This window comes from Klebsiella sp. GG_Kp173 (genome assembly GCF_040062415.1).
Classification (GTDB): Bacteria; Pseudomonadota; Gammaproteobacteria; order Enterobacterales; family Enterobacteriaceae; genus Klebsiella; species Klebsiella quasipneumoniae.
In genome coordinates, this window is sequence record NZ_JBEAFZ010000002.1 from 285,458 (window position 1) to 331,909 (window position 46,452).

Sequence of the window (46,452 nt, forward strand, 5' to 3'; positions counted from 1 at the left end):
GGTCCGGTTGCCGGCAATCAGTTCATCATCACGAATCGAAATGTCTACCTTATCGAGGATCCAGGCGGTGGCCTTCGCCCGGCGAATAATCACCGGTTCGCCCTCCGTTTGCTGATGACTGGCGGTATACAGCAGAGCGCGCTCCAGGGAGATTTCGCGCGGCTGGGCGAACAGGCTGGCTTTCAGGCGTTGAGTACGATTCGTCATGACAAACTCCATGTGGTGGCGAAGGGCGCGAGGGCGCCCCTTGTAAGGCTTCAGGTACGCTGAGAAAGATGGCTGTCTATCTTGTTCATGATGGCGTCGGCGCGCTTGACCGCATCGCTGATATTGACGCGCACGATAGTTTTCCCGGCAAAACGCTCTTCGAATTTGATACCGATATCTTTGGTCAGGATGACCATATCGGCGGCGGCGATCTCTTCGGCGGTCAGTTCGTTTTCAATGCCGATTGAGCCCTGGGTTTCGACTTTAACCTGCCAGCCTTTGGCTTTGGCGGCGCTTTCCAGCGACTCGGCGGCCATGTAGGTGTGAGCCACGCCCGACGGGCAGGCGGTGACAGCGATAATGTGGGTCATAATCTGTTCCTTCCAGTCTGTTAGTTAATTTCGAAATCAAGATCTAATTCGTCGTCGGCTTTAGCGTCAGACGATTTCTTTTTAGCCAGCGCTTTCAGCACAATGACGCAGGCGGCGCTGACGCAGGCACCGACCAACAGCGCGGCGATAAAGCCGAGTTTGCCCTGGACCACCGGCAGCACGATGAGCCCGCCCCAGCCGGCGTAACACTGGGCCCCCAACAGTGCCGCGGTGACGCAGCCGCTGGCAGCGCCAATCATATTGGCCGGAATAACGCGCAGCGGGTCGGCAGCGGCAAAGGGAATCGCCCCTTCAGTGACCCCGACGCAGCCCATCACCAGCGCCGCTTTGCCGGTTTCCCGCTCTTCGGCGGTGAAATATTTACGGCCGATCAGCGTCGCCAACCCCATCCCCAGCGGCGGCACGGCGATGCCGACGGCGGCGATAGCCACCACGCTGTAGACCCCCTGCGAGACGCAGATCAACATGAAGGCGTAGGCCACTTTGTTCACCGGGCCACCCATATCAAAGGCCAGCATCAGGCCCATAATGATGGCCAGCACCACGATGCTGCCTTCACGCATACCCTGCAGCCAGCCGGTCAGGTTAGCGGTTAGCGCGCCCACCGGTTCGCCGAGCCCCCACATCATGATCCCGGCGGTAATAAAGGTGCCGATGATGGGAATAATGAAAATCGGCATCACCGAGCGCAGCACCTTGTGGACCGGTATTTTTTTCAGGTAGTAGACCACCAGGCCGCCGATCATGCCGGCGATCAGCGCGCCGAAGAAGCCGGCGCCGAAGCTGTTGCCCACCCAGGCGCCGATGGCGCAGGGCGCCAGCGCGGCGCGGTCAGCGATGGAGTACCCGATGTAGGCGGCGAGAAAAGGGACCATCAGCGTCAGCCCGGCGACGCCGATGTCAAACAGCTTCTTCAGGTTGGGATCGGTGGCGGCATCGGGAACTGCGCCTTTGCCATACAACATGACGGACACCGCCAGCAGGATCCCACCGGAGACCACAAAGGGGATCATGTGTGACACGCCGGTCATCAGATGCTGGCGGGTATTTTTTAGTATTTGCACCAGTTCGTTCATTGTTTGCTCCTGAGCGCTGTAGGGCCCGTGACAGTATTGATGGCTCAACATTAGAAAAAGGTCGCCGCATAAAACAGTAGAGAAAAAGTGCATTTACTGGACATTTGTAAGGTTAGAAAGGAATTGCGATCCACCTCAAATCTTAGTGATGGCAGGAAGGATGGGCGCTAAATGGATGGAGTTGTGATGGCGGGCATAAAAAAGTATCGTGTGTACAATAGTCCAGTAATTGCCAGTTTTATCACCTAGTCCCCGGCCCCTTCATTCATTACCTTTTGGGTAAATAATGGATTGCTCAGGAGGAAGACGATGGCTCTGGTCATTGAATTTACATGTGATTTACCAAACGGCGTGCATGCGCGTCCGGCCAGTCTGGTCGAAACGCTGTGTAACCGTTTTTCATCGGCGATTGAGTGGCGCAATCTGCGCCGCGAGACCAGCGGAAATGCCAAGAGCGCGCTGGCGATCATCGGCAGCAATACCCTGAAGGGCGACGCCTGCCAGCTGGTCATTCATGGCGAAGATGAAGCCGACGCGTTCGCCGCCTTAAGCGCCTTTATCGAAAATGAATTCCCGCAGTGCGACGCGCCGCTGCCCGCTGCGCATGCGCTGGAGATCCAGCCGGTGCCTGCGTCGCTCTCGCGGCTGAACCCGACGCTGTTTCATGCCCGCCCGGTGTGCGCCGGCAGCGCGGGGGGCAGGCTAATACACCTGAAATCCCGCGATCTGCATGCGCTGGGGGAACTGCCGGGCGCCGTCGCTCCTGAACAGGAGCAGGCGGCGCTGGATAATGGCCTGCGCCTGCTGGTAAAAGACATTGAGCTGCGGCTGCTGGACAACGACGGCACCGCCAGCGCAATCCTCGATGCCCACCGCTCGCTGGCGACGGATGCCTCGCTGCGCCAGCACCTGCTCGACGGCATTCTTACCGGCCTCAGCTGCGCGCAGGCGATTGTCGCCACCAGCGACCACTTCTGCGCACGGTTCCGCGACTCCGGCAACACTTATCTACAGGAGCGGGTGCTCGATGTGCGCGATGTCTGCTTCCAGTTGTTGCAACATATCTATGGCGAAGCCCGCTTTCCGCCCCCGGGCCAGCTGTGGGAGGCCGCCATTTGCCTTGCCGACGAGCTGACCCCCAGCCAGTTTCTCGAACTGGATAAAGCGCATCTCAAAGGGCTGCTGCTGCGCGGCGGCGGCACCACGTCGCACACCGTGATTCTCGCCCGCTCGTTCAATATTCCGACCCTGGTGGGGGTTGACCTCGACGCACTGTTGCCGTGGGAGGGTACCCAGGTGCAGATCGACGGCACCGCCGGACTGCTGGTGGTGGATCCGAGTCCGGCGGTGGCGCGCTACTATCAGCAGGAGGCGTGGGTTCAGGCGCAGATCCAGCAACAGCAGCAGGTATGGCTGGATAAGCCAGGGCAGACGGAAGACGGTATCCGCGTCGAGATCGCGGCGAACATCGCCCATTCGGTAGAGGCGGTGGCGGCATTCAACAATGGCGCGCAGTCGGTTGGCCTGTTCCGCACGGAGATGCTGTATATGGACCGGCCCGGCGCGCCATCGGAAGATGAGCTTTACAACATCTTCTGTCAGGCGCTGGAGCCTGCCGCCGGGCGCAGCATTATTGTGCGGACTATGGATATCGGCGGTGATAAGCCGGTGGCCTATCTCAACATTCCTGCGGAAAATAACCCCTTCCTCGGCTACCGCGCGGTGCGCATCTATGAAGAGTACCAGGCGCTGTTTCATACTCAGCTGCGGGCGATTCTACGCGCCTCGGCGCACGGCGCGCTGAAGATCATGATCCCGATGATTTCCTCCATGGAAGAGATCCTGTGGGTGAAAGAGCGGCTGGCGGAGACCAAACAGTCGCTGCGCGTTGAACAGATCCCGTTTGATGAAAAAATCCCGCTGGGCATCATGCTGGAGGTGCCGTCGGTGATGTTCATCATCGATCAGTGCTGCGAAGAGGTGGACTTCTTTAGCATCGGCAGCAATGACTTAACGCAGTATCTTCTGGCGGTCGACCGCGATAACGCGAAAGTGACGCGCCATTACAACAGTCTCAACCCGGCCTTCCTGCGTGCGCTGGACTATGCCGTGCAGGCGGCGCACCGGCAGGGGAAATGGATCGGCTTGTGCGGCGAACTGGGGGCCAAAGGTTCGGTGCTGCCGCTGCTGGTCGGCCTCGGCCTGGATGAACTGAGTATGAGCGCGCCGGCGATCCCGGCGACCAAAGCGCGTCTGGCGCAGCTGGACAGCCGCGCCTGCCGTCAGCTGCTGAATCAGGCGATGCAGTGCCGTACCTCGCTGGAAGTGGAGCATCTGCTGGCCCAGTTCCGTATGCGCCAGCAGGAGGTGCCGCTGGTGAGCGCCGAGTGCATTACGCTCAACAGCGACTGGCGTAGTAAGGAAGAAGTGCTGAAGGGGATGACGGATAACCTGCTGCTGGCCGGTCGCTGCCGCTACCCACGCAAGCTGGAGGCTGACCTGTGGGCCCGTGAGGCGGTGTTCTCCACCGGGCTTGGCTTTAGCTTCGCCATACCGCACAGTAAATCCGAGCATATTGAGCAGTCGACCATCAGCGTCGCCCGGCTGGCGCAGCCGGTGATGTGGGGCGATGAAGAGGCGCAGTTTGTGATTATGCTGACGCTAAACAAGCATTCGGCGGGCGACCAGCATATGCGCATCTTCTCGCGCCTGGCGCGACGCATTATGCATGCGGAGTTCCGTCAAGCTCTGGTCTCCGCGCAGAGCCGTGAAGATATCGCGCAACTGCTGCGCCGCGAGCTGGAACTGTAATTGTCTCTCCGGCCAGCGGCGCTGGCCGGAGAGCGAGCTATAAATCCAGCACTAACCGGCCGCCTTTGGCGCGCGAGCAGCAGATCAGCATACTCTGTTGGCTGGCTTTCTCTTCCTCGCTGTAATACTGATCGCGGTGGTCCGCTTCCCCTTCCAGAATCATCGTTTCGCAGGTGCCGCACACCCCTTCGCGGCACAGACATTCCACCTTCGCCGCTTTGTTATTCTCAATAATCTGCAAAATGGTCATGTCCTGCGGTACGGTAAATTCGCGTCCGGAACGCGCCAGCACCAGGGTAAACGCCTCTCCGCCTTTATCCTCAACGATAAACTGCTCAAAGTGCAGTTGACTGGCGGGCACCTGATGGCGTTCGGCGGCGGCTTTCACCGCCTCGTTAAGCGCCGCCGGGCCGCAGGTATACACGTGGGTTCCGGGCTCGAGGTCGGCGAACAGGCGCGGCAGGTCGAGACGGCTGCCGAGCGCTGATACATGAATATTGACCCGATCGCGCCACGGCGCGGCGCTGAGCTCATCGACGAAAGCATTATTGTCGGCGTCGTGGAAACAGTAGTGCAGCTGCCAGTCGGCCTGCTGTTGTTCCAGTTCCGGAATATGCGACAAGAATGGCGTAATGCCGATACCGCCGGCGATCAGCAGATGTTTTCGCGCCTGTGGTTCGATGGCGAACAGGTTGTTGGGCGTGGACACCGTCAGGGTATCGCCCGGGCGCACCTGCTGGTGCATAAAGCGCGAGCCGCCTTTGGAAGGCGACTCAAGACGCACCGCAATCTGCCAGCTGGTGGTATCCAGCGGCGAGCTCATCAGCGAATAAGCATTGCTGTAGCGCTGCTCGCCATCCTGCATCTGGACGATAATATGGCTACCGCCGCTGAATCCCGGCAGCGGGGCGCCGGTCGGCGACACCAGCGTAAAACGCTTCACCTGGGCGGTGATCTGTTCAACATCGCGAACGATCGTCTCAAACATTTGATAATCAGACATCGCTGAACTCCATCAAAAATCCCGGCGTGGCCAGAGCCGCCGCCGGGAGAATACATTTATAACCCCTGGCAGAGATACTTCATCTCCAGGTAATCTTCGATTCCGTGTTCCGAGCCTTCGCGGCCAAGACCCGACTGTTTCACCCCGCCAAATGGCGCGACTTCGTTGGAAATCAGTCCGGTATTGATGCCGACCATGCCGTATTCCAGCTGCTCGGAGACGCGCCAGATACGGGCGGCATCGTTGCTGTAAAAATAGGAGGCGAGACCGTAGATGGTGTTATTCGCCTGCTCGATGACCTGCTGCTCATCGTCAAATTTCACCAGCGCCGCCACCGGGCCGAAAATCTCTTCCTGCAGCAGCAGTGACCCCGGTTGTACGTCGCCGATCACCGTAGGGGTGAAAAAATTACCGCCCAGTGGGTGCGCTTTACCGCCGGTTAACAGCGTGGCGCCGCGGCTCAGGGCGTCGTCGAGCAGGGACTGGACTTTGCGCCCGGCGTCGGCGTTGATCAGCGGGCCAATCTGGACATCGGACTCGCTGCCATCGCCCACTTTCAGGGCGGCGACGCGGGCGACGAATTTATCGCAGAATTGGTCGTAGACGGCGCGATGAATATAGAAGCGATTGACGCAGACGCAGGTTTGCCCGGCGTTGCGGAACTTGGCGATCAGCGCTCCCTCGACCGCTTTATCGATATCGGCGTCATCAAAGACGATAAACGGCGCGTTACCCCCGAGCTCTAAAGAGAGCTTTTTGATGGATTCCGCGCACTGGCGCATCAGCACGCGGCCAACTTCGGTCGAGCCGGTAAAGGAGAGCTTACGCACCCGTTCATCGCCGGTGAACACCGCGCCAATCTCACGCGACTGTCCGGTGACAACGTTAATAACGCCCTGCGGGATCCCGGCCTGATTCGCCAGTTCCGCCATCGCCAGCGCGGTAAAAGGCGTTTCGTTGGCGGGCTTTATCACCATCGTACAACCCGCGGCCAGCGCCGGGCCGGCCTTACGGGTGATCATCGCCGCCGGGAAGTTCCACGGGGTGATCGCCGCGCAGACCCCCACTCCCTGGCGGATCACCATCAGGCGTTTATCGGCGCTAGGGGAGGGGATTATCTCGCCGTTGGCACGTTTCCCTTGTTCGGCAAACCACTCGATAAATGAGGCGGCATAGGCGATTTCGCCTTCCGCTTCCGCCAGCGGCTTGCCCTGCTCGGCGGTCATTATCTGCGCCAGCGCGGTCTTGTTTTCGAGGATCAGGCGGTGCCAGTTCTTCAATAACGCGGCGCGCTGGGCGGCGGTAAGCGCGCGCCATGCCGGCAGCGCGGCAGCGGCGGCATCCACCGCCTGCTGCGCTTCCGCCCGACCCATATTGGGGATCTGGCCGAGCGTCGCGCCGGTGGAAGGGTTGCTGACGGCAAGCGTCGTGCCGTCGGCGGCGTCGCGCCAGCTTCCGGCAATCAGCGCCTGCTGGCGAAACAGATCTGAGTGAAACACGGACATAGCCAACTCCTTCAACGATTACGGCTGGAACACCTGGGCCACCAGATTGTGGAAATGCGCGATACCGTGCTCGGAGATACCGCTGCCGCTGTTATCCGCCATAATGCGCCCCTGGCCGCGATAGCCGCGGGACTTCAGCCCCTTCTGCACGCTTTCCACCAGGCGTAAATCTTCCGGGCGGAACACGTCGCGATACCACTCAATCAGCGCTTTCTGATCGTCAGTCAGCTCTTCGTTGGTGAAATAGATGTCGTAATTCTGCAGAGTGGTCTCTTCATCCACCGGGAATTCATAGATCACGGTCATCATGCCCTTGATCGGCGTCACGTTGAACATGGTGCACGGCCACAGCCAGAAACCGTGGAACGCGGCGTCGGTACCTTCTTCGAATTTAAACGACTGCTCGGACGGCTTGGCGAAGCCATACTGCAGCGTCCATTTGCCGTGCATGGTGTGCCAGTAACGGTCAACCTGTACGGAATCCGAGAAGCCCGGGTGCGCCGGGCCGCAGTGGTAACATTCCAGATAGTTATCGACGATATTTTTCCAGTTCGCCGGGGTGAGAGTGGTAAAGCGCGCCGCCAGTTTCAGATCATGCACGTCCGGGCAGGCTTCCAACACTTTGTCCTGCAGGCCCGGCAGCTGCGTTTCCACGCTCTCTGCTTGCGGGTTCATATTGATAAACACAAAGCCGGCATACTCTTCCAGGCGAACCGGCACCAGCTGCGCCTTTTCGCTATCGAAATTCGCCACGTTTTCGCAGTTGCGGGCGTGGGCGAGATTGCCGTCAAGCTTGAAGGCCCAGGCGTGATAGGGGCAGGTAATCACGTTTTTGGCTTTACCTTCACCGCTCAGCAGCTGGTGGCCGCGGTGCGGGCAGACGTTATAGAAAGCGCGCAGAATGTTGTCGCGGCCGCGGACGATAACGATATTTTCGCCAATGATCTCCCGGGTGATGTAGTCGTTCGGCCGGGCGACCTCGCTGCCGTGGGCGACGCAAATCCAGCTATTGGCGAAGATGCGCTCTTTCTCGTGTTCAAACGCCTGGCTGTCGGTATAAAAACGGGCCGGAATGGTCCAGGCATCCTGCGGATTGGCGCAAAAGTTAATCGGCAGAGTAAAGTCAGGGCTCAAATTGCTCATGTAAGGTCACCTTGTGATTATTGTCAGTAAGAGGTTTTACAGCGACTGGCCGTCGCCTTTGAGTACCGTGCCAACCGGTAGCGTCTCGGCTTTAATCATTGGCTCGGGCGTATGGGTTTCTATCTGATTGACCGGCACGTGGGCGTAGTCCTGTTTTAGCCAGCGCACGAAGCCGCCGGTTTTAATCAGTAAAATGGCCAGGAATGGTAGGGCGGTCAGCACCACGGTGGTTTTCATGGTCTCAAGCGAAGCGCCGGTAAACAGAATCGATAGCGGGATGAGGGTGATTACCACGCACCAGAACAGGCGCATGCCGCGATCCGGATCGTCGCCTTCGCGCAGGTTGCGGGTGCTGGTCGCCGCCATGGTGTAGGCCACCGCATCCATGTGCGAGGCGAGGAAAACAATCATCACGAACAGATAGGCGGCGAGGAACAGCTTACCTGCCGGCAGCGACATCAGGACCTGCTGGACGGCGGTTTCGCCGCCAAGAGTCTGCATCACCTGCGGTACGTTAATCACGCCGTTAACGAACTGGTGCATGGCGTAGCTTTCCATCACCCCAAAGAAGAACCAGCAGCCGGCGGTGCTACCAAGGAGCAGTCCCCATATCACCTCTTTGATTTTGCGCCCGCGGGAGACGCGGGTGACGAACATCGCCACGCCCGGGGTATAGGAGATCCACCACAGCCAGTAGAAGACGGTCCAGTTGCGGGTAAAGGCGCCGTCGCCGAGGGGATCGGTAAACAGGCTCATCTGCAGGAAGTTCTGAGTCGTCAGGCCGACGGCGTTAATGATGTTATTGGTGATGAATTCGGTCGGGCCAACCAGTAATACCACCAACGGCAGCAGAAATGCCCCCCAGCCGACCATTTTGCTCAGGCGCTGCAGGCCGTTGTTGATGCCAATCCACGAACTCATGCAGAAAATACCGCCGGAGAGCAGGATCACAAACGCCTGCACGGTGAAGTTATCCGGCAGCCCGGTCAGCGCTGACAGGCCGCGGGTGAAGGTGGCGGCAGTGACCACCAGCGAAATGGTTAACGCGCCGACGGTAGCGATCAGGAACATCAGATCGACCAGACGGCCCCAGAAGCCCTGCGGACTCACTCCGGTGATCGCTGAAATGATCCCGGAGAGGCTGAGGCCTTTATTTTTCCGCACGTGGAAGTGATAGGCCATGATCAGCGAGGCGAGAGTGTAGGTCGCCCAGGCGCTAACCCCCCAGTGGAAGAAAGAATAAGGGATGCTGTATTCCAGCGCTTTCGGCGATTGCGGGGCAATGTTCAGGCCCGGGGTCTGGTAGTAATAAGCCCATTCGGCAACGCCCCAGTACAGCGTGGAGGAGCCGAGCCCAGCGCAGATAAACATAAACAGCCATGAGAGGGTACTGTATTCGACTTTACCTTCGCCGAGACGGATATTGCCGTATTTGCTGGTCGCCAGATAGAGCACCAGTCCCAGCGCCAGCAGCACCAGTACCTGTACCGTGGAACCCAGCAGGCGGGTCACGCCGTTAAAAATCGAATCAGCCGCCTGCGCGGTTTGCTGCGGGAAGAGACTTAATGTAGCGGCGATGAAAACAATGGCCGCCAGGCTGATGGCAATCAGCGGCACATCTTTTTTCTTTACGTTGCTCAACATGGGTGATCTCCTGGGCATGATTGCCCGTCGGTGGCTTTAGCCTGTCGTTGTTATCACGCTGTAGGGTCAAGGTTCGTAGCAAAAGCTATTAACAATCGGATTATTTCTTCGTTACATGAATTAAACAATTGGCCGTTTCGTGAAGCAATAAAACACGGAACGGAAATAATAAAAGGTGAATTGGCGCAGGTTCTGTCTTTTCAGGAATTAATAAAGTTTGCCGCTGTGATGCGGTCCACTTGTCAATCGTGGGGGATTCTGCATAGCGAAAAGAGAGGGAAGTTGGCGCAGGTCTTCCCGGGTAGCGGCTGCGCCTTACCCGGGCTACGGTCCTTGCGGCCTGCCTTTAATTTATTCACCATTGTTGCTGAAACTGCCGGTGTTGGCGGCCTCAACATCGCTGAGACGTTCCCGGCAGGTCGGGGCAGCCCGCAGGGATGCGGGCTGAGGGCCGTGTTTTTACATTATCGTGCCTTTTGTAGCCCCGGTAAGCGCCGCGCGACCGGGGAGCGGCTTGGGTAATTACGCCAAAATGGCTTTGCAGAGAGCGTCGCTGACCTGTTGCGTTGACGCGCTGCCTTTCATATCCGGGGTTTTCGGCCCGCTGGCAATCACCTGCTCAATCGCCGCCAGAATGCCGTTGTGCGCGTCGTGATAGCGCTCATCGCCGTTGCCGAGGAAATCGAGCATCATCGCCCCGGCCCATATGGTGGCGATCGGGTTGGCGATATTTTTACCATAGATATCCGGCGCCGACCCGTGAACCGGTTCGAACAGCGACGGGAAGGTGCGCTCCGGGTTGAGATTCGCCGACGGCGCAATACCGATGGTGCCGGTACAGGCCGGGCCGAGATCGGAGAGAATATCACCGAACAGATTGGAGCCGACGACCACGTCAAACCGCTCCGGCTGTAGCACGAAGCGGGCGCACAGGATATCGATATGCTGCTTGTCCCAGCGAATATCCGGATAGTTTTTGGCCATCTCTTCCACCCGCTCATCCCAGTAGGGCATGCTGATCGCCAGACCGTTGGATTTGGTTGCGGAGGTCAGCGTTTTGCGTGGGCGGCTTTGCGCCAGTTCGAAGGCGTAGCGCAGGATCCGGTCCACGCCGCGGCGGGTAAAGACCGACTCCTGAATCACCACTTCATGCTCGGTGCCTTCATTGGCGCGCCCGCCGAGGGCGGAATATTCGCCTTCGGTATTTTCGCGCACCACGTAAAAATCGATATCGCCGGCCTTTTTACCCGCCAGCGGGCAGGGGACGCCGGGGAACAGACGCACCGGACGCAGGTTGACGTATTGGTCAAACTCACGGCGGAACTTCAGCAGCGACCCCCACAGCGAAATGTGGTCGGGAACGGTATCCGGCCAGCCGACGGCGCCGAAGTAGATGGCATCGAAGCCCTGCAGCTGCTCGCGCCAGTCGTCCGGCATCATCTTGCCGTGATGGGCATAATATTCGCAGCTTGCCCACTCCATCTGCTCGAAGCTCAATGACAGATCCCACCGCTGTGCGGCGGCTTGCAGCACGCGAATCCCTTCAGGCAGAACTTCTTTGCCAATTCCGTCACCCGGGATGGCGGCAATACGATAGTTTTTTTTCATTCCGGTTCTCACTTTTTAGCGATGATGTTTGACCACCTGCCTATCCTATAATTGACTGGTTCATAATTAATCACGCTAACTGGTGAAACATAAAACACAGATCATGAATAATCTGCCGCTGCTAAATGATTTACGCGTCTTTATGCTGGTCGCTCGCCGGGCCGGGTTCGCCGCCGCCGCCGAAGAGCTTGGCGTATCACCGGCGTTCGTCAGCAAGCGGGTTTCGCTGCTGGAGCAAACCCTGAATGTGGTGTTGTTGCACCGGACCACCCGCCGGGTCACCATTACCGAGGAGGGGGAGCGGATCTACGAATGGGCGCAGCGCATTTTGCAGGATGTCGATGAGATGATGGACGAGCTTTCCGACGTGCGCCAGGTGCCGCAGGGAACGCTGCGTATTATCAGTAGCTTCGGCTTTGGTCGCCGGGTGGTGGCCCCGGCGCTGTCGGCGCTGGCCCTTCAGTACCCGCAGCTGGAACTGCGTTTCGATGTCCAGGACCGGCTGGTGGATTTAGTCAATGAAGGGGTGGATCTCGATATTCGCGTGGGCGATGATATCGCGCCGAATCTGATTGCCCGCCAGCTGGCGGCCAACCACCGCGTGCTCTGCGCCTCGCCGCAATTCCTTGCCCGCCATCCACCGCCGAAACAGCTGAGCGATCTGGCCGCCTTACCCTGCCTGGTGATTAAAGAACGCGATCATCCGTTTGGCATCTGGCAGTTGCACAGCAAAGAGGGGCAGCATGCCATCAAAGTGACCGGGCCGCTGTCGTCCAACCATGGTGAAATTGTGCATCAGTGGTGTCTGGACGGGCAGGGGATTGCGTTACGTTCATGGTGGGACGTCCGGGAGAATATCGCCAGCGGGCATCTGGTGCATGTGCTGCCGGAATTCTTTCAGCCTGCCAACGTCTGGGCAGTCTATGTCTCCCGGCTGGCGACGTCGGCTAAAATTCGCACCACTGTGGAGTTTCTGCGCCACTACTTTCAGCAGCACTATCCGCAGCATGAGCCGACGGCCAGCGCCGTCGGCAGAGGCGATTAAACCCCCAGGCGGTCGCGCAGACTGTAGTAGGCGGCGCCCATGGCGGTGAAGGGAATGCGCAGGCTGCGGCCGCCCGGGAACGGGTAGTGCGGCAGTTTGGCAAAGGCGTCGAAACGCTCAGCGTCACCGCGCAGCAGTTCCGAAATCAACCGTCCGGCGAGGTGGGTACAGGTGACCCCATGCCCGCTGTAGCCCTGCATGTAGTAGATGTTGGTATCGAGGCGACCAAACTGCGGCATCCTTGAGAGGGTCAACAGGAAGTTGCCGGTCCAGCGGTAGTCGATTTTCACCCCTTTCAGCTGCGGGAAGGTTTTCAGCAGCTTCGGCATAATCAGCCGTTCCACATCGTCCGGGTCGCGGGCGCCGTAGACCACGCCGCCGCCATACAGCAGGCGGTTGTCGCCGGTGAGGCGGTAGTAATCCAACAGATAGTTACAGTCTTCCACACAGTAGTTTTTCGGGATCAGCGAGCGAGCGACCTCCTCCGACAGCGGAGCGGTGGTGACCACCTGGGTGCCGCAAGGCATGCTGCGCTTCGCCAGCTCCGGCTCCAGTTTGTCGCCGAGATAGGCGTTGCCGGCGACGATCACATAGCGGGCAGTGACCTGGCCGCGGGCGGTGCTGACCACTGCCGGAGTGGAGTGCTGAATGCGGGTGACCGGCGACTGCTCATAGACCCGGCCGCCGTTCAGGCGAATGGCGTCCGCTTCGCCGATGGCGAGGTTGAGCGGATGAATATGGCCGCCGCTGTGGTCGAGCAGGGCGCCGACGTAGCGGTCGCTGTCCACTTCGCGACGAATCGCCTCTCTGTCCAGCAGCTCCAGCTGCGTGTTGCCGTAGCGCTCCCAGTTGGCTTTCTGTTCTTCCAGCGTCTCCAGCTGTTTGTGATTCATCGCCACGAACAGGCCGCCCGGGCGATAATCGCACTGGATCTGGTAGCGCTGGATACGTTCGCGAATAATATCACCGCCTTCGAACATCATGCTGCCGAGCATTTTAGCGGTATCCGGGCCGTAGTTTTTTTCAATCACGTCGATATCGCGGCTGTAGGAGTTAACCAGCTGACCGCCATTGCGGCCGCTGGCGCCGAAGCCGATGCGCGCCCCTTCCAGCACCACCACGTCGTAGCCCATTTCGGCCAGATGCAGGGCAGACGAGAGTCCGGTGTAGCCGCCGCCGACGACGCAGACGTCGCAGCTTATCGATTCGTCCAGCGTCGGAAAGGGTTCATATTTGTTGGCGCTGGCGGCGTAATAGCTGGTGGTATGTTCGGTCATGATTAAGACTCCAGGGCAATCCAGATGGTTTTCAGTTCGGTGAATTTTTCCAGCGCGTGCAGCGACTTATCGCGTCCGTTGCCGCTCTGTTTGTAACCGCCGAAGGGGACGGTCATATCACCATCGTTATAGTTGTTGACGAAGACCGAACCGGCCTTCAGGCGGCGGCTCATGCGGTGGGCGCGTGAGAGATCGCGGGTCCATACCGCCGCGCCGAGGCCGTAGTCGCTGTCGTTGGCAAGCCGCAGCGCCTCGTCTTCGCTTTTGAAGCGAGTCACCACCAGCACCGGGCCGAAGATCTCTTCCCGGCTGAGGGGGGAGGCCGGGTCGACGTCAACAAAAATGGTCGGGCCGACGGCGGCAGGCCACGGATTTTTCCGCCCGTCGAGGAACAGCGTGCTTTTGCTTTCGCCGCCGCGAATAAAACTGTGCACGCTGTCGGCATGGGTGTTGTCAATCAGCATGCCCATGGTGGTGTTTGGGTCGAGCGGGTTGCCCGGCTGCCAGCGTTGCGCTTCGGTTTTCAGTCGTGCCAGGAACTCGTCGGCGATGCTCTCCTCCAGCAGCAGGCGGGTGCCGGCGATGCACACCTGCCCCTGGTTGTAGAAGATGCCGCCGGCGGTGGCGCTGACCGCTTTTTGCAGATCCGGGCAGTCGGCGAAGACGATGTTGGCGCTCTTGCCGCCCGCTTCCAGCCACACGCGCTTCATATTGCTGTCGCCGGCGTCTTTCAGCAGCTGTTTGCCGGTGCGGGTGGAGCCGGTAAAGGTAAGGACCTCCACGTCAGGATGCAGGGCCAGCGCCTGTCCGGCTTCGTGACCAAAGCCGCTGACCACGTTCAGCACGCCGTCCGGCAGGCCCGCCTCTTTCGCCAGCCCGGCGAGGCGCAAAGCGGTCAGCGGCGATTTTTCCGAGGGCTTAAGGATCACGCTGTTGCCCGCCGCCAGCGCCGGGCCGAGCTTCCAGCAGGCCAGCAGCAGCGGGAAGTTCCACGGCACCACCGCGGCGATGACGCCAATCGGTTCGCGGACGATCATCGCCAGCTCGTTGCTGCCGGTAGGAGCCACTTCGCCATAGACTTTATCCAGCGCTTCGGCATACCAGCGGATGGCGCGGGCGGCGCCGGGAATATCGTCGCGCAGGCTGTGGCGAATCGGCTTGCCGGTATCCAGCGTTTCCAGCAGCGCCAGCTCTTCGCAGTGGGCCTCCATCAGGTCGGCAAAGCGTGTGAGAACCGCTTTACGCTGTGTGGGGGTGGCCTGTGACCAGTCGCCGTTATCAAAGACCCGACGCGCGGCCTTCACCGCCAGCTCAACGTCGGCTTTTTTGCCGCGAGCGACATGGGCTAACGTGTGCTGCGCGGCAGGGTCAATGGTTTCAAAGGTGGTATTATCGACCGCGGCGCAATATTCGCCGTTAATAAATAATCGTGTTTCAATGGCCAGGCTTTTCGCTTTTTCCTGCCAGTAAGCCAGGTGCTGAAAATTCATCATGACTCCTTAAAAAACATTATCGGCAAATTAATCACATCGGCGTTTTCAGGCTGCACGGGGGCGCTGCGCCAGGCGCAGGGCATAGTGTATCCCCGGAGTTGAATACCGTTTTATCACCCTAAATTTCGACAGGTTGTCTGCATGCCGAATAATTCAGGGGTGAGTCGCCATTCACGGCGTTAATTATTTCAGGTCCAGCAGAAAATAAGATTCCCTTCCGGCACCAACGTTATGACTGCGAGTTTTTCGCGGCGACGAAAATAAAATTTCCGCCGCCGCAGGTCTGAAGAAAGCCTGAAGCTCGTTCAGGCTAAATATTCAGAATGTGGTGGGGGTGTGGGCACTGATGATGCGGCAGATGCCTGCCGAGGTGTTGCTGAAGCTGTGCGGGATGCCGGTATTAATGGCATAGCTCTGTCCAGCCACCAGGTGGTACGACTGACCGTTAATCGTCAGCACAATCTCACCCTCCAGTATGGTGCCTATCTCCTCACCCTGATGCTTAATCCTCTCCCCGGTCGTGGTTCCAGGCTGGTAAGTTTCAAAAATCATCGCCAGCGTACGGTTCGGATTTCCGTTATGAACCAGCTTCATGGAAACGCCCTGACTGCCCATTTCGATAAGGTCATCCTGATTAATGACCACCTGGGGCTCGTCCGGCTTTTCGGGTTCAGAAAAGAATTCCGAGAGCGACAGCCCATAGACTTTCAGCAGCTTTTGCAGCGTACTGATGGCAGGACTGACTTTGTCCTGCTCTATGGTGCTGATGGCACTATGTGTTAACCCAGACAGTTCGGCGGCACGACGCTGCGAAAGACCCAGCTGTTGGCGGATCTCTGACAGACGTTTCCCTGGCGCCAGTCCGTCATCGCTCATATTTGCATTTCCTTAACGGTAGTGGTCAGCGCCGCCGCTTTTCAGCATGATGGCCCTGACAGGCGGTGATAAAACCATCAAACAACATACGCGACAGGGCGTATTCGCTACTGTTCCATTCAGGATGCCACTGTACGCCCAGCGCGAAGGGGTGATCGTTCACGCTGACCGCTTCCACCAGTCCATCCGGCGCTCGCGCCTCCACGCGCAGCTGCGGACTGAGGGTTTTTGCCCCTTGCCCATGTAGCGAGTTTACCCAAAACGTGTTGCAGCCCGGTATCAATTGCGACAGCAATCCTCCTTCCTGAACCTCAACCTGATGGGACGGCGCATACTGCTGCTCGACGGGCAGTTCAGGATCTTCGCGATGCTCCAGCAGCTCAGGCTGCTCGAACAGACGACGATACAGAGTCCCACCGGTGGCGACAACCAGTTCCTGCAGTCCACGACAGATGGCGAAAATGGGGATGCGCCTTTCGAGTGCGGCGTTAATCAGCGCCATGCTCAGAAGATCACGCCCGGGGTCGGCGTCAGGCTCATCGCCGTTTTCACCATAAAGGTGCGGCTGCACGTTACTGGGGCTGCCTGGCAGGTATATCCCATCCAGTTTATCGACTAACGCGTTCAGCAGATCCGGCTCTGCCAGCGCATGTGGCAGGGCGATCGGCAGTCCGCCGGCGTTAACAATTGCATTCAGGTACTTTTCTTGCAAGGTCTGGGTCTGGTGACCCTTAAGCCTGTTTCTACACATCACGACGCCAATAACTGGCTTGTACATTATATTTTCCATGATCGCCCTCACAAAGTGGACTAAATTATGACCGCTATAGCGGGTTTAACGGCCATATCGTTCAATATTTTCTCAATCTAGCAGTGGAAATAGCCCTTTGCAAACTTAATTTAACATTTGACAAACAATTTATTTGCATACACAGTCGATGGGGTGGACATTATATTTAACGGCCTGAGTGCAGGACCGAAACCAAACCAACGGCGGTGAATCATGGAAACCAATATCGTAGAAGTTGAGAATTTTGTTCAGCAAACGGAAGAGAGACGGGTCAGCGCGTTCGCGAAAGAAGTGAAGCGCTACCTCGAAACCTACCCTGATACCCAATATGTCGATGTCCTCCTCACTGACCTGAACGGCTGCTTCCGCGGCAAGCGCATCCCGGTTGCCGGCCTGAGCAAGCTGGAGAAAGGCTGTTATTTCCCGGCCTCGGTGTTTGCGATGGATATTCTCGGCAACGTCGTGGAAGAGGCCGGTCTGGGCCAGGAGATGGGCGAGCCGGATCGCAGCTGCATTCCGGTGCCCGGCACCTTAACGCCTTCAGCGGCCGATCCGCAGTCGATAGCCCAGGTACAGTTGACCATGGTTGATGAAGATGGCGCTCCCTTTGACGTTGAGCCGCGGAACGTACTCAACCGCCTCTGGCAGCAGTTGCGCCAGCGCGGGCTGTTCCCCGTGGTAGCGGTAGAGCTGGAGTTCTATTTACTGGACCGCAAACGCGATGCCGAAGGCTACCTGCAGCCGCCGTGCGCGCCGGGCACCGACGATCGCAACACCCAAAGCCAGGTCTACTCGGTCGATAACCTGAACCACTTTGCCGACGTGCTCAACGACATCGACGAGCTGGCGAAACTGCAGCTGATCCCCGCCGACGGCGCGGTGGCCGAAGCCTCACCGGGCCAGTTTGAAATCAACCTCCACCATACCGATAACGTGCTGGACGCCTGCGATGATGCGCTGGCGTTAAAACGTCTCGTGCGTTTAATGGCGGAGAAGCATAAGATGCACGCCACTTTTATGGCTAAGCCTTATGAAGAGCATGCGGGCAGCGGAATGCATATCCACATCAGCATGCTGAACAATAAAGGGGAAAACGTGCTGGTGGACGGCGACGGGGAAGACTCCGCGCTGCTTAAACGCGCGCTGGCCGGGATGATCGATCTGATGCCGGCCTCGATGGCGCTGCTGGCGCCGAACGTGAACTCGTATCGCCGCTTCCAGCCAGGGATGTATGTCCCGACGCAGGCTTCCTGGGGGCATAACAACCGTACCGTGGCGCTGCGGATCCCGTGCGGCGAGCGGCAGAACCACCGCGTGGAGTATCGCGTGGCGGGGGCGGACGCCAACCCGTATCTGGTAATGGCGGCGATTTTCGCCGGTATTCTGCACGGGCTGGATAACCCTCAGCTGCCTTTGCAGGAAGAGGTGGAAGGTAACGGCCTCGAACAAGAAGGTCTGCCGTTCCCGATCCGCCAGAGCGACGCGCTGTGGGAGTTTATGCAGAACGATCACCTGCGTGAGCGCCTCGGCGAGCGTTTCTGCCACGTTTTCCATGCCTGCAAGCATGATGAATTACTGCAGTTTGAGCGTCTTATCACAGAAACTGAAATTGAGTGGATGTTGAAAAACGCCTGATGGTCGCCCCGCAAGGGGCGCATGAGTTGAGTCATGAGTAGCATCATACGGCCTGAGCGGAGCCTGGTCGTCCTTTTTGCTGGGAGCCCAGCCATTTCCCGGATGTCGCGTTAAGGAGCGCAGGCGGCAACGGGGCTTCAGTTAACGACACAGTGTGTGACGAGGAAATGAGATGATGCAGATGTTCAAATATCCGCAGGGAGAGGGAGGCCGCTCAGGCCGCATTGGATGCCAGCCAGCAACCGCTCACCGGTCCGTCTTACCCTTTTATTTATGCCTTATCCCCTTGCTAAGCAGGTTTGTCACGCGAACGTTGTGTCCGCAAACTGTTATCCGCAAGGGGGGAATGGGCGATGGCTATTAATCTTCCTGCGCATAACGCCGCTCAGGCGGGCAGACCGCGTCTGCGTAAATCCCTCAAACTCTGGCAAGTGGTGATGATGGGGCTGGCCTATCTGACGCCGATGACGGTGTTTGATACCTTCGGCATCGTCTCCGGTATCAGCAACGGCCACGTCCCGGCGTCGTATTTGCTGGCGCTGGCTGGCGTGCTGTTCACCGCTATCAGCTACGGTAAACTGGTGCGCCAGTTCCCGGAAGCCGGCTCCGCCTACACCTACGCGCAAAAATCCATCAGTCCGCACGTCGGCTTTATGGTCGGCTGGTCCTCGCTGCTGGATTATCTGTTCCTGCCGATGATCAACGTCCTGTTGGCGAAGATCTATCTCTCGGCGCTGTTCCCGGAGGTGCCGCCATGGGTGTGGGTGGTGACCTTTGTCGCCATTCTGACCGCCGCAAACCTGAAAAGCGTTAATCTGGTGGCGAACTTCAACACCCTGTTCGTGCTGGTGCAGATCTCGATTATGGTGGTATTCGTCATTCTGGTGGTTCAGGGACTGCACAAAGGCGAGGGGGTAGGGACCGTCTGGTCGCTGCAGCCGTTTATCAGTCAGAATGCGCATCTGATCCCGATTATTACCGGGGCGACCATCGTCTGCTTCTCGTTTCTCGGCTTCGACGCCGTGACCACGCTGTCGGAAGAGACGCCTGACGCCGCGCGGGTGATCCCGAAGGCGATTTTTCTCACCGCGATGTACGGCGGCATTATTTTCATCGTCGCGTCGTTCTTTATGCAGCTCTTTTTCCCGGATATTCATCGCTTTAAAGACCCGGACGCCGCGCTGCCGGAGATTGCGCTGTACGTGGGCGGCAAGCTGTTCCAGTCAATTTTCCTCTGCACCACCTTTGTTAACACCCTGGCGTCCGGCCTGGCGTCCCATGCCAGCGTCTCCCGTCTGCTGTACGTGATGGGCCGCGATAACGTCTTCCCGGAGCGCATTTTCGGCTATGTGCATCCGAAATGGCGCACCCCGGCGTTGAACGTGATTATGGTGGGTATTGTCGCGCTGTCGGCGCTGTTCTTCGACCTGGTGACTGCCACCGCGTTAATTAACTTCGGCGCGCTGGTGGCCTTCACCTTCGTTAACCTGTCGGTGTTCAACCACTTCTGGCGTCGCAAGGGGTACAACAAAACCTGGAAGGATCGACTGCACTATCTGCTGCTGCCGATGGTCGGGGCGTTGACGGTAGGGGTGCTGTGGATCAACCTCGAGGCCACTTCCCTGACGCTCGGCCTGGTGTGGGCGGCGCTTGGTCTGCTGTATCTGGCTTATCTGACCCAACGTTTCCGTAAACCGCCGCCGCAGTTCGATGCCGCCAAGGCGGAGCAGGCCTGGGAGTCCTAGAACCTGACGCTGAAACCGAACGAAGGCAGGCCCGCAGGCCTGCCTTCGTTTTTGGTTCGGTAAGGGACAGTACAGGATGGTAAAGAAATCAGCAGAAAACGGCGGAGAACGGAAGGTATTATTTCTTCTTTTTATGGACAGGTAACTGACTGGCGCGCCGCTCTTTGAGGTACGACACCAGGCTGTAGATGGCGACGCCCAGCAGCGCCACCGCGACGATAAAGAGAATAAGACCCGACATAGACCAACCTAATATTCTGTTTAGAAAGGGAAAAAGATACAGGGCTCTGTGTGAAGATAACATCGGGATATGTCTGAAAGATGACGCCTCATCGCGAGAATATCTGCTGTCGGGGTTGTGATAAAATATTTCCCGCAGGAATGTGACAGCCTGGCTTTCAGCTGAAATGGCGTAACACTCCGTTAAGTGATTTTACAGAAGTGCGGCCAGCAACGGGTTACGCTGACCGCGAATAAGAATGATCTGAGAGTAAGACATGTATAAGACAACCCTCAGCCTGCTGGGCGTGGCGCTGGCGCTGACGGCCTTCGCCAGTCAGGCTGAAAATGAACGTCAGGCGAGCCGCGAGCGGATCGTGGAGCAGGTCCTGAAACCCTGTGAAGGCAAAAAAGCGGGCGATAAGGTAGTGATCACCGATCGCCGCGGCGGGGAGCACGAGGCGATCTGTACCCTGGCGGCGGTTCCGCTGCCGGAATAATGCCCGCCGCCGGGGCGAGTTAGCGATACCGCGGCGCCGGTTGCCCGGTTCGCGCGCTGGTAAACAGCGCCAGTCGCGTCTGCTCGAAAGCCTCCCACAGTCCCAGATCATGCACTGGCGGTAAGGTGACCTTTTCCCCCATCTCGAGTCCCCTGAGAGCGGCGTCAACCAGATCCTCGGTGGTCATTACCGTACCGCTGGGCAGGGCGTCGAGCGCCACGCCGGAGGTCGTCCACAGATCGGTGGCAGTCGCCGCCGGCAATACCGCCTGAATACGCACGCCGCTGTCGGCGAACTCATCCTGCAGGCCACGGGTAAAGCTCAACACCCAGGCTTTGCTGGCGCTGTAGACCGCGCTGCCCGGCAGCGTATGCAGCGCAAGAATAGAGGCAATATTGATCAGCGTTCCGCGGCCCCGGGGAGCGAAAGCGGCCAGCGCGGCATAGCTCAGGCGCAGAAGCGCGGTGGTGTTGAGCGTATGAATCGCCTGGTGCTCGCGCGACGTGCTGGCGAGAAAGCCCGCCATTTTTGCCGTCCCGGCGTTGTTGATGAACAGGTCAACGGCGGGATCCTGCTGCAGACGCTGCTCCACGGCTTCAATGCCTTGCTCCTCGCTCAGGTCGGCCTTGAGGATGCTGGCCCGGATGGCGTAGCGCGCCTGCAGTTGCCCGGCGAGCGCCTGCAGCCGATCTTCACGACGGGCGGCGAGGATCAGATCGTAGCCGCGGGCGGCAAGTCGTTCGGCATAGATCGCGCCGATACCTGAGGAAGCGCCGGTGATAAAAGCAGTGTGCGATGACTGGGACATGAGTATTGCCTCTTAAAAGGTTGCATTATTAAACCAAATTCAGCATGAGATACTTGGTTTAATAATGCAACCATTTTGCCGGGCTTTTTTTATTTCTGCCTGCCGCAGGGAGCGATTAGTCGTTCAGCGGGAGGGCGATGGTGATATCCGCTGGGGACAGCTCACGGCCATCGGCCGCCTGCAGCACCAGTTTACGCAGGGGCTGACGCTGCTGGCGGTCAATGAGCCGGGTCGCCGGTTCGTTCGGGTCAAAAAGATAATCGTCTGCCCACTGGGAGAGGGCGACCAGCACCGTTTGCAGGGCACGGCCCTTATCCGTCAGGACATACTCCTGCCAGGCGCTGCCGTCGGAGGCCGGCTGCAAATGCAGGATGCCTTCATCCACCAGCATTTTCAGCCGCCCGGCGAGCATATTTTTGGCAATGCCGAGGTTTTTCTGGAATTCGCTAAACCGGCGTACCCCGCGCAGGGCATCACGGACGATAAGCAGCGACCACCAGTCGCCGATAACGTCGAGGGAGCGGGCGACAGGACAGCAGCTGTTTTCCAGACGGGTACGTTTCACGAAGGCCTCCAGGTTAGTTGTTTCATTATAAAACTATTTGGCCGGTAGAGGAAATTTTCGGCTCCGGTCTAAGTTTGCGAGCGAATGCCAGGAAAAATGGCCTAAATCCGTCACAATTAACCCGATGATAATAAATGACTAAGGATGAAGGGATGAAAATACGTCTACTCGCCGCCGCCGTAGCCGGCGCGGTCATGTTATCCGCTGGCGCCCAGGCGCAGGACACGGCCGCCCCGGAGGGGTATCAGCTGCAGCAGGTGCTGATCATGAGTCGTCACAACCTTCGCGCGCCGCTGGCCAATAACGGCAGCGTGCTGGAGCAGTCCACCGCCAAAGCCTGGCCGCAGTGGGATGTGCCGGGCGGCCAGCTGACCACCAAGGGAGGCGTGCTGGAGGTGTATATGGGCCACTATATGCGCGAATGGCTGGCGCAACAGAAGCTGGTGACCAGCGGGGAGTGCCCGCCGGAAAACGCCGTTTACGCCTACGCTAACAGCCTGCAGCGCACCGTCGCCACTGCGCAGTTCTTTATCACCGGCGCGTTCCCGGGCTGCGGCATTGCGGTGCATCATCAGCCGCAGATGGGCACCATGGACCCGACCTTCAACCCGGTTATCACCGACGACTCCCCGGCGTTTCGCGAGAAAGCGCTGCAGGCGATGGAAAAAGAGCGCCAGGGGATGCAGTTGACCGAGAGCTACAAGCTGCTGGAGACGATGATCGATTACCGTAACTCGCCCTCCTGCAAAGAGAAGCAGGTCTGTTCCCTGAGCGAGGGTAATGATACCTTTAGCGCCGGTTATCAGCAGGAGCCGGGAGTGACCGGACCGTTGAAGGTGGGCAACTCGCTGGTAGACGCCTTCACCCTGCAATACTATGAAGGCTTCCCGAAAGATCAGGTGGCGTGGGGGGAAATCACCAGCGATAAGCAGTGGCAGGTGCTGTCGAAGCTGAAAAACGGCTACCAGGATAGTCTGTTTACCTCGACGGCAGTGGCGCAAAATGTGGCCAAACCGCTGGTTAAATATATCGATAACGCGCTGGTGGGCGAGGGAGCCAGCAAGGCGAAAGTCTCCCTGCTGGTGGGACACGACTCGAATATCGCCTCACTGCTGACGGCGCTGGACTTTAAGCCCTATCAACTTCCTGGCCAGTACGAGCGCACGCCTATCGGCGGCAAACTGCTGTTTCAGCGCTGGCACGACAGCGGCAGCAACCGCGATCTGATGAAGATTGAGTATGTCTATCAGAGCACTGAGCAGCTGCGTAATGCCGACCCATTGACGTTACAGACCCCGCCGCAGCGGGTCACGCTGGCGCTTAACGGCTGCCCGGTCGATGACCAGGGATTCTGCCCGCTGGAGACCTTTAAAAAGGTGATCAACGAGGCAGCGAAATAATGAAAAAACCCGGAGCAATCCGGGTTTTTAGCAGGTTAGGATGAGACTCAGCAGGGATAAACACCCTATACGTTTTTACGCTCAATCGTCTGTTCACCCCAGAACAGTGCATCTTTATCGGTTTTGGCAAAGGCCAGCGCCAGCACTTCGTCGCTGCCTTCCTCCCAGATTTGCTCAGCCAGTTTTTCATCGTAGTGGGCAACTTCGAAAATCGCCTCGGCGATCTCCGGCGAGGTGTTACGTAAACTTGCCCATTCGCCGACGCGATGTGCTTTTGCTTCTTGAGTTGGCATAGTGCTCCTCCTGCGGAAGATTAGCCGTGCAGTTTAACGGCCAGTTTGGCGACATGTTCACCCTGATAGCGGGCGATGGCTAACTCTTCCTCGCTTGGCTGACGCGAGCCGTCGCCGCCGGCAATAGTGGTGGCGCCATAAGGCGTCCCGCCGCGGACCTGGGAGATGTCGAACAGCTCCTGTGCGCCGTAGCCGATCGGGACAATGATCATCCCGTGGTGGGCCAGCGTCGTCCAGGTGGAGGTAATGGTTTGTTCCTGGCCGCCACCGGTGCCGGTTGAGCTGAATACGCTGGCGATCTTACCGTACAGCGCGCCGGATGCCCACAGGCCGCCGGTCTGATCGAGGAAGGTGCGCATTTGTCCGGACATATTGCCGAAACGAGTCGGGGTACCAAAGATGATGGCGTCATACTCAGCCAGCTCCTGCGGCGTGGCGACAGGCGCGTTTTGCGTTTTCCCGCCTGCTTTGGCAAACGCTTCTGCTTGCATGGTTTCCGGCACGCGCTTCACAACCACTTCAACGCCGTCCACCCGGTTCGCCCCATCGGCGACGGCGTGAGCCATGGTTTCAATGTGTCCATACATGGAATAATAAAGCACCAGAATTTTAGCCATTTCCATCACTCCTCGGTTGCATTATAAGCCAGCCAAATAGCTGGTACCTTTAAAGATAAAGCCTCTGCCGAAGAGTGCAAATCCAACGGGCATTTATTTGATTTATAACAAAATGACAAAACATTATTTACTTTTCCTTGCGCAGCGCGGCCTGAGCGGCTGAGAAGCGGGAAGCGATGCCTACGCTATACTGGCCGGTGCGGCGAGGATGTAGCATCAGGATACATTTTTTGCTGACTATTTTTTCTTCGGCAGCAGAGCAGGTTAGCGCCATCAGGCGGCGCGAGGGGATTTTTTTCGCCAGGCTTTGTTTCTGAATGTGACATTTGCCATCGTCACCGGCAGTCATTCACTAACCTTATAGATACGCGGCAGAACAGCGGCGTCGCCGCTCCCGCGTAATGCACTATGATGTCTAACCTAATGGAGGTCAGTAATGGCAAACCATCGTGGCGGTTCAGGCAACTTTGCTGAAGACCGTGAAAGAGCATCAGAAGCAGGACGTAAAGGTGGCCAGCATAGCGGGGGGAATTTTAAAAATGACCCTCAGCGCGCCTCAGAGGCTGGCAAAAAAGGGGGTAAAAACAGTCATGGTAGTCGTGAGAGTTAACGCGCGACTGGCACTGTTCTCTTTGATGCGGTGTTAATCTCCCCGACCCAACCGCATCGCCCTCGCCGCCGGCATCTGCCGGCGGTTTTTTTTAGCTGTCGGAGGTTGCGCTCCCGCCGGGCCGATTGCACACTGGTCGCCCGTTTATCGTCATGGCTGTCTTATGTCTTCGTTAAAATTCTCCGTTAGCCGCCAGGAAGCGCTCCTTATCATGATCACCATGTTCTGGGGAGGGACGTTCCTTGCCGTACAGTATGCGGTCAGCCTCAGTGGGCCGCTGTTTTTTGTCGGCCTGCGTTTCGCGACCGCCGCGCTGGCGGTGGGCCTGCTCTCGCTCCGCACCCTGCGCGGCCTGACGTGGCTGGAGGTGAAGGCGGGGGTGGCGATTGGCGTGGCGATTGCGCTGGGGTATGGCCTGCAGACCTGGGGGCTGCAGTCGATCTCCAGCAGCAAGTCTGCCTTTATCACGGCGATGTATGTGCCGCTGGTGCCGCTGCTGCAGTGGCTGTGCCTGGGGCGTATGCCAGGGGTGATGTCCTGCGTGGGGATTGTGCTGGCCTTTATCGGTTTGATCCTGCTGGCCGGGCCGGAAAATAATCTGTTGGCGCTTGGCGTGGGGGAGATGATCACTCTGGCGAGTGCGCTGGCGATCGCCGCGGAGATTATCCTTATCAGCGCCTGGGCCGGAAAAGTGGATGTCCGACGGGTGACGGTGGTGCAGCTGGCGACCGCGTCGCTGGTGGCTTTCGCTGCCATGAAGCCGGCCGGTGAGTCGGTGCCGCCGTTGACGCCGACGCTGCTCGGCGTGGCGCTGGGGCTGGGCATTTTCAGCGCGATCATTCAGGTGACCATGAACTGGGCGCAGCGCAGCGTCTCGCCGACGCGGGCCACGCTGATCTATACCGGCGAACCGGTATGGGCCGGTATTTTTGGCCGGCTGGCCGGCGAGCGTCTGCCGCTGCTGGCCCTCCTTGGCTGCTTCTTTATCCTCGCGGGAGTGCTGGTGAGCGAGCTGAAGTGGAAGCGCAAACCGCCGCCGCAGATGTCAAAGAATGACGATGCGCAGCCGCTCCCGGACCTGGCCGATCGTCGCGAGCCGTAATTTTACGCTTCTGATCCTACAGCGGCGCTTATCCTGGCTGGCCTGCTCGTCCGGCTCTGATCGTCTCCAGGCCCGCGCAAGCGCAGCGCCGCCGGGCGATAGCATCAGGCACTGCGTCGCTTTTCTGCCGGGTGGCGGCTGTCGCCTTACCCGGCCTACGTTCATACGACCTGTCGTTAATTTATTCACCATTGTTGCTGAAACTGCCGGTGCTGACGGCCTCAACATCGCTGAGACGTTCCCGGCAGGCCGGATGGCGGCATAAATGCCTTATCCGGCCCACCCGCTCCCTGCGCCAACGCCGCGCTAATGTGGCTTAAACCGGCGTTACTCTGGCCTCCTTCGCCTCCCGAGTCCCGCGATGAAGCAGCGCGTGCAGCAGGATCGCCCCGAAGGTGGCGGTACCAATCCCGCCCAGCGTAAAGCCGCCCAGCGACAGCGCGAAATCGCCGGCGCCCAGCACCAGGGTCACAGACACCATGATCAGATTGCTGTTCTGGCTGAGGTCGACGCGGTTTTGCACCCAGATCCGCGCCCCGGCGACGGCGATCAGGCCAAAGACCACGATCGAGGCGCCGCCGATCACCGGCCCGGGAATGGTGTGGATTAATGCGCCAAACTTCGGCGAGAAGCCCAGCAGCATGGCAATCAGCGCGGCAGCGACAAAGACCAGCGTCGAGTAGACCTTGGTCACCGCCATGACGCCAATGTTCTCCGCATAGGTGGTGACCCCGCTGCCGCCCACCGAACCGGAGAGCATGGTCGCCAGCCCGTCGCCGACGAAGGCGCGTCCCATGTACGGGTCCATATTGCGCCCGGTCATCCCGGCGACGGCCTTCAGGTGCCCAAGGTTCTCGGCCACCAGGATCACCGCGACCGGGGCAATCAACATCATCGCCTGGCCGTTAAAGGATGGGGGGGTAAAGTGCGGCAGCCCGAACCACGCCGCCTGGGCGAGGGGGGAGAAGTCCAGCGGTTTGCCGAGGCCAAAGCCGTTAGCCAGCAGGGCGTACAGCGCGCAGGCGACGATCAGGCCGACCAGGATCAACAGACGCTGCAGCATCCCGCGGGTAAATACCGCGACTATGCCGATACAGAGCACAGTCAACACCGCCATCCAACTGTCGAAGGCGCTGGCGGACACGCTGCGCACAGCAATCGGCGCCAGGTTCAGGCCGATAGCCATCACCACCGCCCCGGTCACCACCGGCGGCATCAGGCGCTCGATCCAGCGGGTGCCGATCTTCATCACCACCAGACCGATCAGGGTGTAGACCAGCCCGCAGGCGATGATCCCGCCAAGGGCGACGCTCAGATGAGGGTTCAGCCCCTGGCCATTAAAGCCGGTAATGGCGATCACCACCCCGACAAAGGCGGCGCTCGAGCCGAGATAGCTCGGCACCCGTCCGCCGGTGACGACAAAGAACAGCAGGGTGCCGACTCCCGACATCAGTATCGACAGGTTAGGGTCGAGCCCCATCAGCAACGGCATCAGCACCGTTGCGCCGAACATCGCAACGGCGTGCTGCACGCCCATCACCAGCGTTTGCCCGGCCGATAAGCGTTCATCGGGCGCGACGACGCCGGATTCGGCGGCGGGGGAGGTCAGCTTCCAGCGAGGAAAATCGAAGAGTGCCATGATGATATCCCGGGTTAAAGGTTAACAAGCGGGTCGCATAAGCGTGTGATAGCCGCGGTCAAACCACATCAGACCCCGGGGTTCCGGGTGACGGGTAATGGCCACGACGTGACAAAACAGGATGTCGTGCGTGCCGACGCTGACGCGCTGGTCGATGCGGCAGTCAAAGCTGACCAGCGCCGCCTCCAGCCGCGGGCAGCCGGTGGCGCCGGTCTGCCAGTCGGCGGCGGCAAAGCGCTCGTCCATCGCCGTTTTTCCGCCAAACAGCGTCGACAGCGCCTCCTGTCCCGCCGCCAGGGTATTGACGCACAGCGTGTGATGTTCGCTGAACACCGGCCACACCGAGGCCGAGCGGTTCAGGCAGACCAGCAGGGTCGGCGGCGTGTCGGTAACGCTGCAGACCGCGCTGGCGGTAAATCCCGCCCGGCCCGCCGGGCCATCGGTGGTAATAATGTTAACCGCGGCGCCGACGTGGGCCATGGCGTCACGGAAACTCGCTTTGTCCGCTAACTCCATCGTAAACTCCTTATGCCAGCAGGCAGGCTTCATCAAAGGACAGACGCGGCAGGCGGCCGTACAGTTTGCCGGGGTCGCCATAGCCGATGTTCACCAGCAGGTTGCTTTTCCAGCCATTGTCGGCGAAAAACGCCGCATCGACTTTTTCCCGGTCGAAGCCGGACATTGGCCCGGTGTCGAGGCCCAGCGCCCGGCAGGCGAAAATCAGATATGCCGCCTGCAGGGAGCTGTTGCGAAACGCGGTCTCCTCCGCCAGCTGCGGGCTGGAGGTGAACCAGCTGCGGGCGTCACCGTGGGGAAAGAGGGTCGGTAGCCGGTCGTAAAAGGCGCAGTCCCACGCCACGATGGCGGTCACCGGCGCCTGCATGGTTTTTTGCAGATTGCCGCTGGAGAGCGTCGGGCGAAGTTTCTCTTTGCCTTCCGCGCTGCGCACAAACACGATGCGCGCCGGCGAACAGTTGGCGGAAGTCGGCCCCATTTTCATCAGGTCCCAGACTGCCTGCAGCTGCGCATCGCTCACTGGCTTATCCAGCCAGCCGTTGTGGGTTCGGGCCTGGGTAAACAGCGTCTCGCAGGCCGTCTGGTTTATCGCGTCGTTCATCGGGTCTCCGTGGCGACCGGCAGCATAGCGGCCAGCCCGTCGCGTAAAATGGTATTAAAGGTATCGGCGTCGGTGACGTTACAGGCATGGCCGCCCCATAGCATTTCCACGTGCTGGCTGCCGGAGATAGCCGTCTGCAGCACGCGAGAGCAGGAGGCCGGGACCAGCAGGTCGTCAGCGGCGCTGATAATCAGCGTCGGGCAGGCGATGGCCGCCGCGCGACGCGAAAAATCAGCCTGCTTCAGGGCCTGCAGCCGCTTCAGCAGGTTCTCCTTGCCCTGAAAATGGCTGATGGCAAGCGCATCTTCCGCTTCGAGGCGCGGCAGGCGCGCGGCCATCCATTCCGCCGGGTAGAGAAACAGCGGCTGTGCTTCGACCCACGCCTGCGCGCCGCCGGCATGCAGCAGACGCTCGCGCACCAGGAAGCAGCGGCGGGTGTGTGGCGACAGCGACAGCCAGCCGTTGACCAGCACCAGGGCGCTCACCGCCTCGGGGCGATCGAGCGCCAGCTGCAGGCCAATTAGCGCCCCCAGCGCGTGGCCCACCAGCGCGAAGCGGGCGATCCCCGCCGCCTGCAGAGCGCTGAACAGCTCTCCGGCCATCGTCGCCATGCTGTAGTCGGCGGGCAGCGGACCGGCGTTCTCCCCGGTCCCGTTATGGTCATAACTCACCAGCTGATACTGTTCCTCCAGCGCCGCGCGCTGCGCCAGCCAGTAGCCGCCGCCGCCGCCCAGACCGGCGCTGAGGACCACCACCGGCGCGCCGGGCCATGGGGCTGGAGCAATATTGAGCCTCATCATGTCGGGGTGCCGATATGGGCGACGCTGGCGATTTCCACCAGCGCATCGGGTTTCACCAGACCGCACTGAATGCAAAAGCGCGCGGGTTTATCGCCGGGGAAAAACTCGGCGTAAACCTCGTTAATCGCGGCGTAATTTGTCCAGTCGGTGATAAAGATGCTGTTGAAAGTCACATCCGCCATACTCCCGCCCGCCGTTTCGATAACGCTCTTGATGGTCTCCAGCACGTGGCGGGTTTGCGCCTTTGGGTCGCCGATGTGCACCACATTATTTTGCTTATCAAACGGCAGAGTGCCGGAGACGTAGACCACGCCATCGGCGAGCGTCCCCGGAACAAAGGGGGCAATCGGCGTGGTAGTGCCTGGCGGAATGATCACCTGTTTAGGCATAACGTTTCTCCTTGGCTAAAGACAGCGGGGTGGCAGGGGATAGCGCGCGGCAGAAGCTCTCGACGTCGCTGACCCAGCCGAAAAAGGTTTCAATATTGAACAGCGCCGCCTGCTGGGCGAAGGCCGGGCCGGCCTGATGGGTGGCATCCTCCAGCACCACGCCGAAGTATTCGAGGAAGAAGCCATCGCGCAGCGTCGATTCGACGCAGACGTTGGTGGCGATCCCGGTGAACACCAGGTGGCGTATACCGCGGCTGCGCAAAATGCTGTCGAGCGGGGTGTTAAAGAAGCCGCTGTAGCGCGGTTTCGGCAACACGATGTCGCCTTCCTGCGGCGTCAGCTCGTCCACCAGCTGATAATCCCAGCCGCCTTTCGCCAACAGCTTGCCCTGCAGCTCCGGGCGCTGACGCATCGTTTTCAGCGCATTGGACTTGTGGTAGTTCGGCGAGCCCGGGCCGCCGGCTTCAACATACTGGTCATCCCAGCCATTCTGGAACCAGATAATCAGCATGCCCGCGGCGCGGGCGGCGGCGACGGCGGTATTAATATTGTCGATAACCGGCCGGGTGGCGGAGACGTCAAAGCCGGCAAGATCCAGATAGCCGCCCTGGCTGGCGTAGGCGTTCTGCATATCGACAACAATCAGCGCGCTCTGCTGCGGCGCGAAGGTCAGGGATTCCGGGCGAGCGGGAAGGGTAATCATCAGGCCACCTCACGGGTAACAGGAGCAATGTGGTCCCGGCAGCGCATCAGCGGCTGAATGCGTTCGCCAAAGGCGTCGATGCCGGCAAGAAAATCATCAAAGGTCAGCAGCACGCCGTCGGTGCCGGGCACGCTCGCTACTTCATCAAGCATACGGGCGACGCTGGCATACGATCCGACAAGGGTGCCCATGTTGATATTGACCGCCGAGGTTGGGTCGGCCATCTGGCGCACGTTGGTATCGCTGCCGGAGCGGGTGTCTTTCTGACTCTGCTCGGTGAGCCACGCCAGCGCTTCTTCATCGGCGCCCGCTTTGTAGTGCTCCCATTTGGCGCGCGCCGCTTCGTCGGTTTCGTCGGCGATCACCATGAACAGCACATAGGAGCCTACGTCACGGCCGGTTTTTTCCGCCGCCTGCATCATGCGCGCTGCGGTCGGCGCGAAGGCCGTCGGCGTGTTGACCCCTTTGCCAAAGCAGAAGTTGTAGTCCGCGTGCTGGGCGGAGAAGGCCATACCGGCGTCGCTCTGCCCGGCGCAGATCACCTTCATCGGCTGCGAAGGGCGCGGGCTGACCCGGCAGTCGTTCATGGTGAAGTAATCGCCTTTGAAATCGCTGCGCCCGGTGCCCCACAGGTCGCGTAGCACCTGAACGTATTCGGTGAGATAGTCATAGCGGCTGGCGAAATAGTCATCCCCCGGCCACATGCCCATCTGGTCATATTCCGGTTTTTGCCAGCCGGTCACCAGATTGACGCCAAACCGGCCGCCGGAGATGGAATCGATGGTGGAGGCCATCCGGGCGACGATCGCCGGCGGCAGCGTAAGGGTGGCGGCGGTGGCGTAGATCTGGATCTTCGAGGTCACCGCGGCCAGGCCGGCCATCAGGGTGAAGGACTCCAGGTTGTGATCCCAAAATTCTGTTTTCCCGCCGAAGCCGCGCAGCTTGATCATGGAGAGCGCGAAGTCGAAATGGTAGTGCTCGGCTTTCTGCACGATAGCCTTATTCAGTTCGAAGGTCGGCATATACTGCGGAGCATGGGTGGAGATCAGCCAGCCGTTGTTGCCAATGGGAACGAAAACACCAATTTTCATACCTACCTCTCTACAGTCATGGAAGATGGGTTGCGGTGGTGCGGCATCCTGCCTCTCCCTGGACCACCTCGCAGAACAGGTAAAGCAAACGCGATGCCAGTTTTATAAATGTTAATGTTATTAATGTGTTGCTATTGGGTTGCTAAAAAGGACGATAAAAAAGTGGACTGGATGGTCAAAATCAGTGCACGAAAAAACGGCAGTCATGCGCAATCAGGGTGCATGGGGTCGTGTCGGCGAAGGGCTTTTGCTATGCTGGTGGCGTCAACTGAAGGAGAGGATGTATGGCACAGGGCGCGGTGAAGAAAAACGGCAAACGTTCACAAGCGGTCAGCGCCAAAAAGGAGGCCATCCTGGCCGCCGCGCTGGAGGCATTTTCGCAATTTGGTATTCACGGTACGCGGCTGGAGCAGGTAGCTGAGCGCGCCGGGGTGTCGAAAACCAATCTGCTTTATTACTACCCTTCGAAAGAGGCGCTGTACGTGGCCGTTCTGCAGCAGATCCTCGCCATCTGGCTGGCGCCGCTGAAGGCCTTTCGCGAGGATATCAGCCCGCTGGTGGCGATCCGCGAGTATATTCGCCTGAAGCTGGAGGTGTCCCGCGATCACCCCCAGGCCTCGAAGCTCTTCTGTCTCGAGATGCTGCAGGGCGCGCCGCTGCTAATGGGTGAGCTGACCGGGGATCTGAAAGCGCTGGTCGATGAGAAATCGGCGATTGTCTCCGGCTGGATCGACCGCGGCAAGCTGGCGCCGGTCGATCCGCAGCATTTAATCTTTATGATCTGGGCCACTACCCAGCATTACGCCGACTTCGCCACCCAGGTAGAGGCGGTCACCGGCGCCACGCTGCAGGACGCGGCCTTTTTTGAGCAAACGGTCGATAATGTCCAGCGGATGATTATCGAAGGCATTCGCGTCCGTTAGTTAATTGGCCGGCGGCAGCGGGCAGCTTTGATCGCCGTCCTCGCACTGCAGCAGTGAGGCGAGGAAAGATTCCCGCTCCACGCTCTTATCGGTCATGCACTGGCTCAGCAGCATCGGCTGCATGCTGCCGCCTTCCGCGCCGGACGCGAGGAAGGCGCAGTCGGCGTCGCGCAGAGCAATCCATGCCTGCTGCGCCTGTTTCAGTAATGTCTGCTGTTTACCCGCCGCCCGCTGCAGAGCCTGCTGCCAGGTGTCGTTCAGTTTTTTGTCGGCCGCCTGAAACTGCGCGGCCGCGCACTGATTCATTTCGGTTTGGGTGTTGGCGTTGCTGCACTCGTCCGCCAGCGCCGCGCCGCTGGCCAGCAGGGCCGCCACGGCAAATAACATGCGTTTCATTGTTCTGCTCCCATAAAAAAGGCTCCCGTCAGGGAGCCCTAATTAAGCACAGCTGACGTCGGCTGTCATTAGCTGATCGCATCGCAGATAGCCCGGATGGCGGCGCACAACGCCTTATCCGGGCTACCCTTTACGGTGTTATGTAGCCCCGGTAACACAGCGCCACCGGGGGGCCCGGGTTAGCCGATGGTCATCAGGCTGGCGTTACCGCCTGCCGCCGCGGTGTTGACGCTCAGCGAACGCTCGATATACAGCCGCTCCAGCAGCAGATTGGTTTCGCCGCGGGCGAAGCCCTGCACGGAGACAATCGCCCCGTCGCGCGCCGCCACCTGCTCGCACAGCTCGCGCAGCTGGTCGGAATCGCCGTGATAGATAACCGCGTCGAAGGCCTGACCGGGCAACTGATCCGCTTTGGCAAAACGGATCCGCTCGCTGACGTCCCGCGGCAGTTTCTTCGCCAGATCGCGCTGCAAGGCGCTGTCCGGCCACAGCACTTCACAACCGACCGCCAGCACAGCCGCCAGCTGGATCAGCGCATCCTGCTCATTATCCGCCACGCACAGCACGCGCTCGCGGGGCATCAGCGTCAGGGTGTTGCGCTCGCCGGTTGGCCCCGGCAGCAGGCGTTGGGTGCCGCTTTGTGCCTGCTCGCTGTACTGCTGGCACAGCGCCTGCAGCTCAGGTCGGCCCGCCGCCCACTGCTGCAGCGCCTGCAGTGGTTTTTCCAGCAGCGTTTTCAGCTGGGCGTCCAGCGGACGCTCTGCATCCTGGCGGGCGAAGGTCACGCCAACGGCGCCCTGCGGTCGGCTGGAAAGCAGACGGTAAAGGTACAGCGGGCCGCCGGCTTTTGGACCGGTACCGGACAACCCTTCGCCGCCGAACGGCTGCACGCCGACCACGGCGCCAACCATATTGCGGTTGACGTACAGGTTGCCCACCTTCGCGCTGCCGGTGACCTGGGCGATGGTCTCGTCGATGCGGGTATGCACGCCGAGGGTCAGGCCGTAACCGGAGGCGTTAATCTGCTCCACCAGTTTATCCAGCTCGTTACGGTTATAGCGCACCACGTGCAGCACCGGGCCGAAAACCTCTTTTTTCAGCTCGTCAAAGCTGTCGAGTTCGATAAGCGTCGGCGGCACGAAGGTCCCTTGCTTCCATTCGCGGGCGTCTTCGCTATTCTCGCGCACCGCCTGATAGACGGTGCGGCCTTTGGCGCGCATCGTCTGAATATGGCGTTCGATATTCTCTTTCGCTTCTGCATCGATAACCGGACCGATATCGGTGGTCAGGCGGCCCGGATTGCCCATCCGACACTCGCTCATCGCGCCGCGCAGCATGGTTAAGGTGTGGTCGGCTACCTCTTCCTGCAGGCAGAGGACGCGCAGGGCGGAGCAGCGCTGGCCGGCGCTGTCGAATGCGGAGGCCAGGACGTCGATCACCACCTGCTCGGTGAGCGCCGACGAGTCGACGATCATCGCGTTCATCCCGCCGGTTTCGGCGATCAGCGGCGTCGGGCGTCCCTGAGCGTCGAGGCGGCTGGCGATATTGCGTTGCAGCAGGGTGGCCACTTCGGTGGAGCCGGTGAACATCACGCCGCGCACGCGCTCATCGGATGTCAGCGCGGCGCCGACGGTTTCCCCGCGGCCCGGCAGCAGTTGGATCACCCCTGGCGGCACGCCGGCTTCCAGCAGGATCGCCACGCCCTGGGCGGCGATCAGCGGCGTCTGCTCGGCCGGTTTCGCCAGCACGCTGTTGCCGGCCGCCAGCGCGGCGGCAATCTGCCCGGTGAAGATCGCCAGCGGGAAGTTCCACGGGCTGATACAGACCACCGGACCCAGCGGACGGTGGGTTTCATTATCGAAATCGTCGCGCACCTGGCCGGCATAGTAGTGGAGGAAGTCAACGGCTTCGCGCACTTCGGCGATGGCGTTGCTGAAGGTTTTACCCGCTTCGCGCACCAGGATCCCCATCAGGGTCGGCATCTGGCTTTCCATCAGCACCGCGGCGCGCTCGAGAATGGCGGCGCGCTCCTGCGGCGGGGTGGCGAACCAGATTGGCGCGTTGTTGATAGCGCTGGTCAGTGCCTGCTGCACTTCCTCATCGCTGGCTTCGCGGACGTAGCCGACAATGTCCTTTGGCTCAGCCGGGTTGACTACCGGCTGCATCTCGCCTTCGGCTACCGGCTGCTCCAGCATCGGCAATGCCTGCCATTTATGCAGGGCGCTGTTGAGCAGGGAAGAGGAGAGGGAGGCCAGACGATGCTCGTTAGCCAGATCCAGACCGGCGGAGTTGCTCCGGCCGCTGCCGTAGAGATCGCGCGGCAGCGGGATTTTCGGATGCGGCAGGCCGGCCTGGCCTTCCTGCTGCGCCAGTTTTTCTACTGCGCTGACCGGGTCGGCCACCAGCTCGTCCAGCGGCAGGGTATTGTCCGCAATACGGTTGACGAAGGAGGTATTGGCGCCGTTCTCCAGCAGACGACGCACCAGATACGCCAGCAGCGTCTCGTGGGTGCCCACCGGGGCGTAGATCCGGCACGGCCGGTTCAGTTTGCCGTCGGCGACTTTGCCCACCACCTGCTCGTACAGCGGTTCGCCCATGCCGTGCAGGCACTGGAACTCATACTGGCCAGGGTAGTAGTTCTGGCCCGCCAGCTGGTAGATAGCCGCCAGGGTATGGGCGTTGTGGGTGGCGAACTGCGGATAAATCAGGTTCGGCACCGCCAGCAGCTTTTTCGTGCAGGCGAGATAGGAGACGTCGGTGTAAACCTTGCGGGTGTAGACCGGATAGCCTTCGAGACCTTCCATCTGCGCGCGTTTGATTTCGCTGTCCCAGTAGGCGCCTTTCACCAGACGGATCATCAGGCGACGGCGGCTGCGGGTGGCGAGGTCAATCAGGTAATCAATGACAAACGGACAGCGCTTCTGGTAGGCCTGAATCACGAAGCCAATCCCGTTCCAGCCCGCCAGCTCCGGCTCGAAGCACAGTTTTTCCAGCAGGTCGAGAGAGATCTCCAGACGGTCCGCTTCTTCGGCGTCGATGTTAATGCCGATGTCATACTGGCGTGCCAGCAGGGTCAGCGATTTCAGACGCGGGTAGAGCTCTTCCATCACCCGGTCATACTGGGCGCGGCTGTAGCGTGGGTGCAGAGCCGACAGCTTAATGGAGATGCCCGGCCCTTCATAAATGCCGCGGCCGTTAGAGGCTTTGCCGATGGCGTGGATCGCCTGCTGATAAGAGACCATATAGGCCTGGGCGTCGGCGGCGGTCAGGGCCGCTTCGCCTAGCATGTCGTAAGAGTAACGGAAACCTTTATCTTCCAGCTTGCGGGCGTTGGCCAGCGCTTCGGCGATGGTTTCCCCGGTGACGAACTGTTCGCCCATCAGTCGCATCGCCATATCCACGCCCTTGCGGATCAGCGGTTCGCCGCTCTTGCCGATGATGCGGTTCAGCGAGCGGGAGAGGCTGGTTTCGTTGTGGGTGGAGACCAGTTTGCCGGTGAACAGCAGCCCCCAGGTGGCGGCGTTGACGAACAGCGACGGGCTGCGGCCAATGTGCGACTGCCAGTTGCCGTTGCTGATTTTGTCGCGGATTAGCGCATCGCGGGTGGCTTTATCCGGAATACGCAGCAGGGCTTCCGCCAGACACATCAGCGCCACCCCTTCCTGTGAGGAGAGGGAGAACTCCTGCAGCAGACTCTGCACCATGCCGGCGCGGCCGCTGGCGGTCTTCTGGTTGCGTAGTTTTTCCGCCAGTTGATACGCCAGCTTATGCGCCTGCTCGCCCAGCGGCTGCGGCAGTCGGGCCTGCTCCAGCAGCATCGGCACCGCGTCGGTTTCCGGGCGACGCCAGGCGGCGGTGATCGCCGCGCGGCTTACCGACTGCGGCAGGATCTGCTCGGCGAATTCGAGGAACGGCTGATACGGCTCTTCCGTTAATACGCTGGCGTCATCGCTTTCGTTGGCGGCCCCGGAGAGCAGCGCCGGTAGCTCGGGCAGCGTCTCATCGTTCTCCAGTTTTTCCAGATAATTGAAGATGGCCTGCTTAATCAGCCAGTGCGGCGTGCGGTCAATGCGGCTCGCGGCGGACTTAATGCGCTCGCGGGTTGCGTCGTCAAGCTTAACACCCATGGTGGTGGTGCCCATGCTCAAAACTCCTGTCATTTATCGTTAGCTTATGCGGTTGCATGGAAATATCCACTATGTTGCAACTTTGTGCAACCATGTTAATTATGGCTTGTGACGAAAGCCGTGAAATGGCGGATTTGTTAAAAATAATGCCTAAAATAGCAGAATTTTAACCCCGGGCTCATAGGGTATTTGTATGCGTGAGTTAACACTTTTGTTTGGTGCAACCTTTAAAAACGTGAGAGAGTGCAACCTCTCGCAAATTGACGTTTTGCGCCGTCGGATTTTCGTGTAAATGCTGTGTTAAATCGTTTGTGAAAAACCGAAGCTTCCGTCAGGATACGGTCGCCCAATTAAACAATGCGCCATTACCCCGTTCCGGTAGTGGAAAAAAACGACGAAGTTGGACGCTGTCGATAAAAATTCTGGAGACTTTGCATGGCTATTAGCACACCGATGCTGGTGACATTTATTGTTTATATTTTTGGTATGGTATTGATAGGGTTTATTGCCTGGCGTTCGACCAAAAACTTTGATGATTATATTCTCGGGGGGCGGAGTCTGGGGCCATTTGTGACCGCGCTTTCCGCCGGGGCCTCGGACATGAGCGGTTGGCTGCTGATGGGCCTGCCGGGTGCCATTTTCCTCTCCGGGATTTCCGAAAGCTGGATTGCCATCGGCTTAACGTTGGGGGCGTGGATTAACTGGAAGCTGGTCGCCGGGCGCCTGCGCGTGCATACCGAGGTGAATAATAACGCCCTGACGCTGCCTGATTATTTTACCGGCCGTTTTGAAGATAAAAGCCGGGTGCTGAGAATTATTTCGGCGCTGGTTATTCTGCTGTTCTTTACTATCTATTGCGCCTCGGGAATTGTGGCGGGGGCGCGTCTGTTTGAAAGCACCTTTGGCATGAGTTATGAAACCGCGCTGTGGGCCGGCGCGGCGGCGACAATTATCTATACCTTTGTCGGCGGCTTCCTCGCCGTCAGCTGGACGGATACCGTGCAGGCCAGCCTGATGATTTTCGCGCTGATCCTTACCCCGGTAATCGTGATTATATCCGTCGGCGGTTTTGGCGATTCGCTGGAAGTCATTAAGCAGAAGAGTATCGAAAATATCGACATGCTGAAAGGGCTGAACTTCGTGGCGATTATTTCGCTGATGGGCTGGGGACTGGGCTATTTCGGTCAGCCGCATATTCTGGCGCGCTTTATGGCGGCGGATTCGCACCACAGCATCGTCCACGCGCGTCGCATTAGTATGACCTGGATGATCCTCTGCCTCGGCGGGGCGGTGGCCGTCGGCTTCTTTGGCATCGCCTACTTCAATAACAACCCGAGCCTGGCGGGCGCGGTTAACCAGAACGCCGAACGCGTGTTTATCGAGCTGGCGCAAATCCTGTTTAACCCGTGGATTGCCGGGATCCTGCTGTCGGCGATTCTGGCGGCGGTGATGTCCACCCTGAGCTGTCAGCTGCTGGTTTGCTCCAGCGCGATTACTGAAGATCTGTATAAAGCCTTCCTGCGCAAAAACGCCGGTCAGAAAGAGCTGGTCTGGGTGGGCCGTATGATGGTGCTGGTGGTTGCCCTGGTGGCCATTGCCCTGGCGGCCAACCCGGAGAACCGCGTGCTGGGTCTGGTGAGCTATGCCTGGGCCGGTTTCGGCGCCGCCTTTGGCCCGGTGGTGCTGTTTTCGGTGATGTGGTCGCGTATGACCCGTAACGGCGCGCTGGCCGGGATGGTGATTGGCGCCCTGACCGTGATCGTCTGGAAGCAGTTTGGCTGGCTGGGCCTGTATGAAATTATTCCGGGCTTTGTCTTCGGCAGCATCGGGATTGTGGTCTTTAGCCTGCTGGATAAAGCGCCGTCAGCCAGCATGCAGCAGCGCTTCGCTGAAGCGGATGCCCACTACCATACGCCGCCGCCGGTACGCGCCACGGCTGAGTAAGCTCATCTGACGCTCACGAGCCCGCCGCTGGCGGGCTTTTTATTGCCTGTTGCCGGGCCGGAATATTATAACCCTTGCTAATTATTTGAAAATCCGCTGATATTTCCTGACTAATAACAATGAGGATAGCAAAGATGACGTTCAGACAGGGTGCAATGGCGCTGGTGCTGGCAGGGTTACTCAGCGGCTGCGCGGCGGGTGGAAGTTCATCGACCAGCGCGCCGAAGCCCGGCGCCTGCCCGGCGGATCAGTCCATGGTGCAAACCACGCTTTACTTCGGTCTGAGCCGCCCGGCGGGGAAAGACATCACCGCTGAAGAGTGGCAACAGTTTGTCGACCGCGACGTCACGCCGCGCTTTCGCGACGGGCTGACGGTGTTTGATGCCCACGGCCAGTGGCTTGGCCAGAATGGTCAGGTGGTGCGGGAGCAGAGCAAGGCGCTGATGGTGATCCATGGCCACGACGCGCAGAGCGAGACCGGTATTGAGGCCCTGCGCGAGGGCTATAAATCGCGCTTCGCGCAGGAGTCGGTGATGCGTGTCGACCAGGCGGTCTGCGTGCAGTTCTGAGTAAACGGCGGGGGCAGCCCCGCCGTTTGTCTTACAGCACCAGCCCGGCGAAGCTGGCGGAAAGCAGGCTCACCAGCGTGGCGCTAAACACCAGCCGCAGGCCGAAGCGGGAAACGATATTGCCCTGCGGTTCATTCAGGCCTTTGATCGCCCCGGCGATAATGCCGATTGAAGCAAAGTTAGCAAACGACACCAGGAAGACCGAGAGAATGCCGAGCCCGCGCGGCGTCATGCTGGCGGCAATCTTTTGCAGCTCAATCATCGCCACAAATTCGTTAGCGACCAGCTTGGTGGCCATGATGCTGCCGGCGTTCAGCGCATCGCTCAGCGGAATGCCGATAAGCCAGGCTAACGGATAGAAGACGTAGCCGAGGATCTGCTGGAAGCTGAGGCCAAATAGGGTAGCGAACAGCGCGTTAATGGCGCTGATCAGGGCGATAAAGCCGATCAGCATCGCCAGAATAATAATCGCCACTTTAAAGCCGGCCAGAATATATTCCCCGAGCATTTCAAAGAAACTCTGTGATTCATGCAGCTTCTCCAGCTTTATTTCCTGCTCGCTGCCCGGCCGCGTCGGGTTAATCACCGACAGCACGATAAAGGTGCTGAACATATTCAGGATCAGCGCCGCGACGACATATTTGGCGTCCAGCATGGTCATATAGGCACCGACGATCGACAGCGATACGGTCGACATGGCCGTCGCCGCCATGGTGAACAGACGCCGTGAGGAGAGGTCGCCCAGTACGCCTTTGTAGGCGATGAAGTTTTCCGACTGGCCGAGGATCAGTGAGCTGACGGCGTTAAAAGATTCCAGCTTACCCATGCCGTTGACCTTCGACAGCAGGGTGCCAATCACGCGAATAAAAATCGGCAGGATCCGCCAGTGCTGGAGAATACCAATCAGCGCGGAAATAAACACAATCGGACACAGGACGCCAAGAAAAATAAAGGCTAAGCCTTTTTCGCTCATGCCGCCAAAGACGAAATTGGTCCCTTCGGCGGCAAAGCCTAACAGCGAAGCAAAAAAGCCGGAAATATTTTTTACCAGCCACAGGCCGCTTTCGGCGTGCAGGAAAAAGAAAGCGAGCGCTATTTCTATAATAATCAACTGGAGAATATAACGAATACGAATTTTTTGTCTGTCGTAGCTGACAAGCCAGGCCAGGGCGAGGATCACCGCCAGCGCCAGCAGGAAATGAAAAAATGCAGTCATGTTGTTCTTTTCGCAGGTCAATAAGGCCGCCATTTAGCCATAGCCGCCGCGACGGGTAAATATCTGGCGTAAAAAATCCTTTGCTTATTCTTTTCCCTCATAACAGGCGAATATTTTCATAAGTCATTATTTGCCAGCGATTTATTTACAGATAGTCATCATTCTCTAAACATTTCGCTTGTGTTTCTGAGTATTGTAATGATAATCACTATCATAAATATTACTTGTTTTTGCATTCGTTGACGGTGCTTTACATTTAAGGGTATTGGCATGTTTGTCCCATTTCTCATTATGTTACGCGAAGGCCTGGAGGCGGCGCTGATTGTCAGCCTGATCGCCAGCTATCTGAAACGCACCCAGCGCGGCAACTGGATTGGCGTGATGTGGATTGGCGTGATCCTCGCAGCGGCGCTGTGTCTTGGCTTAGGCATCTTTATCAACGAAACCACCGGGGAATTTCCTCAGCGCGAACAGGAGCTGTTCGAAGGGATCGTCGCGGTCATTGCGGTGGTGATCCTGACGTGGATGGTCTTCTGGATGCGCAATGTCTCACGCAACGTCAAGCAGCAGCTGGAGCAGGCCGTGGATAAGGCGCTACAGCGCGGCAATCACCACGGCTGGGCGCTGGTGATGATGGTCTTTTTCGCGGTCGCCCGTGAGGGGCTGGAGTCGGTCTTCTTCCTGCTGGCGGCATTCCAGCAGGACGTTGGCATCTGGCCGCCGCTGGGGGCGATGCTGGGGCTGGCCACGGCAATCGTGCTGGGTTTCCTCCTCTACTGGGGCGGTATCCGTCTCAACCTTGGCGTGTTCTTCAAATGGACCAGCCTGTTTATCCTGCTGGTGGCCGCTGGCCTGGCGGCGGGGGCGATCCGCGCCTTCCACGAGGCGGGCCTGTGGAACCTGTTCCAGGAGACCGCCTTCGATCTGAGCACTGTGCTGTCGACGCATACGCTGTTCGGCACGCTGCTGGAAGGGATCTTCGGCTACCAGGAGACGCCAAGCGTCAGCGAAGTGGCTGTCTATCTGCTTTATCTGATCCCGGCGCTGGTGCTGTTTGCGCTGCCGCCGCGAAATAATACGACTGCCTCGCGGGCTGCCTGACCGGGCGCTGCGAGCTTATAAGCGACACTCTACTTACCGAAAGGGATGATCATGATGATTCATTTTCGCCGTAATGCGCTGCGGGTGACCGTGGCCGCGCTGCTCAGCTCTGCATTCGGTGCTCAGGCTGCGGATATCCCGCAGGTCAAAGTCACCGTCAACGACAAACAGTGCGAGCCGATGCAGGTGACCGTTAACGCGGGTAAAACCCAGTTTATTATTCAGAACCACAGCCAGAAAGCGCTGGAGTGGGAGATTTTGAAAGGGGTGATGGTGGTGGAAGAGCGCGAAAACATCGCGCCGGGCTTTACCCAGAAGCTCACCGCAAACCTGCAGCCGGGCGAATATGACATGACCTGCGGTCTGCTCACCAACCCGAAAGGCAAACTGATCGTCACCGGCGCCGCCACCAAAGACGCGGCGAAAGCGGATGCGGTGCTGAGCCTCGGCGAAGCGATCACCGCTTATAAAGCCTATGTGACGGCGGAAACCGCGCAGCTGGTCAGCGGCACCAAAGCCTTTACCGACGCGGTGAAAGCTGGCGACATCGAAAAAGCGAAAGCGCTGTACGCCCCGACGCGCCAGCATTACGAGCGCATTGAGCCGATTGCTGAGCTGTTCTCTGACCTTGACGGCAGCATCGACGCCCGCGAAGACGATTTCGAGAAAAAAGCGGAAGATCCGAAATTCACCGGATTCCACCGTCTGGAAAAGGCGCTGTTTGGCGATAACAGCGTCAAGGGCATGGAAAAATATGCCGATCAACTGAACAGCGATGTGCTGGAGCTGCAAAAGCGCATCAGCGAGCTGGCGTTCCCACCGTCAAAAGTCGTGGGCGGGGCGGCAGGATTAATTGAAGAAGTCGCAGCCAGCAAGATCAGCGGTGAAGAAGATCGCTACAGCCATACCGACCTGTGGGACTTCCAGGCCAATATTGACGGCGCGCAGAAAATTGTCGATCTGCTGCGCCCGCAGCTGCAAAAAGAGAACAGCGCACTGCTGGCTAAAGTGGACGCCAACTTTAAGAAAGTGGACAGTATCCTCAGCAAATACCGCACCAAAGAGGGTTTCGAAACTTACGATAAGCTGACCACCGCTGACCGTAATGCGCTGAAAGGGCCGATCACCACCCTGGCGGAAGATCTGGCTCAGCTGCGCGGGATCCTGGGTCTGGACTAAGTCGATGGCACAACAGAAACCACACGACGTGAACGAGCCGTCACGTCGTCGCTTACTGAAAGGGATCGGCGCGCTTGGCGGCGCGCTGGCCATCACCGGCGGCTGCCCGGTGGCGCATGCGGCAAAAGCGGAAAGTTCCCCCGGGACGCTCACACCTGACGCGCGCCAGGAAAAACAGCCATTCTATGGCCCGCACCAGGCGGGTATTCTGACGCCGCAGCAGGCCTCGATGATGCTGGTGGCGTTCGATGTGCTGGCGTCAGATAAAGCCGACCTCGAGCGTCTGTTTCGGCTGCTGACCCAGCGTATCGCCTTTTTAACCCAGGGCGGCCCGGCGCCGGATACGCCTAATCCGCGTCTGCCGCCGATGGATTCCGGCATCTTAGGGCCGTGGATTGCCCCGGATAATCTGACCATCACCGTCTCGGTCGGCCATTCGCTGTTTGATGAGCGCTTTGGTCTCGCGGATAAAGCGCCGAAAAAGCTGCAGCCGATGACTCGCTTCCCCAATGATTCACTGGATGCCGCCCTGTGCCATGGCGACCTGCTGCTGCAGATCTGCGCCAATACTCAGGACACGGTGATCCATGCCCTGCGCGATGTCATCAAACATACGCCGGATTTGCTCAGCGTGCGCTGGAAGCGGGAAGGGTTTATCTCCGATAGCGCGGCGCGCAGCAAAGGCAAAGAAACCCCCATCAACCTGCTGGGTTTCAAGGACGGTACCGCTAACCCGGCGAGCCATGACAGCGCGCTGATGGATCAGGTCGTGTGGGTCACGGCGGATCAGGACGAGCCGGCCTGGGCGGTGGGCGGCAGCTATCAGGCGGCGCGCATCATCCAGTTCCACGTCGAGTTCTGGGACCGGACGCCGCTCAAGGAGCAGCAGACCATCTTCGGCCGCGACAAGCACACCGGTGCGCCGCTGGGGATGAAAAACGAACACGATACCCCGGATTACAGTAAAGATCCTAACGGCGAGACGATCGCGCTGGATAGCCATATTCGTCTGGCCAACCCTCGCACGCCGGAAACCCAGTCCAGCCTGATGATGCGCCGCGGCTACAGTTATTCGCTGGGAGTCACTAATGCCGGGCAGCTGGATATGGGGCTGTTGTTCGTTTGCTATCAGCACGATCTGGAAAAGGGTTTTCTGACGGTGCAGAAACGGCTTAACGGCGAGGCGCTGGAGGAGTACGTCAAACCCATCGGCGGGGGCTACTTCTTTGTTTTACCCGGCGTGGTGGATGATAAGCACTACCTGGGACAGACGCTGCTGCAGGCCTGATACCGACCCTGTCCGCAAGGGCAGGGCGTTTTCTGCTGTTTTTCTCTTTTTTATTATATTTCCTGCCATGTGTTATATTTCTGTAATACAAATGACCGATAGTCTCCTACACTTGCTTAAGAACTATTTGTTGCGTCATTGTGAAAAATAAGTTGCATTAAGAATCTTATTTGATGTACTTATTACATACGCGGTAGTTCCCGGCAGTGTGACGTTTCACTATGGAGATCGCGAATGGTAAGGTCCCGTACCGGACAACGTAAAACCACAGACCGTACTCTTCAGCACGGAAGCCCCGCTTCCGGCAGCGATTTTCTCACTCTTTCTCCCTCCGCTTCGAATTATTACCACCTTGGCAGGGTACGCGGTGCGCGTAGCCGCGACTCGTTGTCAGTTCTACCGGCAAGCAATGGCTTACAAGGAAGCCAAACCTCAATCGTTCGTGCGCATAGTCGCGTCGATGTTGACGCGTGTGATGTAAACCTACAACGCAAGGTGCTATCCATGGGAAGACAAAAAGCAGTGATCAAAGCTCGTCGTGAAGCAAAACGTGTGCTGAGACGGGATTCACGCAGCCATAAGCAGCGTGAAGAAGAATCGGTCACATCGCTTGTGCAAATGAGTGGCGTAGAAGCAATTGGCATGGCGCGGGACAGCCGTGATACTTCCCCAATTGAGGCGCGCAATGAGGCTCAGGCGCATTATCTGAATGCCATCGACAATAAACAGCTGATTTTCGCCACCGGCGAAGCCGGATGCGGCAAGACCTGGATCAGTGCGGCGAAGGCAGCTGAAGCGCTGATCCATAAGGATGTGGACAGAATTATTGTTACCCGTCCCGTTCTGCAGGCCGACGAAGATCTCGGCTTCTTACCGGGAGATATCGCCGAGAAGTTCGCGCCCTATTTCCGACCGGTTTACGACGTGCTGGTGAAAAGGTTGGGGGCTTCCTTTATGCAGTACTGTCTGCGTCCGGAAATCGGCAAGGTGGAAATCGCGCCGTTCGCCTATATGCGCGGACGTACTTTTGAAAATGCGGTGGTGATTCTGGACGAGGCCCAGAACGTGACCGCAGCGCAAATGAAGATGTTTTTAACCCGCCTCGGGGAGAACGTGACGGTCATCGTCAATGGCGATATCACCCAGTGCGACTTGCCCTCAGGGGTGCGGTCCGGCCTGAGCGATGCGCTGGCGCGTTTTGAGGAAGACGAGATGATCGGCATCGTGCGTTTCACCACCGATGACTGCGTGCGCTCGGCCCTCTGCCAGCGGACGCTGAAAGCCTATTATTAATCGTCATACTGTGAGCAAGGCCCGGGCGAGCCCGGGCTTTGTTGTTTTTGGGGGGCCTTCCGGCGGCGCTGTGCATAGCGGGCTACCTGGCGGGTACGGTCTGGTAGCCCGGGAGAGGCATTGATGCCGACCCCGGGGATGTCTGCGGTGCCACATGCGAAAAAAAAGCCCGTACTTGCATACGAGCTCTTCTTAAAATATGGCGGTGAGGGGGGGATTGACTCGCTTCGCTCGCCCCTGCGGGGCAGCCCGCTCGCAGGCTCGCGGTCTGTCCAACTGGCTGCGCCAGTTGTCGAACCCCGGTCGGGGGTTC

43 protein-coding genes (1 of these 43 running past the window's edge) are annotated in these 46,452 nt (G+C 59.1%); 15 read left to right on the forward strand and 28 right to left on the reverse strand.

Features of this window, described 5'->3' with window-relative positions; translation table 11 throughout:
• The 3 genes in view from ABLU50_RS03190 to ABLU50_RS03200 are tightly spaced (at most 50 nt apart) and all read right to left on the reverse strand, a layout consistent with a single transcriptional unit that may run on beyond the window.
• Positions 1-207, reverse strand: the 5' end (the start) of a protein-coding gene (locus ABLU50_RS03190) for a formate C-acetyltransferase (RefSeq protein ID WP_048294455.1). The gene continues 2,091 nt to the left of window position 1, outside the view; 207 of the gene's 2,298 nt are visible here — the first part of the coding sequence; the start codon lies at positions 205-207; its stop codon lies beyond the left edge, outside the window.
• 50 nt (positions 208-257) lie between these two features.
• A complete protein-coding gene (locus ABLU50_RS03195) occupies positions 258-578 on the reverse strand; it encodes a PTS fructose-like transporter subunit IIB (protein ID WP_004201463.1) in 321 nt (106 codons plus the stop codon).
• A 20-nt stretch (positions 579-598) separates the two neighbouring features.
• Positions 599-1,675, reverse strand: coding sequence for a PTS fructose transporter subunit EIIC (locus ABLU50_RS03200; RefSeq protein WP_023317881.1), 1,077 nt, complete (start codon positions 1,673-1,675; stop codon positions 599-601).
• 309 nt (positions 1,676-1,984) lie between these two features.
• Here ABLU50_RS03200 and ptsP point away from each other — a divergent pair, with 309 nt between their 5' ends.
• A complete protein-coding gene (gene ptsP, locus ABLU50_RS03205) occupies positions 1,985-4,486 on the forward strand; it encodes a phosphoenolpyruvate--protein phosphotransferase (protein ID WP_323083931.1) in 2,502 nt (833 codons plus the stop codon).
• A gap of 37 nt (positions 4,487-4,523) precedes the next feature.
• On the opposite strand, the gene ABLU50_RS03210 is transcribed toward ptsP, so the two are convergent.
• The 5 genes from ABLU50_RS03210 to ABLU50_RS03230 all read right to left on the reverse strand — a co-directional run bounded on the left by ABLU50_RS03210 (position 4,524) and on the right by ABLU50_RS03230 (position 11,389).
• A complete protein-coding gene (locus tag ABLU50_RS03210) occupies positions 4,524-5,489 on the reverse strand; it encodes a PDR/VanB family oxidoreductase (RefSeq protein WP_087832944.1) in 966 nt (321 codons plus the stop codon).
• Between the two features lie 56 nt (positions 5,490-5,545).
• Complete coding sequence (locus ABLU50_RS03215) at positions 5,546-6,994, reverse strand: NAD-dependent succinate-semialdehyde dehydrogenase (RefSeq protein ID WP_048323629.1); 1,449 nt, start codon at positions 6,992-6,994, stop codon at positions 5,546-5,548.
• An 18-nt stretch (positions 6,995-7,012) separates the two neighbouring features.
• Complete coding sequence (gene yeaW / locus ABLU50_RS03220) at positions 7,013-8,137, reverse strand: carnitine monooxygenase, oxygenase subunit YeaW (protein WP_004201468.1); 1,125 nt, start codon at positions 8,135-8,137, stop codon at positions 7,013-7,015.
• A gap of 36 nt (positions 8,138-8,173) precedes the next feature.
• The gene (locus tag ABLU50_RS03225; RefSeq protein ID WP_004201469.1) at positions 8,174-9,781 is read right to left on the reverse strand and encodes a BCCT family transporter; all 1,608 of its coding nucleotides are present in this window, start codon (positions 9,779-9,781) and stop codon (positions 8,174-8,176) included.
• A gap of 522 nt (positions 9,782-10,303) precedes the next feature.
• Positions 10,304-11,389: a tartrate dehydrogenase gene (locus ABLU50_RS03230; RefSeq protein ID WP_087832945.1), complete on the reverse strand. Its 1,086-nt coding sequence runs from the start codon at positions 11,387-11,389 to the stop codon at positions 10,304-10,306.
• Positions 11,390-11,471: 82 nt separating this feature from the next.
• On the opposite strand from ABLU50_RS03230, the gene ABLU50_RS03235 reads away from it, so the two are divergent.
• Entirely contained in the window at positions 11,472-12,434 is a 963-nt protein-coding gene (locus tag ABLU50_RS03235) for a LysR substrate-binding domain-containing protein (RefSeq protein ID WP_008805923.1), read from the forward strand.
• On the opposite strand, the gene ABLU50_RS03240 is transcribed toward ABLU50_RS03235, so the two are convergent.
• From ABLU50_RS03240 to puuD, 4 genes are all read right to left on the reverse strand, one after another.
• Positions 12,431-13,711, reverse strand: coding sequence for an FAD-binding oxidoreductase (locus tag ABLU50_RS03240; protein ID WP_087832946.1), 1,281 nt, complete (start codon positions 13,709-13,711; stop codon positions 12,431-12,433). The two genes, ABLU50_RS03235 and ABLU50_RS03240, sit on opposite strands and share 4 nt — an antisense overlap.
• A 2-nt stretch (positions 13,712-13,713) precedes the next feature.
• On the reverse strand, positions 13,714-15,201 hold the full coding sequence (gene puuC / locus ABLU50_RS03245; protein ID WP_023317883.1) for an aldehyde dehydrogenase PuuC: 1,488 nt from the start codon (positions 15,199-15,201) through the stop codon (positions 13,714-13,716).
• Between the two features lie 321 nt (positions 15,202-15,522).
• Positions 15,523-16,080 (reverse strand): HTH-type transcriptional regulator PuuR, encoded by a 558-nt coding sequence (puuR, locus tag ABLU50_RS03250; RefSeq protein WP_002898590.1) that lies wholly within the window; start codon positions 16,078-16,080, stop codon positions 15,523-15,525.
• Between the two features lie 25 nt (positions 16,081-16,105).
• The gene (gene puuD / locus ABLU50_RS03255; protein WP_025999163.1) at positions 16,106-16,858 is read right to left on the reverse strand and encodes a gamma-glutamyl-gamma-aminobutyrate hydrolase; all 753 of its coding nucleotides are present in this window, start codon (positions 16,856-16,858) and stop codon (positions 16,106-16,108) included.
• 225 nt (positions 16,859-17,083) lie between these two features.
• On the opposite strand from puuD, the gene ABLU50_RS03260 reads away from it, so the two are divergent.
• Positions 17,084-18,505, forward strand: a complete 1,422-nt coding sequence (locus ABLU50_RS03260; RefSeq protein WP_002898595.1) for a glutamine synthetase family protein — start codon at positions 17,084-17,086, stop codon at positions 18,503-18,505.
• 353 nt (positions 18,506-18,858) lie between these two features.
• Entirely contained in the window at positions 18,859-20,250 is a 1,392-nt protein-coding gene (locus ABLU50_RS03265; RefSeq protein WP_004201476.1) for an APC family permease, read from the forward strand.
• Between the two features lie 118 nt (positions 20,251-20,368).
• Here ABLU50_RS03265 and ABLU50_RS03270 read toward each other — a convergent pair whose 3' ends face one another.
• A complete protein-coding gene (locus ABLU50_RS03270) occupies positions 20,369-20,491 on the reverse strand; it encodes a small membrane protein (RefSeq protein WP_002898600.1) in 123 nt (40 codons plus the stop codon).
• A 256-nt stretch (positions 20,492-20,747) separates the two neighbouring features.
• On the opposite strand from ABLU50_RS03270, the gene ABLU50_RS03275 reads away from it, so the two are divergent.
• Complete coding sequence (locus tag ABLU50_RS03275) at positions 20,748-20,969, forward strand: hypothetical protein (protein ID WP_004201478.1); 222 nt, start codon at positions 20,748-20,750, stop codon at positions 20,967-20,969.
• Between the two features lie 19 nt (positions 20,970-20,988).
• On the opposite strand, the gene ABLU50_RS03280 is transcribed toward ABLU50_RS03275, so the two are convergent.
• Together ABLU50_RS03280 and ABLU50_RS03285 are read right to left on the reverse strand one after the other, a co-directional pair.
• On the reverse strand, positions 20,989-21,777 hold the full coding sequence (locus ABLU50_RS03280) for an SDR family oxidoreductase (RefSeq protein WP_348864547.1): 789 nt from the start codon (positions 21,775-21,777) through the stop codon (positions 20,989-20,991).
• 115 nt (positions 21,778-21,892) lie between these two features.
• The gene (locus ABLU50_RS03285; protein ID WP_087832947.1) at positions 21,893-22,342 is read right to left on the reverse strand and encodes a helix-turn-helix domain-containing protein; all 450 of its coding nucleotides are present in this window, start codon (positions 22,340-22,342) and stop codon (positions 21,893-21,895) included.
• A gap of 152 nt (positions 22,343-22,494) precedes the next feature.
• Here ABLU50_RS03285 and agp point away from each other — a divergent pair, with 152 nt between their 5' ends.
• Complete coding sequence (gene agp / locus ABLU50_RS03290) at positions 22,495-23,742, forward strand: bifunctional glucose-1-phosphatase/inositol phosphatase (RefSeq protein WP_087832948.1); 1,248 nt, start codon at positions 22,495-22,497, stop codon at positions 23,740-23,742.
• Between the two features lie 65 nt (positions 23,743-23,807).
• Here the strand turns inward: agp and ABLU50_RS03295 are convergent, their stop codons facing one another.
• The 3 genes from ABLU50_RS03295 to ABLU50_RS03305 all read right to left on the reverse strand — a co-directional run bounded on the left by ABLU50_RS03295 (position 23,808) and on the right by ABLU50_RS03305 (position 25,001).
• Positions 23,808-24,035, reverse strand: a complete 228-nt coding sequence (locus tag ABLU50_RS03295) for a YccJ family protein (protein ID WP_008805934.1) — start codon at positions 24,033-24,035, stop codon at positions 23,808-23,810.
• 20 nt (positions 24,036-24,055) lie between these two features.
• The gene (wrbA, locus tag ABLU50_RS03300; protein WP_002898704.1) at positions 24,056-24,652 is read right to left on the reverse strand and encodes an NAD(P)H:quinone oxidoreductase; all 597 of its coding nucleotides are present in this window, start codon (positions 24,650-24,652) and stop codon (positions 24,056-24,058) included.
• Positions 24,653-24,779: 127 nt separating this feature from the next.
• Positions 24,780-25,001 carry a hypothetical protein gene (locus tag ABLU50_RS03305; protein WP_049116017.1) on the reverse strand — a complete coding sequence of 74 codons (222 nt, stop codon included), beginning with the start codon at positions 24,999-25,001 and terminating at the stop codon, positions 24,780-24,782.
• A gap of 87 nt (positions 25,002-25,088) precedes the next feature.
• On the opposite strand from ABLU50_RS03305, the gene ABLU50_RS03310 reads away from it, so the two are divergent.
• Positions 25,089-25,262: a general stress protein gene (locus ABLU50_RS03310; RefSeq protein WP_002898708.1), complete on the forward strand. Its 174-nt coding sequence runs from the start codon at positions 25,089-25,091 to the stop codon at positions 25,260-25,262.
• A 163-nt stretch (positions 25,263-25,425) separates the two neighbouring features.
• Complete coding sequence (locus tag ABLU50_RS03315) at positions 25,426-26,364, forward strand: DMT family transporter (RefSeq protein ID WP_064189303.1); 939 nt, start codon at positions 25,426-25,428, stop codon at positions 26,362-26,364.
• Positions 26,365-26,680: 316 nt separating this feature from the next.
• On the opposite strand, the gene rutG is transcribed toward ABLU50_RS03315, so the two are convergent.
• From rutG to rutA, 7 genes are read right to left on the reverse strand one after another with little or no spacing between them, the layout of a single operon-like run.
• Entirely contained in the window at positions 26,681-28,003 is a 1,323-nt protein-coding gene (rutG, locus tag ABLU50_RS03320) for a pyrimidine utilization transport protein G (protein ID WP_004204500.1), read from the reverse strand.
• A gap of 21 nt (positions 28,004-28,024) precedes the next feature.
• Positions 28,025-28,519 (reverse strand): NADH-dependent FMN reductase RutF, encoded by a 495-nt coding sequence (gene rutF / locus ABLU50_RS03325; protein WP_012968592.1) that lies wholly within the window; start codon positions 28,517-28,519, stop codon positions 28,025-28,027.
• Between the two features lie 10 nt (positions 28,520-28,529).
• Entirely contained in the window at positions 28,530-29,120 is a 591-nt protein-coding gene (locus tag ABLU50_RS03330; RefSeq protein ID WP_064187610.1) for a malonic semialdehyde reductase, read from the reverse strand.
• Positions 29,117-29,920, reverse strand: coding sequence for a pyrimidine utilization protein D (rutD, locus tag ABLU50_RS03335; protein WP_087832949.1), 804 nt, complete (start codon positions 29,918-29,920; stop codon positions 29,117-29,119). The genes ABLU50_RS03330 and rutD overlap by 4 nt, the downstream gene beginning before the upstream one ends.
• Positions 29,917-30,309: a pyrimidine utilization protein C gene (gene rutC / locus ABLU50_RS03340; protein ID WP_004204505.1), complete on the reverse strand. Its 393-nt coding sequence runs from the start codon at positions 30,307-30,309 to the stop codon at positions 29,917-29,919. The genes rutD and rutC overlap by 4 nt, the downstream gene beginning before the upstream one ends.
• Complete coding sequence (gene rutB / locus ABLU50_RS03345) at positions 30,302-31,012, reverse strand: pyrimidine utilization protein B (RefSeq protein ID WP_004204506.1); 711 nt, start codon at positions 31,010-31,012, stop codon at positions 30,302-30,304. The genes rutC and rutB overlap by 8 nt, the downstream gene beginning before the upstream one ends.
• The gene (rutA, locus tag ABLU50_RS03350; protein WP_004204507.1) at positions 31,012-32,103 is read right to left on the reverse strand and encodes a pyrimidine utilization protein A; all 1,092 of its coding nucleotides are present in this window, start codon (positions 32,101-32,103) and stop codon (positions 31,012-31,014) included. The genes rutB and rutA overlap by 1 nt, the downstream gene beginning before the upstream one ends.
• Before the next feature lie 284 nt (positions 32,104-32,387).
• Between rutA and rutR the strand changes: the two genes are divergently transcribed.
• Entirely contained in the window at positions 32,388-33,026 is a 639-nt protein-coding gene (gene rutR / locus ABLU50_RS03355; RefSeq protein ID WP_004204508.1) for an HTH-type transcriptional regulator RutR, read from the forward strand.
• Here the strand turns inward: rutR and ABLU50_RS03360 are convergent, their stop codons facing one another.
• Positions 33,027-33,422, reverse strand: coding sequence for a lysozyme inhibitor LprI family protein (locus ABLU50_RS03360; RefSeq protein WP_023317894.1), 396 nt, complete (start codon positions 33,420-33,422; stop codon positions 33,027-33,029).
• Positions 33,423-33,601: 179 nt separating this feature from the next.
• Positions 33,602-37,564, reverse strand: coding sequence for a trifunctional transcriptional regulator/proline dehydrogenase/L-glutamate gamma-semialdehyde dehydrogenase (gene putA, locus ABLU50_RS03365; RefSeq protein ID WP_348864549.1), 3,963 nt, complete (start codon positions 37,562-37,564; stop codon positions 33,602-33,604).
• Between the two features lie 420 nt (positions 37,565-37,984).
• Between putA and putP the strand changes: the two genes are divergently transcribed.
• Positions 37,985-39,493: a sodium/proline symporter PutP gene (putP, locus tag ABLU50_RS03370; protein WP_004147889.1), complete on the forward strand. Its 1,509-nt coding sequence runs from the start codon at positions 37,985-37,987 to the stop codon at positions 39,491-39,493.
• A gap of 134 nt (positions 39,494-39,627) precedes the next feature.
• Complete coding sequence (locus ABLU50_RS03375; RefSeq protein WP_087832951.1) at positions 39,628-40,062, forward strand: DUF3574 domain-containing protein; 435 nt, start codon at positions 39,628-39,630, stop codon at positions 40,060-40,062.
• Between the two features lie 31 nt (positions 40,063-40,093).
• On the opposite strand, the gene ABLU50_RS03380 is transcribed toward ABLU50_RS03375, so the two are convergent.
• Positions 40,094-41,278 (reverse strand): nucleoside transporter C-terminal domain-containing protein, encoded by a 1,185-nt coding sequence (locus tag ABLU50_RS03380; RefSeq protein WP_087832968.1) that lies wholly within the window; start codon positions 41,276-41,278, stop codon positions 40,094-40,096.
• Positions 41,279-41,548: 270 nt separating this feature from the next.
• Between ABLU50_RS03380 and efeU the strand changes: the two genes are divergently transcribed.
• From efeU to phoH, 4 genes are all read left to right on the forward strand, one after another.
• Complete coding sequence (gene efeU / locus ABLU50_RS03385; RefSeq protein WP_004204515.1) at positions 41,549-42,379, forward strand: iron uptake transporter permease EfeU; 831 nt, start codon at positions 41,549-41,551, stop codon at positions 42,377-42,379.
• Between the two features lie 51 nt (positions 42,380-42,430).
• Positions 42,431-43,558 carry an iron uptake system protein EfeO gene (efeO, locus tag ABLU50_RS03390; RefSeq protein WP_017901109.1) on the forward strand — a complete coding sequence of 376 codons (1,128 nt, stop codon included), beginning with the start codon at positions 42,431-42,433 and terminating at the stop codon, positions 43,556-43,558.
• 4 nt (positions 43,559-43,562) lie between these two features.
• A complete protein-coding gene (efeB, locus tag ABLU50_RS03395) occupies positions 43,563-44,846 on the forward strand; it encodes an iron uptake transporter deferrochelatase/peroxidase subunit (RefSeq protein WP_048323645.1) in 1,284 nt (427 codons plus the stop codon).
• Between the two features lie 504 nt (positions 44,847-45,350).
• The gene (phoH, locus tag ABLU50_RS03400) at positions 45,351-46,139 is read left to right on the forward strand and encodes a phosphate starvation-inducible protein PhoH (RefSeq protein WP_002898923.1); all 789 of its coding nucleotides are present in this window, start codon (positions 45,351-45,353) and stop codon (positions 46,137-46,139) included.
• Positions 46,140-46,452 lie beyond the last annotated feature (313 nt).

Bases quoted from the DNA above. Each gene is read 5' to 3' on its own strand.
- ABLU50_RS03310 (WP_002898708.1), top strand. From the start codon at position 25,089: ATGGCAAACCATCGTGGCGGTTCAGGCAACTTTGCTGAAGACCGTGAA.
- ABLU50_RS03270 (WP_002898600.1), bottom strand. From the start codon at position 20,491: ATGTCGGGTCTTATTCTCTTTATCGTCGCGGTGGCGCTGCTGGGCGTC.
- ABLU50_RS03275 (WP_004201478.1), top strand. From the start codon at position 20,748: ATGTATAAGACAACCCTCAGCCTGCTGGGCGTGGCGCTGGCGCTGACG.
- ABLU50_RS03240 (WP_087832946.1), bottom strand. From the start codon at position 13,711: ATGACCGAACATACCACCAGCTATTACGCCGCCAGCGCCAACAAATAT.
- ABLU50_RS03225 (WP_004201469.1), bottom strand. From the start codon at position 9,781: ATGTTGAGCAACGTAAAGAAAAAAGATGTGCCGCTGATTGCCATCAGC.
- agp (WP_087832948.1), top strand. From the start codon at position 22,495: ATGAAAATACGTCTACTCGCCGCCGCCGTAGCCGGCGCGGTCATGTTA.
- rutD (WP_087832949.1), bottom strand. From the start codon at position 29,920: ATGATGAGGCTCAATATTGCTCCAGCCCCATGGCCCGGCGCGCCGGTG.
- ABLU50_RS03200 (WP_023317881.1), bottom strand. From the start codon at position 1,675: ATGAACGAACTGGTGCAAATACTAAAAAATACCCGCCAGCATCTGATG.
- ABLU50_RS03230 (WP_087832945.1), bottom strand. From the start codon at position 11,389: ATGAAAAAAAACTATCGTATTGCCGCCATCCCGGGTGACGGAATTGGC.
- ABLU50_RS03295 (WP_008805934.1), bottom strand. From the start codon at position 24,035: ATGCCAACTCAAGAAGCAAAAGCACATCGCGTCGGCGAATGGGCAAGT.
- ABLU50_RS03330 (WP_064187610.1), bottom strand. From the start codon at position 29,120: ATGAACGACGCGATAAACCAGACGGCCTGCGAGACGCTGTTTACCCAG.
- efeB (WP_048323645.1), top strand. From the start codon at position 43,563: ATGGCACAACAGAAACCACACGACGTGAACGAGCCGTCACGTCGTCGC.
- ABLU50_RS03375 (WP_087832951.1), top strand. From the start codon at position 39,628: ATGACGTTCAGACAGGGTGCAATGGCGCTGGTGCTGGCAGGGTTACTC.
- efeO (WP_017901109.1), top strand. From the start codon at position 42,431: ATGATGATTCATTTTCGCCGTAATGCGCTGCGGGTGACCGTGGCCGCG.
- ABLU50_RS03380 (WP_087832968.1), bottom strand. From the start codon at position 41,278: ATGACTGCATTTTTTCATTTCCTGCTGGCGCTGGCGGTGATCCTCGCC.
- rutF (WP_012968592.1), bottom strand. From the start codon at position 28,519: ATGGAGTTAGCGGACAAAGCGAGTTTCCGTGACGCCATGGCCCACGTC.
- wrbA (WP_002898704.1), bottom strand. From the start codon at position 24,652: ATGGCTAAAATTCTGGTGCTTTATTATTCCATGTATGGACACATTGAA.
- puuR (WP_002898590.1), bottom strand. From the start codon at position 16,080: ATGAGCGATGACGGACTGGCGCCAGGGAAACGTCTGTCAGAGATCCGC.
- rutB (WP_004204506.1), bottom strand. From the start codon at position 31,012: ATGATTACCCTTCCCGCTCGCCCGGAATCCCTGACCTTCGCGCCGCAG.
- ABLU50_RS03215 (WP_048323629.1), bottom strand. From the start codon at position 6,994: ATGTCCGTGTTTCACTCAGATCTGTTTCGCCAGCAGGCGCTGATTGCC.
- rutR (WP_004204508.1), top strand. From the start codon at position 32,388: ATGGCACAGGGCGCGGTGAAGAAAAACGGCAAACGTTCACAAGCGGTC.
- ABLU50_RS03265 (WP_004201476.1), top strand. From the start codon at position 18,859: ATGGCTATTAATCTTCCTGCGCATAACGCCGCTCAGGCGGGCAGACCG.
- putA (WP_348864549.1), bottom strand. From the start codon at position 37,564: ATGGGCACCACCACCATGGGTGTTAAGCTTGACGACGCAACCCGCGAG.
- ABLU50_RS03360 (WP_023317894.1), bottom strand. From the start codon at position 33,422: ATGAAACGCATGTTATTTGCCGTGGCGGCCCTGCTGGCCAGCGGCGCG.
- ABLU50_RS03210 (WP_087832944.1), bottom strand. From the start codon at position 5,489: ATGTCTGATTATCAAATGTTTGAGACGATCGTTCGCGATGTTGAACAG.
- phoH (WP_002898923.1), top strand. From the start codon at position 45,351: ATGGGAAGACAAAAAGCAGTGATCAAAGCTCGTCGTGAAGCAAAACGT.
- rutA (WP_004204507.1), bottom strand. From the start codon at position 32,103: ATGAAAATTGGTGTTTTCGTTCCCATTGGCAACAACGGCTGGCTGATC.
- ABLU50_RS03195 (WP_004201463.1), bottom strand. From the start codon at position 578: ATGACCCACATTATCGCTGTCACCGCCTGCCCGTCGGGCGTGGCTCAC.
- rutC (WP_004204505.1), bottom strand. From the start codon at position 30,309: ATGCCTAAACAGGTGATCATTCCGCCAGGCACTACCACGCCGATTGCC.
- ABLU50_RS03260 (WP_002898595.1), top strand. From the start codon at position 17,084: ATGGAAACCAATATCGTAGAAGTTGAGAATTTTGTTCAGCAAACGGAA.
- ABLU50_RS03315 (WP_064189303.1), top strand. From the start codon at position 25,426: ATGTCTTCGTTAAAATTCTCCGTTAGCCGCCAGGAAGCGCTCCTTATC.
- ptsP (WP_323083931.1), top strand. From the start codon at position 1,985: ATGGCTCTGGTCATTGAATTTACATGTGATTTACCAAACGGCGTGCAT.
- puuC (WP_023317883.1), bottom strand. From the start codon at position 15,201: ATGAATTTTCAGCACCTGGCTTACTGGCAGGAAAAAGCGAAAAGCCTG.
- efeU (WP_004204515.1), top strand. From the start codon at position 41,549: ATGTTTGTCCCATTTCTCATTATGTTACGCGAAGGCCTGGAGGCGGCG.
- putP (WP_004147889.1), top strand. From the start codon at position 37,985: ATGGCTATTAGCACACCGATGCTGGTGACATTTATTGTTTATATTTTT.
- ABLU50_RS03280 (WP_348864547.1), bottom strand. From the start codon at position 21,777: ATGTCCCAGTCATCGCACACTGCTTTTATCACCGGCGCTTCCTCAGGT.
- yeaW (WP_004201468.1), bottom strand. From the start codon at position 8,137: ATGAGCAATTTGAGCCCTGACTTTACTCTGCCGATTAACTTTTGCGCC.
- ABLU50_RS03305 (WP_049116017.1), bottom strand. From the start codon at position 25,001: ATGACTGCCGGTGACGATGGCAAATGTCACATTCAGAAACAAAGCCTG.
- puuD (WP_025999163.1), bottom strand. From the start codon at position 16,858: ATGTACAAGCCAGTTATTGGCGTCGTGATGTGTAGAAACAGGCTTAAG.
- rutG (WP_004204500.1), bottom strand. From the start codon at position 28,003: ATGGCACTCTTCGATTTTCCTCGCTGGAAGCTGACCTCCCCCGCCGCC.